The 56,079-nt window shown below is 42.7% G+C and carries 49 protein-coding genes (1 of these 49 cut by a window edge); 36 read left to right on the forward strand and 13 right to left on the reverse strand.

All coding sequences use genetic code 11. From position 1 onward, the window contains the following. From ribE to ACTWPM_RS11045, 4 genes are all read left to right on the forward strand, one after another. A protein-coding gene (ribE, locus tag ACTWPM_RS11030; protein ID WP_443133090.1) for a riboflavin synthase crosses the window boundary here: on the forward strand, positions 1-183 show its 3' portion. Its footprint begins 468 nt before the window's first position; the window shows 183 of its 651 coding nt (coding positions 469-651); its start codon lies beyond the left edge, outside the window; it ends in the stop codon at positions 181-183. A 16-nt stretch (positions 184-199) separates the two neighbouring features. Continuing rightward, the gene (locus tag ACTWPM_RS11035) at positions 200-1,393 is read left to right on the forward strand and encodes a bifunctional 3,4-dihydroxy-2-butanone-4-phosphate synthase/GTP cyclohydrolase II (RefSeq protein ID WP_443133091.1); all 1,194 of its coding nucleotides are present in this window, start codon (positions 200-202) and stop codon (positions 1,391-1,393) included. Positions 1,394-1,409: 16 nt separating this feature from the next. Then, the gene (gene ribH, locus ACTWPM_RS11040; RefSeq protein WP_443133092.1) at positions 1,410-1,880 is read left to right on the forward strand and encodes a 6,7-dimethyl-8-ribityllumazine synthase; all 471 of its coding nucleotides are present in this window, start codon (positions 1,410-1,412) and stop codon (positions 1,878-1,880) included. Between the two features lie 1,200 nt (positions 1,881-3,080). Next, entirely contained in the window at positions 3,081-4,523 is a 1,443-nt protein-coding gene (locus tag ACTWPM_RS11045) for a cryptochrome/photolyase family protein (protein WP_443133093.1), read from the forward strand. A 30-nt stretch (positions 4,524-4,553) separates the two neighbouring features. Here ACTWPM_RS11045 and ACTWPM_RS11050 read toward each other — a convergent pair whose 3' ends face one another. Then, positions 4,554-5,915, reverse strand: a complete 1,362-nt coding sequence (locus ACTWPM_RS11050; protein ID WP_443133094.1) for a DUF2254 domain-containing protein — start codon at positions 5,913-5,915, stop codon at positions 4,554-4,556. 221 nt (positions 5,916-6,136) lie between these two features. On the opposite strand from ACTWPM_RS11050, the gene ACTWPM_RS11055 reads away from it, so the two are divergent. The 3 genes from ACTWPM_RS11055 (at position 6,137) to ACTWPM_RS11065 (ending at position 10,053) form a co-directional block, all read left to right on the forward strand. Further along, the gene (locus ACTWPM_RS11055) at positions 6,137-7,408 is read left to right on the forward strand and encodes an aminopeptidase (RefSeq protein WP_443133095.1); all 1,272 of its coding nucleotides are present in this window, start codon (positions 6,137-6,139) and stop codon (positions 7,406-7,408) included. A 208-nt stretch (positions 7,409-7,616) separates the two neighbouring features. Then, complete coding sequence (locus ACTWPM_RS11060) at positions 7,617-8,633, forward strand: acyltransferase family protein (protein WP_443133096.1); 1,017 nt, start codon at positions 7,617-7,619, stop codon at positions 8,631-8,633. A 748-nt stretch (positions 8,634-9,381) separates the two neighbouring features. Further along, positions 9,382-10,053, forward strand: coding sequence for a type 1 glutamine amidotransferase domain-containing protein (locus ACTWPM_RS11065; RefSeq protein ID WP_443133097.1), 672 nt, complete (start codon positions 9,382-9,384; stop codon positions 10,051-10,053). A gap of 86 nt (positions 10,054-10,139) precedes the next feature. On the opposite strand, the gene ACTWPM_RS11070 is transcribed toward ACTWPM_RS11065, so the two are convergent. After that, positions 10,140-11,495, reverse strand: a complete 1,356-nt coding sequence (locus ACTWPM_RS11070; protein ID WP_443133098.1) for a YjiH family protein — start codon at positions 11,493-11,495, stop codon at positions 10,140-10,142. Positions 11,496-11,833: 338 nt separating this feature from the next. Between ACTWPM_RS11070 and ACTWPM_RS11075 the strand changes: the two genes are divergently transcribed. Next, positions 11,834-12,370: a DUF1722 domain-containing protein gene (locus ACTWPM_RS11075; RefSeq protein WP_443133099.1), complete on the forward strand. Its 537-nt coding sequence runs from the start codon at positions 11,834-11,836 to the stop codon at positions 12,368-12,370. Positions 12,371-12,400: 30 nt separating this feature from the next. On the opposite strand, the gene ACTWPM_RS11080 is transcribed toward ACTWPM_RS11075, so the two are convergent. Both ACTWPM_RS11080 and ACTWPM_RS11085 read right to left on the reverse strand, forming a co-directional pair. Further along, positions 12,401-13,267 (reverse strand): fructosamine kinase family protein, encoded by an 867-nt coding sequence (locus tag ACTWPM_RS11080; protein WP_443133100.1) that lies wholly within the window; start codon positions 13,265-13,267, stop codon positions 12,401-12,403. Positions 13,268-13,301: 34 nt separating this feature from the next. Then, the gene (locus ACTWPM_RS11085; protein ID WP_443133101.1) at positions 13,302-14,204 is read right to left on the reverse strand and encodes a GNAT family N-acetyltransferase; all 903 of its coding nucleotides are present in this window, start codon (positions 14,202-14,204) and stop codon (positions 13,302-13,304) included. A 484-nt stretch (positions 14,205-14,688) separates the two neighbouring features. Here ACTWPM_RS11085 and ACTWPM_RS11090 point away from each other — a divergent pair, with 484 nt between their 5' ends. Together ACTWPM_RS11090 and ACTWPM_RS11095 are read left to right on the forward strand one after the other, a co-directional pair. Beyond that, positions 14,689-16,353, forward strand: coding sequence for an ABC1 kinase family protein (locus ACTWPM_RS11090; protein ID WP_443133102.1), 1,665 nt, complete (start codon positions 14,689-14,691; stop codon positions 16,351-16,353). Then, a complete protein-coding gene (locus tag ACTWPM_RS11095; protein WP_443133103.1) occupies positions 16,350-16,649 on the forward strand; it encodes a phasin family protein in 300 nt (99 codons plus the stop codon). Before ACTWPM_RS11090 ends, ACTWPM_RS11095 begins: the two co-directional genes overlap by 4 nt. Positions 16,650-16,984: 335 nt before the next feature. Here ACTWPM_RS11095 and ACTWPM_RS11100 read toward each other — a convergent pair whose 3' ends face one another. After that, positions 16,985-17,707 (reverse strand): YwaF family protein, encoded by a 723-nt coding sequence (locus ACTWPM_RS11100; RefSeq protein WP_443133104.1) that lies wholly within the window; start codon positions 17,705-17,707, stop codon positions 16,985-16,987. A gap of 81 nt (positions 17,708-17,788) precedes the next feature. Between ACTWPM_RS11100 and ACTWPM_RS11105 the strand changes: the two genes are divergently transcribed. The 4 genes from ACTWPM_RS11105 to ACTWPM_RS11120 all read left to right on the forward strand — a co-directional run bounded on the left by ACTWPM_RS11105 (position 17,789) and on the right by ACTWPM_RS11120 (position 20,371). After that, entirely contained in the window at positions 17,789-18,010 is a 222-nt protein-coding gene (locus ACTWPM_RS11105) for a uracil-DNA glycosylase (RefSeq protein ID WP_443133105.1), read from the forward strand. A gap of 139 nt (positions 18,011-18,149) precedes the next feature. Continuing rightward, the gene (locus ACTWPM_RS11110) at positions 18,150-19,490 is read left to right on the forward strand and encodes a sodium-dependent transporter (RefSeq protein WP_443133106.1); all 1,341 of its coding nucleotides are present in this window, start codon (positions 18,150-18,152) and stop codon (positions 19,488-19,490) included. 187 nt (positions 19,491-19,677) lie between these two features. Then, positions 19,678-19,989: a YwdI family protein gene (locus ACTWPM_RS11115; RefSeq protein ID WP_443133107.1), complete on the forward strand. Its 312-nt coding sequence runs from the start codon at positions 19,678-19,680 to the stop codon at positions 19,987-19,989. A gap of 13 nt (positions 19,990-20,002) precedes the next feature. After that, positions 20,003-20,371 carry a DUF423 domain-containing protein gene (locus tag ACTWPM_RS11120; RefSeq protein WP_443133108.1) on the forward strand — a complete coding sequence of 123 codons (369 nt, stop codon included), beginning with the start codon at positions 20,003-20,005 and terminating at the stop codon, positions 20,369-20,371. On the opposite strand, the gene ACTWPM_RS11125 is transcribed toward ACTWPM_RS11120, so the two are convergent. From ACTWPM_RS11125 to hemQ, 4 genes are all read right to left on the reverse strand, one after another. Continuing rightward, positions 20,368-20,616 (reverse strand): hypothetical protein, encoded by a 249-nt coding sequence (locus tag ACTWPM_RS11125; RefSeq protein WP_443133109.1) that lies wholly within the window; start codon positions 20,614-20,616, stop codon positions 20,368-20,370. The two genes, ACTWPM_RS11120 and ACTWPM_RS11125, sit on opposite strands and share 4 nt — an antisense overlap. Before the next feature lie 76 nt (positions 20,617-20,692). Next, positions 20,693-21,208, reverse strand: a complete 516-nt coding sequence (gene gerQ, locus ACTWPM_RS11130; RefSeq protein WP_443133110.1) for a spore coat protein GerQ — start codon at positions 21,206-21,208, stop codon at positions 20,693-20,695. A gap of 21 nt (positions 21,209-21,229) precedes the next feature. Beyond that, the gene (locus ACTWPM_RS11135) at positions 21,230-21,652 is read right to left on the reverse strand and encodes a cell wall hydrolase (RefSeq protein WP_014644883.1); all 423 of its coding nucleotides are present in this window, start codon (positions 21,650-21,652) and stop codon (positions 21,230-21,232) included. Positions 21,653-21,910: 258 nt separating this feature from the next. Further along, complete coding sequence (gene hemQ / locus ACTWPM_RS11140) at positions 21,911-22,648, reverse strand: hydrogen peroxide-dependent heme synthase (protein WP_443133111.1); 738 nt, start codon at positions 22,646-22,648, stop codon at positions 21,911-21,913. A 279-nt stretch (positions 22,649-22,927) separates the two neighbouring features. Here hemQ and pta point away from each other — a divergent pair, with 279 nt between their 5' ends. After that, on the forward strand, positions 22,928-23,899 hold the full coding sequence (gene pta, locus ACTWPM_RS11145) for a phosphate acetyltransferase (protein WP_443133112.1): 972 nt from the start codon (positions 22,928-22,930) through the stop codon (positions 23,897-23,899). 775 nt (positions 23,900-24,674) lie between these two features. On the opposite strand, the gene ACTWPM_RS11150 is transcribed toward pta, so the two are convergent. After that, on the reverse strand, positions 24,675-25,517 hold the full coding sequence (locus ACTWPM_RS11150) for a lipoate--protein ligase family protein (RefSeq protein ID WP_443133113.1): 843 nt from the start codon (positions 25,515-25,517) through the stop codon (positions 24,675-24,677). Between the two features lie 260 nt (positions 25,518-25,777). Here ACTWPM_RS11150 and ACTWPM_RS11155 point away from each other — a divergent pair, with 260 nt between their 5' ends. The 5 genes from ACTWPM_RS11155 to ACTWPM_RS11175 all read left to right on the forward strand — a co-directional run bounded on the left by ACTWPM_RS11155 (position 25,778) and on the right by ACTWPM_RS11175 (position 31,552). Next, positions 25,778-27,073, forward strand: coding sequence for an HD domain-containing protein (locus ACTWPM_RS11155; RefSeq protein ID WP_443133114.1), 1,296 nt, complete (start codon positions 25,778-25,780; stop codon positions 27,071-27,073). 13 nt (positions 27,074-27,086) lie between these two features. Further along, a complete protein-coding gene (locus ACTWPM_RS11160) occupies positions 27,087-27,587 on the forward strand; it encodes a YwgA family protein (protein WP_443133115.1) in 501 nt (166 codons plus the stop codon). Positions 27,588-27,721: 134 nt separating this feature from the next. Beyond that, the gene (locus ACTWPM_RS11165) at positions 27,722-29,707 is read left to right on the forward strand and encodes an ABC transporter permease subunit (protein WP_443133116.1); all 1,986 of its coding nucleotides are present in this window, start codon (positions 27,722-27,724) and stop codon (positions 29,705-29,707) included. 429 nt (positions 29,708-30,136) lie between these two features. Continuing rightward, positions 30,137-30,679, forward strand: a complete 543-nt coding sequence (locus tag ACTWPM_RS11170) for a YwhD family protein (RefSeq protein ID WP_443133117.1) — start codon at positions 30,137-30,139, stop codon at positions 30,677-30,679. A gap of 531 nt (positions 30,680-31,210) precedes the next feature. Next, positions 31,211-31,552 carry a YolD-like family protein gene (locus ACTWPM_RS11175; RefSeq protein ID WP_443133118.1) on the forward strand — a complete coding sequence of 114 codons (342 nt, stop codon included), beginning with the start codon at positions 31,211-31,213 and terminating at the stop codon, positions 31,550-31,552. Positions 31,553-31,728: 176 nt separating this feature from the next. Here ACTWPM_RS11175 and ACTWPM_RS11180 read toward each other — a convergent pair whose 3' ends face one another. Beyond that, the gene (locus ACTWPM_RS11180) at positions 31,729-33,786 is read right to left on the reverse strand and encodes a transglycosylase domain-containing protein (RefSeq protein ID WP_443133119.1); all 2,058 of its coding nucleotides are present in this window, start codon (positions 33,784-33,786) and stop codon (positions 31,729-31,731) included. A gap of 129 nt (positions 33,787-33,915) precedes the next feature. Between ACTWPM_RS11180 and speE the strand changes: the two genes are divergently transcribed. From speE to ACTWPM_RS11210, 6 genes are all read left to right on the forward strand, one after another. Further along, a complete protein-coding gene (gene speE, locus ACTWPM_RS11185; RefSeq protein ID WP_443133120.1) occupies positions 33,916-34,746 on the forward strand; it encodes a spermidine synthase in 831 nt (276 codons plus the stop codon). 5 nt (positions 34,747-34,751) lie between these two features. Then, positions 34,752-35,624, forward strand: a complete 873-nt coding sequence (gene speB / locus ACTWPM_RS11190; RefSeq protein ID WP_443133121.1) for an agmatinase — start codon at positions 34,752-34,754, stop codon at positions 35,622-35,624. Between the two features lie 74 nt (positions 35,625-35,698). Continuing rightward, complete coding sequence (locus ACTWPM_RS11195; protein WP_443133122.1) at positions 35,699-36,148, forward strand: hypothetical protein; 450 nt, start codon at positions 35,699-35,701, stop codon at positions 36,146-36,148. A gap of 93 nt (positions 36,149-36,241) precedes the next feature. Beyond that, positions 36,242-36,682, forward strand: a complete 441-nt coding sequence (locus ACTWPM_RS11200; RefSeq protein ID WP_443133123.1) for a DUF1934 domain-containing protein — start codon at positions 36,242-36,244, stop codon at positions 36,680-36,682. Next, positions 36,679-38,346: an arginine--tRNA ligase gene (argS, locus tag ACTWPM_RS11205; protein ID WP_443133124.1), complete on the forward strand. Its 1,668-nt coding sequence runs from the start codon at positions 36,679-36,681 to the stop codon at positions 38,344-38,346. The genes ACTWPM_RS11200 and argS overlap by 4 nt, the downstream gene beginning before the upstream one ends. An 813-nt stretch (positions 38,347-39,159) precedes the next feature. Next, complete coding sequence (locus ACTWPM_RS11210; protein WP_443133125.1) at positions 39,160-39,339, forward strand: XapX domain-containing protein; 180 nt, start codon at positions 39,160-39,162, stop codon at positions 39,337-39,339. Position 39,340: 1 nt separating this feature from the next. On the opposite strand, the gene cls is transcribed toward ACTWPM_RS11210, so the two are convergent. Further along, positions 39,341-40,528, reverse strand: coding sequence for a cardiolipin synthase (cls, locus tag ACTWPM_RS11215; protein WP_443133126.1), 1,188 nt, complete (start codon positions 40,526-40,528; stop codon positions 39,341-39,343). 196 nt (positions 40,529-40,724) lie between these two features. Here cls and ACTWPM_RS11220 point away from each other — a divergent pair, with 196 nt between their 5' ends. The 8 genes from ACTWPM_RS11220 to icmF all read left to right on the forward strand — a co-directional run bounded on the left by ACTWPM_RS11220 (position 40,725) and on the right by icmF (position 52,256). Then, the gene (locus ACTWPM_RS11220) at positions 40,725-42,857 is read left to right on the forward strand and encodes a heterodisulfide reductase-related iron-sulfur binding cluster (RefSeq protein ID WP_443133127.1); all 2,133 of its coding nucleotides are present in this window, start codon (positions 40,725-40,727) and stop codon (positions 42,855-42,857) included. A 155-nt stretch (positions 42,858-43,012) separates the two neighbouring features. Further along, positions 43,013-44,200, forward strand: a complete 1,188-nt coding sequence (locus ACTWPM_RS11225; protein WP_443133128.1) for an acetyl-CoA C-acetyltransferase — start codon at positions 43,013-43,015, stop codon at positions 44,198-44,200. A 15-nt stretch (positions 44,201-44,215) separates the two neighbouring features. Beyond that, positions 44,216-45,067 carry a 3-hydroxybutyryl-CoA dehydrogenase gene (locus ACTWPM_RS11230; protein WP_443133129.1) on the forward strand — a complete coding sequence of 284 codons (852 nt, stop codon included), beginning with the start codon at positions 44,216-44,218 and terminating at the stop codon, positions 45,065-45,067. A gap of 21 nt (positions 45,068-45,088) precedes the next feature. Beyond that, complete coding sequence (locus ACTWPM_RS11235; protein WP_443133130.1) at positions 45,089-46,234, forward strand: acyl-CoA dehydrogenase; 1,146 nt, start codon at positions 45,089-45,091, stop codon at positions 46,232-46,234. A 13-nt stretch (positions 46,235-46,247) separates the two neighbouring features. Then, positions 46,248-47,387, forward strand: coding sequence for an acyl-CoA dehydrogenase (locus tag ACTWPM_RS11240; protein ID WP_443133131.1), 1,140 nt, complete (start codon positions 46,248-46,250; stop codon positions 47,385-47,387). A 33-nt stretch (positions 47,388-47,420) separates the two neighbouring features. Then, positions 47,421-48,359, forward strand: coding sequence for a methylmalonyl Co-A mutase-associated GTPase MeaB (meaB, locus tag ACTWPM_RS11245; RefSeq protein WP_443133132.1), 939 nt, complete (start codon positions 47,421-47,423; stop codon positions 48,357-48,359). A gap of 2 nt (positions 48,360-48,361) precedes the next feature. Next, on the forward strand, positions 48,362-48,991 hold the full coding sequence (locus ACTWPM_RS11250; RefSeq protein WP_443133133.1) for a TetR/AcrR family transcriptional regulator: 630 nt from the start codon (positions 48,362-48,364) through the stop codon (positions 48,989-48,991). Between the two features lie 19 nt (positions 48,992-49,010). After that, the gene (gene icmF, locus ACTWPM_RS11255; protein ID WP_443133134.1) at positions 49,011-52,256 is read left to right on the forward strand and encodes a fused isobutyryl-CoA mutase/GTPase IcmF; all 3,246 of its coding nucleotides are present in this window, start codon (positions 49,011-49,013) and stop codon (positions 52,254-52,256) included. 49 nt (positions 52,257-52,305) lie between these two features. Here icmF and ACTWPM_RS11260 read toward each other — a convergent pair whose 3' ends face one another. Next, positions 52,306-52,623, reverse strand: a complete 318-nt coding sequence (locus ACTWPM_RS11260; protein WP_443133135.1) for a hypothetical protein — start codon at positions 52,621-52,623, stop codon at positions 52,306-52,308. A gap of 474 nt (positions 52,624-53,097) precedes the next feature. Here ACTWPM_RS11260 and rpoE point away from each other — a divergent pair, with 474 nt between their 5' ends. Next, positions 53,098-53,634, forward strand: a complete 537-nt coding sequence (rpoE, locus tag ACTWPM_RS11265; RefSeq protein WP_443133136.1) for a DNA-directed RNA polymerase subunit delta — start codon at positions 53,098-53,100, stop codon at positions 53,632-53,634. Between the two features lie 184 nt (positions 53,635-53,818). Beyond that, entirely contained in the window at positions 53,819-55,453 is a 1,635-nt protein-coding gene (locus ACTWPM_RS11270; RefSeq protein WP_443133137.1) for a CTP synthase, read from the forward strand. Positions 55,454-56,079: the final 626 nt, after the last annotated feature.

Consider the following 56,079-nt stretch of genomic DNA (forward strand, 5'->3'; position numbering starts at 1 on the left):
ATTTCTCTGATTCCTCATACGATGGAACATACTGTCTTAGGACAGAAAGAAACCGGAGACCGTGTAAATATAGAATGTGACATGATTGGTAAGTATGTGGCCCATTTTTTAAAGGGCGATCATTCAGAGCAGCCGAAATCGACAATGACTAAGCAGTTTTTGTCTGATAACGGTTTTGCCTAGAAAAGAAGGTGAGAAAATGTTTGATACAATAGAAAAAGCCATAGAAAGATTGAAGCAGGGTAAACTGGTCATCGTTTGCGATGACGAGGATCGTGAAAACGAAGGGGATCTTGTTGGGATTGCCGAATACGCTAGTACTGAGATGATCAACTTTATGATCAAGTACGGCCGCGGATTGGTATGCGCGCCGATTACAAGTGGGTTAGCTGATGATCTAGAACTGATGCCGATGGTGGATCAAAACTCGGACCCTAATCAGACGGCCTTTACCGTGAGTATTGATCATAAGGATACGACGACCGGTATCTCGGCTGACGAGAGGGCACTTACCATCAGGGAAATGCTGAACCCTCAATCTACAGTGGCAGATTTCCAAAAGCCTGGCCATATTTTTCCTCTGATTGCTAAAGAAGGAGGCGTTCTGCGCCGTGCCGGTCACACGGAAGCTTCTGTGGATTTAGCGGAACTTTCAGGAGCCCGGCCTGCAGGAGTAATCTGTGAAATTATTAAAGATGATGGTACGATGGCGAGAGTGCCCGACTTGCGCGAAATGGCCGATGAATTTGATATACCAATGATTACCATCGCCGATTTAATTCAATATAGGTACCGAGTCGAAAATCATGTGAATAAAGAAGTAGAAGTCGCTTTACCGACGGAATACGGGGACTTCCGGGCGATTGCTTACACGAACGATATTGACTACAAAGAACATATTGCTTTAGTCAAAGGAGAAATTGATCCTGAGAAACCAACATTGGTTCGTGTACATTCAGAGTGTCTGACAGGCGATGTGTTTGGTTCTTACCGTTGTGATTGCGGTCCGCAGCTTCACAATGCATTAAGGCAGATATCAGAGAATGGAAGCGGCGTTCTGTTATATATGCGCCAGGAAGGCCGGGGGATTGGTCTAGTGAATAAGCTGCGGGCCTATAAGCTTCAGGAACAAGGACTGGATACAGTAGAGGCTAATGAGAAGCTGGGATTCGGACCGGATTTGCGTGACTATGGAGTCGGAGCTCAAATCTTAAGAGATTTAGGTATCGCAAAACTTAATCTGCTAACCAATAATCCTAAAAAGATTTCTGGACTTCGAGGGTATAATCTTGAAGTGGTGCAACGTGTACCTATTCAGATGAAATCTCGGAAAGAAAATGAACTTTATATGAAAACCAAACAGTCTAAAATGGGACATATGTTTCATTTATAAAAAGGAGCGGAATAAGATGGTCAAGACATACGAAGGAAATTTAGTAGGAACTGGTTTGAGAGTTGGTATTGTGGTCGGAAGGTTCAATGATTTTATTACTAGTAAGCTTTATGAGGGAGCTTTGGATGCTCTTAAACGTCATGGAGTGGATATGAATGGCGTGGAAACAGCCCACGTACCTGGAGCGTTTGAGATCCCGCTTGTAGCCTCTAAAATGGCCAAAACCGGAAATTATGATGCTGTGATTACTCTCGGTGCTGTGATTCGAGGATCTACTCCGCATTTTGATTATGTATGCGGAGAAGCTGCGAAGGGTGTTTCGCAAGCGTCTCAACAAAGTGGAATCCCGGTAATTTTTGGAATTGTTACAACCGATACGATCGAACAAGCCATTGAGCGTGCGGGGACTAAAGCAGGCAACAAAGGTTGGGAAGCTGCGACCGGAGCCATTGAAATGGCTACATTAATGAAAACATTTGATCAGTAAAAGCGGACAGGTTGTCGCAAATCAGCGGCAGCCTGTTTTTTTAATTTGTTAGCGACCCTAAACGTGGTTGTTGACTTCTAATTAGAAAATATGAAGCAAAAGAAGAGAACCTGATCTTATAGTTAAACTCCCATTACTTGAAGACTTGATTTCGAGATATTTGTTGAGCGGAAGGTCCTCCGGGGGACGATTTCGCTTTCCACGGGAATGCGCGGAGCCTTCTCAGGCTTCGCCTTCCGGAGTCTCCCCTGTCATTTTCATCCCGCAGGAGTCTACATCGTCGCCCTCCGGACCTGGCCGAATCAGAAACTCGAAACCACTAAATACACTGGTTGCTTGGTGAGAAAAAAGGATGGGATGAAGAGTGTATTTCATGCTAAAACGATGTAAAAAAGCTTGTCATAGAAGCATTTAGGACCTATTAGAAGTAGAGCATTCTCTCTTCTGAAAGGGTCCGTTATTCTCCCTTGGCTGGGTTGGTGGGGAAATGGCGAGACTCCCCGGTTAAAAGCGGAAGCACCTTGGTCAGCGGCGTATGGACTGGACTGAACTGGCGGAGATAAAAGAAACACGAAGAGCGTAGCGATTCGATGTTGACTTATCGTACAGAAGTGAGGGAAGTCTCACTAGACGCTAGGTGCTGGAGCTGGATAGCTCTCTTCAACGTTTAGGCACTCATTTATGCTTACGGCTCTAAGAAGTGTAAGAGTGGGAGAAGGAATCAGGTGAGATCCCGCAGGGAGTGAAACGAGCGAGGAAGCTCCTGGTAAAAGGAGGTTCGACTAAGGTCGCCACGTCCTGTGGCAACGTCGATCGACCCTACGTCGTGTAGGGCCATAGGAAAGTGTTCAAATGTGGTATCACCCCGAAAGACACGACCAGCATAAGCCGACCATCAAAAGGTTGGCGGTTTTTCCATCCGTTGATGAGCGACTTATGTCTCGAGTGTCTGAGTGATGGAACAAGACGAGTTATTTCCCCACCAGCCACCTCCTCATCTTGTAACGGACACCATTTATCTCGAAATCGAGTCTTCAACTATCCGGCCCGATTGTGGAATAAGTTATTATGGAAAATGTGCAACGGGTAATTGAGACACTAGTGAAGATTGTAGTAGAGCGTACCTATTAAAACGTGAGGGTGGAACAAACATTCGTTACAATAGAAGTACATAGAACTTAGACGGGGAGAGTGGGAGCCATGACAACTCGAGCCATATGGTTTCGAAGAGACTTAAGATTAAATGATCACACAGCGATAAATAAAGCGTTGGAACATGCAGGCGATGAGGATGAAATTCTTTTGTTTTTTCATATCCATCCTGGGATGAACCAGGAATTTACTGCACGTCATGATTACTTTTTTCAAACCTTGAAGGCTTTTACAGATAATGCAGAAGAAAAGGGACTGGCCATCCATTTCATTGAAGGGAAGACAAGTGAAGCGTTCACCGAGCTGGTGGAAAAACATAACGTAGAAGCCGTTTATTATAATCGAGATGAATCAGGCTTTGGTTTGAAAAGAGACAACGAAGTTAATGATTACTTAAAAGATTCTGATGTTCATGTGTTCAGCTATGTTGATCATCATATGCACGGAGCGAAGGAAGTAACTAAAAAAACAGGCGGATACTATAAAGTATTCACACCTTACTATAAACAGTGGAAGCAGCTGCAAAAACCAGCCATCCAGAAAGTAGATCATGAACGATTGTCCCAGCTTGTGATAGACAAGAGTGGTGAGTTTGAAGAAGGTTACAAAGCTTACAAAAATCTCATCAGTAAGACGACGAGAGAGTTTGCTAAATTGGGCGAGGACGATGCTCTTGATCACTTTTACGATTTCCTGGATGAAGCGATTTATGAATATGAAAAGAAGCGGGATTTTCCAGCAGTGGATGGTACAAGTCGGATGTCGCGTTTCTTAAGAACTGGGGCTATTTCCATTCGTACGGTATATCACTTGATTCATGATCAAGTAGACTACCGAAAAAATACAGAGGGAGTCGAAACATATATTTCAGAGCTTGCGTGGCGTGACTTCTACAACATGATTTATCACTTTTACCCAAACGCCGGAGATGAAGAGATGGTTGAAAAATATCAGGGACTCCCTTGGAATTATGATCAAGATCTTTTCAACCAATGGAAAGAGGGCCGGACCGGCTTTCCGATTATCGATGCGGCTATGAGGCAGATGAATGAAACAGGTTGGATGCACAATCGTCTTCGCATGGCTGTAGCTTCTTTTCTAACCAAGGATTTGCTTATGGATTGGCGTGAAGGAGAAAGGTACTTTGCAGAGCAGCTGATTGATTATGATCCGGCTTCTAACATTGGCGGATGGCAGTGGGCAGCCTCTACAGGCACAGACCCTGTTCCTTATTTCAGGGTATTCAACCCAACGAGACAGTCGGAACGCTTTGATCCACACGGGCGTTTTATTAAAGAGTGGGTACCGGAATTAGTTGATGTTGATAAAAAATATATTCATGAGCCGGCTAAAATGTCTTTGGAGGACCAGAAGGAAGCCAATTGTGTCATTGGGAAAGACTATCCTGAGCCGATGGTTGATCATAAAACCATGCGTGTTCGGGCTATTGAAATGTTTAAGAATGAAAAAGAAGGAGAGGGCACATCTTGATCAGCCCTCTCCTTCTTTTTTCAGAATGATCTAAAGGGAAGAAGGCACCTTAGATGCACTTTTAGAACTGACTCTTTCCAGCATGTATTCGAGCAGAAAAAGATAATCCTTCTGGTTACCTGTATTTTTTGCAAGCACGGATAGTTGTTCTAAAATATACAGGCAGTCATTTTCATAAAGGCTGTAGTTATCAAACCCTAAGATTGTCTGGCGGGCAAATTCCCATAAATCCTTGTGAACGGACTGATGCATCGTTTTACTTAGCAAAGCTACCATAGTCAGCAGTTCGGTCATGACCGCAGAATTTTGGTTAGCGTATTCGCGAATGGATGCGAACCCTTTATGAAGATAATATCTAAAGTCTTTTTGATTTAAGATAATACGAAGTTCCTGCTCCTGATCGAAAAGATAGGGAGAGAAATTCGTGGACTGACCTATACTTTTTAACAAATCTGCAATCTGATGAATAGTGTTCGTAACCGTTAGTGGGTCGTTATGGCCCAGAGCTTTAATGGCTACCTCGGCAAGCTTAATTAATCCGTATTCCAGGTCTTGAATTTCAGTTTGTTTAATTCCAATTTCAATAGATTTTAGATATCGATCAGGGTCAACCTTTCCATTATTCTCCCAATAAGTGAGTACCGGTGTGCCTTCTACAACGAATTCTCCGATTCTAACGTCGAACCGAAGGAGACTATTATCTCGTTTAGCCTGTTTAATGAGTCTGGAGAAGTCAGCGACTTGAAAATAACCAGGTTGATTGGCCTCAATAACCTTCCCGTCTTTTACTGAGGGCAGTTTAGCTTCGTCCACTGGCTTTTCAAGATGGTAGGGCATCAATTCTTTCTCTAAAGAAGCCTGGACTGATTTTGACTTGGAATTCATATTGTAACTAATGTTATGAACCTGCATCCAGGTGGTCGTATGGTTAATAAAATAGATAAAGGTCACGGCAGCCGTGATGGCAGTTAAGATAGATAGAGCAGGGGTGGCAACAATATATTCTTCTTCTTCGTGTGTGACATACAAGAAGTTTAGAAGGACATATATGAAACTCCCGTTAAATATCCCGAGTACGTGCTGGGTCGCCCGGTCACTTACAAAGTTTACAAGCATTTTGGAAGAGAACTGTCCGCTGAACGTTGTAAGTGCTACAAGCAGGGAGTTGATCGTAAAGGCACTTAATGTAAGCACCCCTCCCACGAGTGCACTCAAAAGAACCTGAAGCGTCTGACCGCTGAATCCGATAGCGGCAGGTAAGTACAAGCTGACATCTACAATGTAATCAAGGTAAAAAGTAAAAGCAGAAAGACCGATGGCTCCTACTATATACCAGAATGGCATAAACCAGAGTGTGGATTTTAACTCACTCTTACGCTGACGTTTCGACATTTTGAAGTATTTTCTAATATAGTAAAAGAACCCCATGTAATCACCATTCTTAGTAAGTTTAAATTCTTCTATTTCCTACCCTCGATAAAAATAAACTAACCTTCTTTTTGTTTTTAATAAAGAAAATGATAAAAAATAAGTGAAAGGACTGTGTGTTTCTTAATTGAATTTAGAAAACCCGCATTTAATTAGGAAATGGATGGAAGATATGAAATAATATAATGACAATCTCAATTTTGGGAGGTATTAATTTGACAGCAAATCAAAAGCAATTAGAAAAATACGCAGAATTAGCACTGAAAAAAGGTGTTAATTTACAAAGAGGCCAGGGGCTAATTATTAACGCTCCGATTGAGGCAGCAGACCTTGTTCGCACCATTTCGGCTAAGGCTTATGGTAAAGGAGCTAAAAACGTTCACGTTGAGTGGGGCGACGAAGTATTAAGTTACCTCAAAATGAAGAATGCTCCGATGGAGGTACTTGAGAACTTTCCTAAATGGAAAGCAGAAGGGCTCGAGGAGATGGTTGCTGATGGCTATTCTCTACTCTCGATTTACGGCCCGAATCCAGATTTATTAAAAGATGTGGATTCAGAGCGCGTAGCTAAAGCTAATAAAGCAAGTGCCCAGGCGCTTACTAAATACCGCGATTACATTATGAATGATAAAACAACATGGAGCATTGTGGCTTATCCTCAGAAAGCCTGGGCAGAAAAAGTCTTTCCTGATCATTCCTCCGAACAGGCTCAAAGCAAACTATGGGAACAAATCTTTCAAATCACTCGCATAGATCAGGAAGATCCAATTGAAGCTTGGAACGAGCATAATGAACGCTTGCGTCAGGCCCGTGAATACCTAAATAATAAGCAGTATAGGAAATTGCATTATAAAGCTCCAGGTACTGAATTGTCGATCGAATTAGTTGAGGATCATATTTGGCATGGCGGTTCAGCTACTTCTCAAAATGGCACTGAGTTCAATCCGAATATGCCGACAGAAGAAGTATTTACCATGCCTCATAAGTATGGAGTAGATGGTAAAGTAACAAGTACGAAGCCGCTTAATTATGGCGGGAACTTGATTGAAAACTTTACCCTTACGTTTAAGAGCGGTAAAGTGGTGGATTATTCAGCCGAATCCGGTGAAGACACTTTGAAACACCTGCTTGATACGGATGAAGGAGCAAAACAGCTAGGGGAAGTTGCTCTTGTACCTAACGAATCTCCAATTTCTAAATCCGGTCACATTTTCTTTAATACACTTTATGATGAGAATGCTTCTTGCCATTTAGCTTTAGGGAAAGCATACCCGACTAATATTAAAGACGGGTCTTCCTTTAGCGAGGAAGAAATGGATCATCACGGAGTTAATGACAGCCTTGTTCATGAAGACTTCATGATGGGGTCGGCAGAGCTGCACATTGATGGAGAAACTAAGGAAGGCGAATTTGAGCCGATCTTCAGAAACGGAAATTGGGCCATTGAGTTTGAATAAACGGTAATCTTTTATCCTCTTCTGCATGAAGTGCAGAAGAGGATTTTTTTGACCCTTCGTTTCATGACAAAAAGGAGACAGAATTGACAGGTAGTTTACAGTTTGTTTAAAAAGTAATAAAAAAGGTATCAAATCCTTAAAAATGTGATAAATAGAAGATAGGACAATTTATAAAACTAGGAAATTTGAAGAGTGAAGGGTGAAAATAATGAAGCGTGATGTTTTTTTTGACAATGCAAAATTATTGCTGATTTTTTTAGTGGTATTTGGTCATATGATCCAGCCATTTACAGATGGATCAGTTCCCATGTACACCCTCTACACGTGGATTTATACTTTTCATATGCCTGCATTCATCTTCCTGGCCGGTTTCTTTGCGAAGGGATCGGGTCATAAGGATTACATCATTCAATTGGCTAAAAAACTGATATTGCCATATCTTATCTTCCAACTGGCCTATACGGGATATTTCTTTTTTATTGGAAAAGAAGGATGGCTTAATGGACCTTTTTATCCTCACTGGTCGCTATGGTTCTTGTTTAGTTTATTCTGCTGGCATATTCTGTTGTACTGGTTTAAAAAGATCCCGCCGATTATTGGAATTACTATTGCCGTTGAGGTGGGCCTTGTAGTTGGTTACTTCAGCGATATCGGCCATAGTTTCAGCTTATCCAGAACATTTGTATTTTTTCCGTTTTTCCTCGCCGGGTACTGGCTGACGAAAGAACATGTGAAAATGTTTAGAACACGTCGCGTAAGAGAAGCGGGGCTTGTGGTGATGGCTTTGGCTGCCGGACTTATTGCTGCTTTTCCTGAAGTAAGTTCAGGATGGCTGCTAGGTTCAAAATCGTATGCAGAACTTGGAAATCCAGAATTCGGCGGCTTAATCCGCTTTATGGTGTATCTGCTCGCTGCTGTAATGACGGTGAGTGTATTATCCTGGGTGCCTGGGAAAGAATACCGTTTCTCCTATCTTGGCGGAAAAACGTTGTATGTATATTTACTGCACGGATTCTTCATTCAATTCTTCAGACAGGCCGGGTGGTTTAAAGTAGGGTCTATTTTCGATATTCTAGGTCTTGCCATTGTATCGGCGCTTATTGTCTATCTGCTTTCAAGCAGTATGATACGAACATTGACCCAGCCCTTGATAGAAGGTCGCACCCAATTAATGAAGCATTGGTGGCAACGACACTCTAGTAAAGATTCCAACTATCAACCCTGATATAATTAAAAAAGTGCGAGCCCGCATAGGGCCGCACTTTTTTTAATGCATAGAGACTGTTCAACGTGGTCGTGGATTTTTAAAAGAAGCTTATTCAACTAAAGGGCCGGATAGTTGAAGACTCAGATTCGAGATATTGAGTGGAGAAAGGGCTCCAGGGAACGGCTCGCTTTCCGCGGGCATGTGGTGAGCTTCCTCAGGCTTCGCATTCCGGGATCTCACCGATCATGTTCATCCCGCAGGAGTCTTCATCGTCCCCCTCCGGACCTTGCCAAATCAGTAGCTCAAAACCACTTAAGATATCTTCTTGATCCACAAAATGAGCATGTGAATATGAGGCTATTTTCATGCTATAAAGATCTGGAATAGCCTGTCATAGAAGCATTTAAGGCCAGTTAAGAAGGCGAGGGTTCTCTCTTCTGGAAGGGTCCGTTATTCTCCTGTGGCTGGGTTGGTGGGGAAATGATGAGACTCCCATGGGAGAAGGAACTAGGTGAGATCCCACAGCGAGTGATAACGAGCGAGGAAGCTCAGCGTTCCCCCATAGGAAAGCGAGTTATTTCCCCACCAGCCCTTCTCAATTTAATGTAACGGGCCCAATTATCTCGAAACTGAGTCTTCCAGTATCGGGAGCTTATCTGGAATTGGTATTTCGGGGATTTTACAGTGCTATTGTATAAAGAATATGGAAGAAAATTGGGCAATGGGGAAGGCTAATCGTAAAGGTTTACAAGGAGGATGATGAGAGATGACTAAAATTCTAATGATTGCTACGAATGTAGATCAACTGACTAACGATCACCAAACTGGTCTATGGTTGTCAGAGTTTGTAGAGCCGGCAACGGAATTTAAAGAAGCAGGGTTCGAGGTGATAGCTGTAAGCTTAAAAGGCGGAAGAATTCCTATTGATCCTCATAGTTACAGTAATGAACTTCCGAGGGTTTGGGACGGTGTGATGGAACCTATTCATAATACACCTGCGCTTTCAGAAATCGATCCGAGTGAGTTTGAAGGTGTGTTTCTGTGTGGTGGCCATGGAGCTATGGTAGATTTTCCTAATAATAAAACGATGGAACATATGCTTAGACACTTTCTTACAGAGAATAAGATAATAGCATCCGTTTGTCATGGACCAGCTGGATTGCTTGGTGTGACAGACCATAATGGAGAAGCGCTCCTTAAAGGCAGGACAATTACTGGATTTACAGACGAAGAAGAAAAAGAAGCTGGTATTGAGCACCTATTGCCTTTTAAACTTGAAGAACAGCTGAAAGCAGAAGGAGCAAATTTTAAAGCGGAAGCGCCAAATAAGGACCATGTAGAAGTTGATCAAAACTTTGTTACTGGTCAGAACCCGCGTTCGAGCTTGAGTACAGCACAAGCGGTCATTAAGAAATTAAGAAAACCGCAGCCTCAATAACAGTTTTAAAAAGCTAAAAAAGTCTCAGAGTATCGTTATGTACTCTGAGACTTTTATTGGTTAAACTATTGGAATGCCAATTTTGATTAGAAAAGAAGGTGAGCCACAAGAGTAATAATGGGCAGTGTGATAATTGTACGCTCAAGAAAAATAATGAAGAGATCCGTTAAGTTAACGGGTACTTTTGAACCTAATAACAACCCGCCGACTTCAGACATATAAATTAATTGAGTAACGGATAAACAAGCAATGATAAAACGGGTCATCTCACTTTCAATAGAAGCCCCGATAATAGCTGGCAGAAACATATCGGCAAAACCTACAAGAATGGTTTCAGAAGCTGCTTGCGCCGAAGGGATCTGCATAAGTTCCAACAAAGGAATAAAAGGCATTCCCAGCCACGTGAAGAACGGAGTGAATTCCGCAATCACAAGAGCGATGGTTCCAAGTGCCATTACGATAGGGGCAACCCCCATCCACATATCTAAAATGTTTTGTCCGCCCTGTTTAAAGAAGTCTTTCAACCCTTTAGCTTTACTTCCGCGTTTAACAGCCTGGACATACCCGTAGGTGAAGATATTATGCTCATCAGGGACTTCTTCACTGATGTCATCTGCTTCCTCTGTCACATAGGTATTCATTTTGCGTGAAAGAGGTGGAATCCTTGGCATAATGAGAGCCGCAATGAAACCGGCTAAAGCAACGGTTAAGTAAAAAGGAATAAACATATCAGCTAGGCCGACTTGTTCGATGACCACGAGGCTGAAGGTAATGGAAACTACAGAAAACGTTGTACCGATAACCGCTGCTTCTCGTTTTGTGTAATACCCTTCTTCGTATTGTTTACTGGTAAGGAGAACACCAATGGTTCCATCTCCCAGCCAAGAAGCAAGGGAGTCAATGGATGAACGTCCGGGCAGGCGAAATAGCGGACGCATGATTTTAGTTAATAACGTACCGAACAATTCTAATAATCCGTAATTTAGTAATAGCGGTAAAAATAAGCCGGCGAATAAGAACACGGCGAATAATACATGTAATAATGAGTCCAGAAGTAACCCGCCTGTATTTTCAGAAATGATAGCCTGGGGTCCAATTTGAAAATAGACCATAATAGCGAAAATCATCCCTAGTACCCTGGTCACTACCCAAACGGGAGGTACATGAAATAATGATTTGAAAAAGGGATACTTATCTAAAGCTCGTGGTCCTGCCAGCTTCGCAATCACGGTGGCAATGGCTGTGATCGAAATAATGATCATCATGATCAAGGATAAATAACTGCCGAGCATGTCCTGAAGCCAAGTAGCTAAAACGGCAATAGGAATCGTAACGGCTCCATCCTCAATATCCACGATCGGGTACATGAATAGAAAAATACCGATCAGGGAAGGTATGATGAAAAGTAAATGTGATGATGGTTTGAAATTTCTAGCTTTCATCCAGTGTCTCTCCTGTCGTTCAGTAGTTTTAGCTCTGAAAATGCAGCTGTTTATCTATGGCAGGTAATAATTGTTATCCCTCCGCATGCTGGGAGTACCTTGATCTCTTCAAATGCTCCCCGTAAGGGAAATCTGGTCGATCTCTATCCGATGTATCCATACTAAACGTTAATTGAGCTTTATATATAGGGTAATGCAGAATAAATATGCAGCATTTTATATTTTAATACGGATAGCGACAAAAACCAATAGGCAATCAGAGGGAGGAGTAGTTCCTTATTTATGTTAATTCGACAAATTCGGGAAGAATCCTTTTGAGGATTAGAAAGATGAGGGAGATGAAATTGCGAAAAACTTCAGTGTCAGAAATTCGGATACCATCTATTTTATATTTGCGGAAGAAAGTTACGGATATTCTCCACCAAAACTATTATGATTCTTTGTTCACTAAACTCTTTATCTTAGATGATTTCAATCATGTCAAAACCAGGAGATATTCGATCCAGACTTTTCATGCTCGTCAAAAATACTTATTGATGAGTTTTCACCCTGGTCTATTGAAGAAACTGGGAAGTATAGCTGCAAATCATACGCATGAATCTAAAGATCAATTATTAGAAAACTATGAGTTTAATTTGAGGAAACTTTTGAATAACAAACCGACTCGGGGATCTCATGCCAATGTTTGTCAGCATATCGCCGGATATTTCAAAAAAAATTGGTCTTCATCTGAGAAAGCGGAATTTAACAAGCAGCTCTTACTTTACAAGGAAGGGGAGTTGGGGTTGGCAGTGATAAAAAAAGACTGGCCTTTTGGGCCAGTCAGTCGGACAAGAAATATTTACTGCAACAAACGTATCTCGCACCTTTTATAAAGTTAGACTAACTTGAAAACAATGACGTTTTTAGTCTGCATATTGGCGTAGAATTCGATCTACGCTGCCCCCGTAACCTTCTCCGAACATATTGAGATGAACAAGTAAATAAAAGAGTTGGTAGAGCGGTTTGATCTCTTCGTAGTTGGCAGGAAGCGGAAAAGTATTCTCGTAAGCTTTATAAAAGGAAGAAGGAAATCCTCCGAATAATTCTGTAAAGGCTAGTTCGAATGCATGATCTCCATACAGGACGGAAGGATCAATAAGGTAAGGGCGGCCTTCTGCATCTGCCATCCAGTTTCCACCCCATAGATCTCCATGCAGGAGTGAAGCCTCAGGGTTTTCTGGTATCCATTGCTCGAGTTTCCCTAATAATGCCTCGAGTTTCGAACGCCGTTGCGCAGAAGCCCGTCCATTATTAATGGCTAAATGGAGCTGAGGTTTCAGTCGATAGTCTCTGTAATAGTCAAGCCAGGAAGTCTTCCAATCATTCGGCTGGTCTAGCTCGCCTACAAAGGTAGAGTGGCCCAGTCCATAGCGATCAGCCGTCTGTTTATGCATAAGGGCTAAATTTCGGCCCAGCTCTTCAGGAGATGCTTTACCGCCTTGCTGTATCCAATCCATAACGATTACGCCTTTTTCACCATTTGCCGGCTCGTCATAATAATGCACGTGCGGAACGTTGATCGTATTCGTTTTTTGGATCCGTTCAAGACCGTCGGCTTCCACCTTAAAAAAATGAGAAGGAACCCCTTCATTTCCTTTAATAAAGTATGATTGTTTATTCGTTTTAATGTAATAAGATTGATTGATATCTCCACCGCTCACTTGCTTCATGGCTTCAATCGGCGACTGATCTCCAATGGAAGCTAGAGCGTTTCTAATGACTTCTTCCATAACCGTTTCCCTCCTTAAAGAATCTGGACAACACTTAGTGAAATATGTTCAGTACAGGCGGTTTCTGTTTTTCGATGGTCTTTTGATAAGCGTGGATGGTGTTGATTACTCTAAATCCGAATCGCTTATAAAGGTTTTCTGCCTGTTCATTTTGTGTGCGAACGGAAAGAGTAACGACATCTAAATCAAGAGCGTGAAAAGCGTATTGAAGCGCGTGTTCAATCAATTCAGTCCCGATTCCGCTTCCCTGTTCATGTTTACTTACGTTCACAAAACATATTTCTCCTTCATGGCCTTCAAGGATTGTTTCAAAATATAAATATCCTGCGATTGCACCATCTATTTGATAACCCCACAATTGATTGCCCGAATGTCTGGATAACTGCATCATTTCCTCTGTTGTATAATAGGATGCTTTGGGGTGCAGTTTATCAACATCCTCAAAATCATCTTGATGCAAATCCACGATGGAAGAACTCTCCTTCGCAGAAGGGTCGAAGTTCGTTCGATGAACAGCCAGCGTCTTTTCTACGTTGTATAACTCAAAGTCATGGCGTTTCGTGAAGGCGAGAAGATGATGGTTAGCTTCAAAACAAGCGACTTTCACTACATCGAAATAAAGCTGCATAGTGACCGAGGCCTTGTCCCACATGCTTTCAATCACTGCCTGATGTTCTTTTGTAGCGAATGGTCCAAGCAAGCGGCAAAGTTTTTGTTCGAAAAAAGGAAGAATTCCTAAAAATCCAATGATTTCTTCTCCCTCCCATGCCACGTAAGCCAGAGGTTCCTTGAACTGAGTGAGCGTCCAGATTTGTTCAAATATTTCATTAGGATCTGAAGCCAGCCAGGCAACATAGTGGTGGTCTATTTCGTTCATATGATAAAGCCAATTGGCAACGGTATGTAGATTCTTGACTTCAAGCTCGCTAATATTCATAGAATCACCTTTCTTTTTGACTCTGTTAAAGGTTATTATTGTATTTTATAAAAGGCTTATTACGCTATAGGGCCGTACACTGTAAGACTCAGTTTCGAGATATTTTATGAGAGGAAAGGTCCTGCGGGGGATGATTCGCTTTCCGGTCCTGCACGACGCAGGGTCGATCGCCCCCACCTCCTGTAGGGACATAGGAAAGCGAGTTATTTCCCCAACAGCCCTCTTCCAATTATAGTAACGAACCCCATTTATCTCGAAACTGAGTCTTCCAGTCTCGGGAGCTTAATCGTGAAATCAACACGGAGGTTTAACAGAGCCTTCTTTTAAACAAATCATGACACAACAGAGAATCAAAATTCAAGCCTGAGGTAAGGGGCCTTGCGGGAACATGAGGACCTGGACAGATCTTCCTGTCATTTAAATGATTGACTTGAGTGAGTCAGGGGAAATGGAGGATAGGAATGTTTATAAGGGAGACACAGGGATGAAAAATCGTCTAAAATACATATCGATTTACAGAATTGCCATTATTGTCTGGATGTCCATAAAGTTCCTTGTTCAAATCTTTTGGTTTCAAAAAAGACATCGCATATGGGATCAGGATACCAAAAGAAAATGGGAAGATATGCTGGAGAAACAGGCTGGTGAGTACCGAAGAAAAGCTATCTCTCTAGGCGGACTTCTTATTAAATTTGGACAGTTTTTAAGTTCACGAGGTGACTTGCTTCCGCGTGCTTTTATTAAAGAATTAGAAGGACTTGTAGATAGAGTAGAACCTATGCCTTTTTACAGATCGAAAGAAATAATGGAAGAGGACTGGAATGCGAATCTGGAAGATCATTTATCTACTATTCATGAAGACCCAGTGGCATCAGCCTCTATCGGTGAAGTCTATAAAGGTTCATTAAAAGACGGGACAGATGTTGCGGTTAAAGTTCAGCGCTACCGTGTGAAGGATATTTTTCAAATGGATTTCAAAGCCTTGAAAATTGTTTTCTGGCTGGTGGACCATTTTACATCTTATGGGAAGAAAGCTGATTTACCAGCTTTGTATCGTGAGGTTGTCAGGGTAATTAGCAATGAACTGGACTTTACGATGGAGCTGGAGAATGGAAATAAGTTCAAAAAAAGATTCACTCACTTTCCTTCTGTTTATATTCCGGATTACTACAAGGATTTGTCTACCAAACGTGTCCTTGTCATGGAGTGGATCGAAGGGACAAAAGTTACGGACCTGTCTTTTATAAAGAAGCATCAGATTAGCCGGGAGCAAATTGCGAAAACATTATTTGATTTAAGCGTTGAGCAATTTCTCGATGCGGGAATGTTCCATTCTGATCCTCATCCAGGAAATCTAATGCTGCAATCAGACGGAACCATTGTGGTTATTGATTTTGGGATGGTGGGGGAAATCCGACAGGAAGACGCGAACTCTATCCGGTCCATGGTTCAAGGCTTTATTCTGGAAGACTATGACCGGGTGATCTCCGCTTTACAGGATATGGATTTTTTATTGGAAAACGCAGACACAGAACGCGTGAAGAAACTGATCAAGCAAACGACCGATATGTATCTGGAAGGGAACTTTGACAAGCTGGATGCGAATATGATGAATGATATGATGATGGATATTCAGCAATTTGTTAAAGACCAGCCGATTCAGCTTCCTGCTGACTATGCTTTTCTGGGCAGAGCTACATCGATTATCGTAGGAGTTCTCAGCAGTGTATATCCTCAAGTGGATTTGATTCAATGGGGACGTCCAGTAATCAAGGAATGGGTGTCAGGAGAAGACTCGGATTATTCCATATTTAAAGAAGTAGCCAAGGAAACTGCCCGGCCCCTCTTATCTTTACCAAGAGCGCTCGTCGAATATTTGGAAGATGGTGATAAGGAGAGAGAATGGAAGAGCTATCACCAAAGGAACCATCTATTTCACCAATTTTACTTATTTTATGCCCTTCTATCATTTATTTTCATAAGTTCGGGTGCTGCAGTATTGTATCTTACAGTGGTCCAGACATTGCTTCCATCAATTTGGATAGGTATATCTCTGCTTGGCTTAGGTTTTATAGGTTTCATAAGCTGTGTCATAAGTCATTTTAAAATGCTCAAACGAATACACCATACTAGGAGGAATGAAATATGAGTGATTTACTGAAGAAAGGATTTCATTTAGGGTTGGGAGCAGCTATCAGCGGAAAAGAGAAGTTCGAGAAAATGGTGAATGAAATGGTGAAACACGGAGATGTGAGCCCAGCACAAGCGAAAACGATGATCAATTCCTGGATCAGCAAAGGCGAGAACGTTGATAAAGAATGGTCCGATCAGTCGAAAGCAAAAATGCAGGATCGTATGAAAGAACTCGGATTTGTGTCAAAGGAAGATTATGAGCTTCTGGAAGCAAGAATTCAAAGACTTGAAAATTTATATAATCAGCGTTAAGTACCTGTCGTCTCTTCTAATAGAGGAGGCGTTTTTTTGTTTGTCGAGTGTGTGGGCCATTGGTCAACTGGGGATGGCTTACGAACCACTCGTTTTTTGTAGAAAGGAACGTCGTTAAATTGGGTTTGGATTGGTGAGCCTTGGATTTGCTGGGGGAATATCCGATTTATCTATTAGAGAAAAAGTTTGAATTTTTTATCATATTCCGGGAGGCATAACAGAACATAAGGTGGTTTAAAATTACCGTACTGGCGGCGCTCATACCGGTTGCGGGGTAAGCTTTGAATAAGCCTAATCATAAACAGGGCGGTCTGCTGAAGACCGCTCTGTTTTGTTTAGAGAAGTTTAATTCTGGATCCCAGTTTATAAAAGCCGTACATAAAGGCAAATGCAAGGAACGCAGTTGCGGCTAAATTAAGATAGTAAATCATTCCATCCCCCATAAGGCTGAGAGGAGTAAAGACAGTGGGAGGGTGTTCTAAATACAAATAATTGGAACCTAGGAGAGGGTTAAAAAAACCTATAATAAGAGCATATCCCAATAACAATAAGTAACTATAAGTCATATCCTTCCAAGTAATTCGGACAGAAGAGGTCACTACAAGAAACAAACTCGTCCAGGGAATAGCCATATGGTGCAGGAAGAATTTCCAGAAGCGGTAATGGTGAAAGTCAAAGGGTACGTCTGGAGTGATCAGGGCAATAAGAGCAGGAAGGATTCCTATGAAAAAATTTATTTTTATAAGCGTTGGCTGATAGGTAATAAGCGTGTAGATCCCTATTAAAGAAGCGATTCCGCATAGGTGGAGAGGCACATGGCCGGCCAGACTCCACACTCCATTTACAGACGCCCACACCTGATAACTGATCTCTGAAAGCAGAAGAAGGACCAGTAAAGAAAACCTCACAACCTGACGACCATGGTAATGTGTATGAAGCCATTTAGAAGCCAGGGCAATACCGAAAAGAATAATCGTGAAGATAAAAAGCATAATTATGTGACTGGTGCCCAGCATTTCAAAGGAATAACGACTCCCTGTTCCGAACCAATTTTTCATTAGGTACACATCCTAGTGAATCAATTTTCGCTGTGCTATGATGATTTTACCATACGTTTGCCCAGTGAAAGGGGGTAGGAAATGAAAGGACAGGTTAATTGCTTTCAATGTAAGCATTTTTATACAACTTGGAATCCAACTTTTCCTAGAGCCTGCGCTGCCTATGGTTTTAAAGCTAAGGAGATGCCTTCTCAGCTGGTATTTCATGCGACAGGAATTGAATGCATGGCATTTGAGTCAAAACACTCAGAGAAAAGGAAGAAGAACCCATCGATCTCCTCAAACTTTGATGTACGCCTGTAAATAATATGAAATTTTCAGAATTCATATGGACATCCATTTATTCTATGGTATGCTGATGGATATTTAGTATGGCCACCATGCTATCTGAGAGCTTGACTCTACAAAAGTAGAGAGAAATGTAGGAAAGGAGTTGAAAGCTATGCATAGAGAAAAATGGGGGACAAAATTAGGTTTTATGCTGGCCGCTATGGGCTCTGCCGTAGGTCTGGGAAATATATGGCGTTTTTCATTCGTAGCCGGTAATAATGGTGGAGGAGCTTTTTTATTACTCTATCTGTTATTCGTGCTTATTATTGGAATTCCTTTATTACTTACAGAGGTAAGTATTGGACGGAAAGCAGAAAGTGATGTAGTAGGGTCTTTTCAAAAGCTTGCTAAAGGAACACCCTGGTATCTAACAGGCTTTTTCGGTATTATCAGTGCTTTTCTTATTTTAAGTTTCTATGCCGTAGTTGCAGGCTGGGCTATCTTTTATTTCTGGAATTATATCAATGGATCATTTTTTACACAGCCGGCAGTCGGGTACGAAGGAGCTTTCGGTCAATTTATAGGCCATACGTGGCATCCAATTGCCTGGACGGCACTCTTCATGATTTTAACAATTGTTATTGTATTAAGTGGTGTTAAAAAAGGTATTGAAGCAGCGAATAAAATTTTTATGCCGTTACTGGCTTTAATTCTCATAGCTTTGGCGGTATTCAGTATATCGCTTGATGGTGCTTCAGAAGGGGTTAAGTTTTTATTCCAGCCGAATTGGTCGGCACTAAGTGAACCTTCTATTTATATTGCTGCCCTAGGACAGGCCTTCTTCTCGCTTAGTCTTGGGATGGGGGCAATGCTTACGTATGGAAGTTACTTAAGGAAAGAGAATAAACTTCCCAGCGCGGCTTTGGGCATCGGATTAATGGATACATTCTTTGCGGTGATCTCGGGGCTTGTGATTTTCCCTGCCGTTTTTGCCTTCGGTATAGATCCAAGCTCAGGACCTCCGCTCGTATTTATTACACTTCCGAGTATCTTTGAACAGATGCCGCTTGGGGGAATCGTTGGTCTGGTGTTCTTCTTTGCCTTGATTCTGGCTTCTCTGTCTTCGTCTGTCTCCATACTGGAAGTTCCTACAGCTTATTTTATGCGTGTATTCGGATGGACGCGTTTTGCTACAAGTGTTCTTATGGGCTCCATCATGTTCGTCATGGGAATTGCTGTATCTTTAGGCTTCGGTATTTGGTCAGGCATTACACCGATTGGAGAAAGAAATATCCTGGACTCCATGGATTATATTGCTTCCAATATTCTCTTGCCACTTGGCGGTCTGTCTATGGCCCTTCTTGTGGGATGGTACTTTAAAAAGTCAGAAGCTCTGGAGTCTGCGGACTTGTCCTCTTCTTCAATTGGAGGGTTCTGGTATTTTATCGTGAAGTGGATGGCTCCCATCCTTATAATATTGATTTTCTTGAACAAAATCGGTGTTATCTTTTAAATTCCTCCATATCAAATCACTCGAAAGAGACCCTGATGATCATCAGGGTCTCTTTTATTATTTCAGTTTCCTCAATTAATTATTATTTTGTGAACGATAAGAGGATCATAAGACAGAATTGCAGGCAGCGTGTTAAACTACGACAGAACACTATTTTCTTTAGTATGAAATAAAGGAGTCTGACTATATGGCGATATCAAATCAAAGCGTCCTTAAAAAAATGTCCAGTGAAATACAGGAAGCTATGCTTCAGCATGGAGACGAGCAAAAGGTTCGTGAGCATATACGTTCTGTTAGACTGTTAGCGGATCTTTTTTTGGAACAGGGGCAGGAGGAAACCGTATCTTCTAACAAAGGAAGTCAAACGATGCATGAACCGACAGTCGATGAAATAAGAAAGATGATGGGTGCCGATAAGACGCCAGATTCCAAACCAAAAAGTGAAGAAAAACGGCTGGAAGATGATGATGCCAACGGATCATCTATTTTTGATTTTTAGGAGGAGTTAAACGATGAAACTGATTTTAATTTTAGCGGTTATAAATGGCTTTTTGTCGGTTGCTCTTGGAGCTTTCGGGGCACATGGACTAGAAGGGAAAGTGTCTGAAAAAGGCTTGGAGCAATGGGGGAAAGCGGTTAATTATCAAATGTTCCATACAATGGCTTTATTTGTGACCGCCTTATTAATGAGCAAAATCCAGACCGGATTGATGACGGGAGCAGGGTGGTTTTTCGTAGCAGGCATTATACTATTCTCAGGAAGTCTTTATATCTATGCGCCTACAGGTATTAAAACGTTTGCTATGATTACACCGCTCGGAGGACTATCTTTTTTAATCGGCTGGATTTTGCTTGGTTATGCAGTCATTAAACATCTTTAAAAGTAGAGGATGGTTGTGAACAAAAATATGATTAAAGCCCGAAGTGCTTGAATGATAGCGTTCGGTACATTCTTTGTATTCCATTCAATTAACGCTTCAAATAGAAAGCTTACGGATAAGACATAAAACATGAGCAGGATAATCCACTGGTGTTCTAGCTTAAAAAGGCCGAGCACAGCTAAAAGAACAGCTAACGCCAGTGCACCTAATTGAGCTTTATAAAAATTTTCATAAGGATGTCTCATGGGTTCACCCTTTTCTATTGATAGGAGAAAAACTCGCTAACTAATTTTAGCGAGTTTTTTTATGAGTTCAAGCTGATTATCTTGGCTGGTACTGTGCAAAGCCTGACCCTCCACCGTTGAACGGATAGCTATAATTAATTTCTTCATCAAATGTAATATAGTCTAGATAAATCATCAGCAATAAATAGCGTTTTCCTGTTTCAGGATCACTCAAAATGATATGGTCCCGGCCGGCAGCCTCTATAATACCTTTGAAAACTTTAGCATTCCATTGGTCATTATTCTCGAACGTCATGTAAACTGTGGCTACCTTTCCAGCATTCAACCGTAAAATGTTTTCAATATACGATTGTTCTGTAGGAAGCATGTTTGGGGGATTTACACCACTTGATGTCTGTCCCTGCGGCATCTGCGGCACCTGCGCACCACCGCTGTAAGCAGGTGGGTATCCTCCCTGTCCTTGATTGGAAACTGGAGCGCTTGGATAATAATACATATATGGATTACTCGCGTAATAGGGGGAGGACTGTTGATTATACATTTGCTGCTGCCCTTGCTGGGCGCCTCCTGTAGATGGTTTTTTCTGAGCCAATTCACTCACTCCTTCAATAAATTAGTACACACTTGGACAAGCAGACCTAGTAGGAGAATAAAAACAGTGGGACTTGAATCTTCCTGTATTCCATTGACCAAACCACTGGGCCGGGCAGCTGCCTCCAGGCATAAAGAACCAGAGAGAGTTGCTGGCCGGATGATACCGCTTGCCATTAATAACCTTCCTTGCCAGCCTCCGATCCTTTTCGCGGGATCGCTGGTAAAAGTATCCTTTTTGCGTTGCTTCAAATCCTCCGGGACTTTGATAGACCATCTGCCGTATCGAATCAATGTCTGTGAAATCAATACAGTCTCCCCGTACACGATTCACGCCCGTGTTCCCAACCATAAGCATACCCAATTGCCCATCACCCTCTGCTTCTGCACGCATGAGTCTTCCAAGAAGCTTAACGTCCGCTTCGTTGTAAGGAATAACAGCCACGCTGTCACCTCGCTTTAATACAGACATGTTACTGCTCTTTAACACTATATGTAAGTCCACCGTTATGATATGAATAAAATATCAAGCCTTGCCTTTTGAAAAGGATAAACCTTCCACCTCAGGTCATCCATATTATGGATGACCTGAGGTGGAAGGTTTTAGGTAGTTGATCTTATGAGTAGATGGGTATCTTAAATGTTCTTAATAATTAACCTAAAAAAAAGACTCCACCTCAAGAGGGCAGAGTCTTTTACAAAATTAAACATGTAAGAATTGAGGAACGGCTTCCGGTTTAAGAAGGTTTCCAATATAGAAGGAACCGAAATCGCCGTAACGGGACGTAACCTCATCAAAACGCATTTCATACACAAGCTTTTTGAACTGGAGCACATCATGAGCAAATAGAGTAACGCCCCATTCCCAGTCGTCAAAGCCGATGGAGCCGGTGATGATTTGGCGAATCTTGCCGGCATATTGGCGTCCGGTCATTCCGTGCGCGTACATAAGCTTAGCACGTTCGTCTTTTTCAAGTACGTACCAGTTATCGTTACCTTGGCGGCGCTTGTCCATTGGATAGAAGCAGATATGATTCCACTTCGGAAGGGTTGGTTTCAAACGCGCCTGAATTTCAGGGTCATCTTCGTTCGCATTGCCCATATAGTTAGAGAGTTCCACCACAGATACATAAGAATATGCAGGTGTAGTAAACTCAGCAAGCTTGGTTTTGTTGAAAGCTGTTTCGATTTCATTTAATTCTTCCATTGTTGGACGTAAGATCATCATCATGAAATCAGCTTTCTGCCCCATAATGGTGTAGAGAGCATGGCTGCCCTGTTTACTTTTTTCGGTGTCTTCCCATTTAGAAATCATCTGTTGGAATTCGTGAATGGCCTGCTCGCGTTCTTCACTAGAGGCATATTTCCAAGAGGTCCAGTCAATTGAACGGAAATCGTGCAGGCAATACCATCCATCCATGGTTACTACTGCTTCTGGCATGGTATCGATCGCTCCTTTATGATTTGGTTTATTATATTGCAAACTTCCTTTCTCAATATAACACAGTTGCTTAATTACATCATGGGAATGACTTTGAACAAATAGTGAAAGGATAAGGATAGGGTAAGAAGAATTAAATTCCTTTGAACGTATGAACTCAGCTAAAAGAGGGTAAATGATAATGAAATCGCTTCATTGTAAAAATCAATAGGAATGACTTTCATTTATACACAAAACCTTTTATCATGTATAACAGAAATGAAAATTGGAGGGTTCAATATGAGCAACCTATTTGATACATTGAAATCGAAGATAGACGGTCAAGGCAAGAAGGTCGTGTTTCCGGAAGGTTTGGATGAACGTATTTTAACAGCTGTCAGCCAGCTGGGGGCAGAAGGTTTACTGATACCTGTACTAGTCGGAAATGAAGATAAAGTAAAACAGAAAGCATCTGAAGTTGGAGTAGATATTTCCGCTGCTGAAATTCTGGATCCTGCAAATTATGATGCTTTTGACGAAATGGTGGCAAATTTCGTAGAGCGCCGCAAAGGAAAAGCTACCGAAGAGAAAGCGCGTGAAGTCCTGCAGGACGAGAACTACTTTGGTACAATGCTTGTTTATATGGGGAAAGCAGATGGTCTTGTGAGTGGCGCAGCTCATTCCACAGCAGATACCGTAAGACCTGCTCTTCAGATCATTAAAACAAAGCCTGGAATTAAGAAGACGTCTGGGGTATTCGTAATGGTGCGTGATGAAGAAAAGTATGTTTTCGCTGACTGTGCGATCAACATTAACCCTGACAGTCAGGATCTGGCTGAGATTGCTTTAGCTAGTGCTGATACAGCGAAGCTATTTGATATCGATCCACGAGTTGCTATGCTCAGCTTCTCTACTAGAGGCTCAGCAAAATCTCCAGAAACAGAAAAAGTAACGGAAGCTGTAGAACTTGCTAAAGAGCAGAATTCTGATCTGGTTATTGATGGAGAATTCCAATTCGATGCAGCTTTCGTGCCTTCTGTGGCTGAGAAGAAAGCACCGGATTCTCCACTTAAAGGTGAAGCGAATACGTTTATTTTCCCAAGTCTTGAAGCAGGTAACATTGGCTACAAAATTGCTCAGCGTCTTGGTAATTTCGATGCTGTAGGCCCTGTATTGCAAGGCTTGAACCAGCCGGTTAACGATCTTTCAAGAGGTTGTAATGCCGATGACGTTTATAAACTTGCGATCATTACGGCCGCCCAATCTGTATAATAAGCGCAAAAAGAGCCAGCGATCTAATCGCTGGCTCTTTTTCTATGAATTACTTTGTTAAATCTCCCTGTTGATATTGAACAAAAGCCCCCGTTACTGGAAGACTCAGTTTCGAGACAATTGGGGCCCGTTACTCTATTTGGAAGAGGGCTGGCGGGGAAATAACTCGCTTTCCTATGGCCCTACACGACGTAGGGCCGATCGACGTTGCCACAGGATGTGGCGACCTTAGTCGATCCTCCTTTTACCATGAGCTTCCTCGCTCGTTTCACTCCCTGCGGGATCTCACCTAGTTCCTTCTCCCATGGGAGTCTCGCTATTTCCCCACCAACCCAGCCACAGAAGAATAACGGACCCTTCCAAAAGAGAGAATCCTCGCCTTCTTAACTGGCCTTAAATGCTTCTATGACAGGCTATTCCAGATCTTTATAGCATGAAAATAGCCTCATATTCACATGCCCATTTTGTGGATCAAGAAGATATCTTAAGTGGTTTTGAGCTACTGATTTGGCAAGGTCCGGAGGGGGACGATGAAGACTCCTGTGGGATAAACATGATCGGTGAGACCCCGGAAGTCGAAGACTGAGGAGGCTCAGCACATGCCCACGGAAAGCGAAATCGTCCCCCGGAGGACCTTCCTCATAATCAATATCTCGAATTCAAGTCTTACAGTAAACGGCCCTTTAGTTTAATAAGCATGCTATAAAAGCATCGCCTAACAGTGACTTATGGATAAACAGGATATATCTTTACATGAAGAAAGCGCCCGATCTCCTTAAGTAAGGTGGTCGAGCGCTTTTTCATTCCGCTGGATCATTTGTTCCAAGCGTTTATTAAACCATTCGATTTCTTGATCCTCCAGGGGAGTAACGGTGACTTCATCAGATAGCTCAGAGAGTTTTTTAAGTATCCGGTCGCGTACGTCAGATACACTGAGGTTGGTCCCTAATAGTTCATTGAGAGAAGCCATAACCTTCGGATCAATGGAGGGGTAGGTAAAGCGAGTGTTCTCTTCACGCTTTCCAATTTCATAGAATTGCTTTAAAAGCCGCGCGCGTTCAGCCCCGCTCCCACTGACATCCAAATAAATTTGAACGGCTGAACCATTTTTAACCCGGCGCTGGGAAATTCCGGCAAACTTTTGGCCGCCTATACTTAAATCATAGGTACCTGGACAATAAGAACGAGTAATTTCATACGCTTTAATTTGATCGGTCAAATCCTCAAACAGCAGTTGAGTAAACGAAACCATAGCATCATACCCATCATGAATGTTCACTTCTTTAGAGTCCGGGAAGATGAGTGATAAATTCAGGACACCATCATCCAGTACAACGGCAAGACCGCCTGAATTTCTCACGATGACCTGGTATCCTTCCGACTTCAGGTATTCAATTCCATCCTTAATGTAGGGCAGCCGAGCATCGGGAATTCCAAGAACTACTGTATTATGATGAACCCATAGCCTTGCTGCAGTTGGGCTCATTCGTTCTCCTACCGACATTGATAAGGCATCATCTATAGCGAAAGACTGAAGGGCGGAAAAAGAGGGCCCTAAATCGCTTTGGTCCATGAAACGATATTTTTGAGGTGTTAATAACGAATGTATGTTTTTCATAAAGCTGTGCTCCTTTATCTGCAATCACCACTCTTCATTATAGCAGAAGAAACCTGTTGCATGAATGACGTAACGGCTGTAAAATCTTCAAAGGATTAAGAAGTACTCGATCATTCTTTTAATAAAAATGTTGAATGTCTTGAAGCCTTTAAAGACAGGAGTAAAAGAATCAATCTGTCATTTTTTGTCTGTCAAGATGTTTTTTTGTCATAAATAAAGGTATATAATAGTTAAAAATGTCGTGAAGAAAGGACAAACTGATGGGCTATCGTGACGAGAAGTTAAGTGAAGAAAAGGTTTTTAAGGACCCCGTCCATCGCTATGTCCACGTGCGGGACCGGGTGATCTGGGATTTGATCGGAACATCGGAATTTCAGCGGCTAAGGCGAATCAAGCAGCTGGGCACCTCGTATTTAACGTTTCACGGGGCAGAACATAGCCGCTTCAACCATTCATTAGGCGTTTATGAAATTGTGCGCCGGATTATTGAAAACTTTAAGGACCGGCCGAACTGGGACGATGACGAACGACTGCTTTGTCTATGTGCGGCTTTGCTCCATGATTTGGGTCACGGGCCTTTCTCCCATTCCTTCGAAAAGGTTTTTAAACTGGATCATGAAGATTATACTCAAAAGATTTTACTTGGGGATACGGAAGTTAACAAGATTCTGAGCCAGGTAGAAGAAGGTTTCCCGAAAAAGGTAGCCGATGTCATCAATAAAACGTACGCGAATAAGCTGGTGGTCAGTTTGATCTCCAGTCAAATCGATGCCGATCGGATGGATTATTTGCAACGGGATGCATATTTCACAGGGGTCAGCTATGGGCATTTTGATATGGAACGAATTTTAAGGGTGATGCGCCCGATGGAAGACCAGATGGTAGTAAAAGAAAGTGGAATGCACGCAGTAGAAGACTACATTATGAGTCGTTACCAAATGTACTGGCAGGTTTATTTTCACCCGGTGACCCGTAGTGCTGAGGTTATCTTATCTAAAATTCTCCATCGGGCGAAAGAGTTGTACGAATCAGGCTATACCTTTAAGCTTAAGCCTACCCATTTTCTTTCCTTTTTTACCGGGAGTCCGACACTTAATGAGTATCTAGCACTTGATGAAGCGGTAACCCTATTTTATTTCCAGATGTGGATGGAAGAAGATGACCCGGTATTGAGTGACTTGTGTGACCGATTTGTTAACCGCCGGCTGTTTAAATATATTGAGTTCAATCCGAATTCTCAGATGAACCAATGGATGGAACTGTATAAATTATTCTCTAAAGCAGGTCTGAATCCAGATTATTATCTGGTGGTGGATTCAAGTTCTGATCTTCCTTATGACTTCTACCGTCCAGGTGAAGAGGAAGAGCGTCTGCCAATCCATCTGCTGCAGCCGAGTCAGGAATTAAGAGAGTTGTCACGTCTTTCTGATATTGTCGAGGCCATCTCAGGCAAAAAGCGGACAGATCATAAACTGTATATTCCTCTGGACCGCCTGGAGGAAATGTCCAATCGTAGTAAGACGAAGAAGCGGATTATGGAAATATTGTATGGATAAGGAGTGAAGCTCCATGTTGGAAAATCATGCGAAGCTGATGCAATTCTTCTCAAGTACGGATGAGATCGTAGGTCGTAAAAAACTGCAGAAAATGATCTACATACTTAAAAAGTGTGAGGTTCCATTTGAAGAACGCTATCAGTTTCATTTTTACGGACCCTATTCAGAGGAATTAACGCTTAGAATTGAGGAAATGTGTAACCTTGGATTTATCAGTGAGGAAAGAGAAGAAAAGAAAAATTACTATCAGTACCGCTATGAGATTACGGAAAGCGGCCGTGAATTTCTAAATCATTATGAAATGGATCTGCCTCCCTTGCATGACCATATCCGCGAAATGAACGGTAGAAGTTCTCGATTTCTGGAGTTGGTTTCTACGATGCTCTTCTTTGAGGGTCTGCCTCGTGAAGAAATCACTGAAAAAGTTTACGCCGTAAAAAGTACTCAGAATTACACAGAGGAAGACATCCAGGATGGATGGAAGTTTATTGAAAAATTACGAGCGATTCATTAGTATGATTGGTAGAAAGAGATATACTGTACGTCAGTATATCTTTTTTTATCAATAATTTTTTGACTATTTTTATAATTCATAGGAAAAAGTGAGGTCATGAGTGTGAGTAATTAGAGATGTAAGGGGAGAAGTGCATGAGAATCATTAAGTTCATGATCTATTACATAATGGGGCTTGTAGGTATTTTGTTCATTAGTGCGTCCCCAGCTTTGTTCAGTGAGGGAAGTTTCTTTGATATATCCAATTACTTTTTTGAACTTCAGCAACTGATGACTGATATTTTTAAGCCTGCTGAATGGGTGTACATGTATAAGGACCGTCCGGAACCGCTGCTTGGATTTCTATTGGAACCTTATCAATACTCTATGACGGTGTTCTTTGGAGGTCTTCTGCTTGGGTTTATACTAGCTTTTTTGTTAGCGCTCGGAACCATGTTTCTCCCTGGATGGACAAAATCGATCATCGGGAGATTCCTGAACATCCTAGAGGCTGTGCCTGATTTATTACTGGCTTTTTGTTTGCAGCTTTTCGTCGTATGGTTCTATAAGCAAACAGATATACAAATTGTCTCCTTTGCGGCCCTGGGACAGGAGAAGGTATATATTCTGCCTATTATTGCGATTGCAGTGTTACCGTTAGTTACGATGTACAAAATCATTCTCATGCTGATGGATGAGGAGATGACAAAGTCTTATGTCCAGATGGCTAAGAGTAAAGGGTTGGAAAAAGCCGTAATTCTTAACGTACACGTGATAAGGAATATTGTAAAAAGTATATTCTTTCATTCTAAAATTATCCTCTGGGGATCTTTATCAAGTCTATTGATCATTGAATATATTTTTAATATGAATGGAATTACAAGCTTTTTTATTGAGGACTTTAGACCAATCGTCTCGGCAGTGATCCTATTCATGATCTTCACCCCTTTTTTCATCATTTATCAGGGGACAGAGCTGTTTATATTTAAGGATTATAAAATTGTTAAAGAGACCAGCTTGAGAATGAATCGTTTTATAGGTGATTTCCACATTAAACCAGGCGGGAAATGGATAAAACAGGCTTTCGCAGCGATAGGAGCACATTTCCGTAATCTGAAATTTCTGATTGGGTTTATCATTATTTCGGGAACGGTGGTTGTCAGCATAATTTATAGTTTAACAGCGGATCCTCTTATAGATAAGTTTTATCACATTACGAACGAGGAGGGGCGGCTGGTAAGCGCTGCTCCTCACTCACCTGAGTATATATTTCTAGGAACGGATGCACTCGGTTACAGTATCTTCGATCAGCTGCTGGCAGGAGCCAAGTATACGATTCTCTTTGCCCTTGTCATAGCCTTTTTAAGAATGAGTCTTGGTTTTTTGTTAGCGATCCCTTATACATTTTTCCTTCCTGCCCGAATCCAGCGCGGGGTGGAAAAACTGGTGGATGGTATGCACTTCCTGCCTATGACCATTATTGCATTCTTGCTGTTGACCCCAGTTCTATGGATGCCGCCGGGCGGTTTTACAACGACCCAGACGGAACGGATCATCTATCAGGGAGTGATTCTGGTAATGCTTGCTGTACCTTTGATTGTTACGTTATTTGGCAGTGAAATGAAACTCCTCATGCAAGAGGAATATGTGGTAAGTGCGAAAATTCTTGGAGGTAGTTCGCTCCATTTACTTTGGAAGCATCTGCTTCCGCATTTAAGTGCGCGGATGGGGATTGTGTTTGGACAGCAGTTTATTCAGACACTGCTGATTTTTATCCATCTAGGCGTATTTAATATCTATTTTGGAGGAACAAATGTAGATTACACTCCCATGCAGAGTGATCCTCCAACGAGTACTACATATGAGTGGTCTGGACTGATTGGAGCAGCGAAAGACTCATTAATGACGGGGAGATGGTGGTTTATTATCCCAGCCCTTCTTTGCTTTATGGGGATTATACTGTCTATGCAGCTCATTATTCAAGGAATCAAGGAAGTTCAGCATAAACGGGTAGGTGTCCCTGTTTCTAACCCAATGGGGTGGAAGAAGTTTTTCCGTAAAAGGAAACCTGCAAGTAGAAAAACGGGTGACCCTTCAGATGAAAGCTTTGTTTTTATCAACAGCGAACATCGTTCCTCGTAGAGGGCTGTTAAAGGCGTTATAAAAGGAAAGTAAAGGTATTAAACAAGCGTTTGATTAAGGGTATAATATGAGGGGTAAACAGCGGGCAGAAGGAGCAGCTATTAGGAATTGAGTTTGTTTATTATTTCTATAATTAGGATACCACCCACCACTTCCACACGTGGATGGTGCCGCGGTATGAGTGGATGTATGATTTTGGGCGTTCGGTGGAGTCTGTTTGACCAGTGCTGCTTCATGCCCACCGTCAAAGGAACGGGGAAGAGGATATTCAGGAGGTTATGCAGGCCCTGCATGCTTTGAAGAAAGCATTAAATACATGAATAGCTGTTTATATGAATGGTTTATCCAATTCCTTATGCTAAAACAAAGAGTGGATTCTATGTTAAAATAGGGAAAAATCAGTCATGTTTAGAGGAGGTTCAGTTTGTCATGAAAGAATTTGAGCAATTTAAAAATAATGATGATAAAAGTGATAAAAAGAAGAAACAGTTCACGATTATTAAGGATGACGCAACGGATGGGCACGGTGGATATGGAGTAGGCTCCATCAGCCTTGAAAACATGACCCCGGTGATCGTGGATCCAAATGAAGAGAAGGCCTTTGTCGATATGGGGGCTCTGCATGCCCGTAGTGCGGTGGAGAAGCGGGTGAAATTTATTACGGACCGTGAAGTCGTAGCGAATGGTTTATTATACTGGATCGTCTGGGTAACTGTGGATTATCAGGAAGGAAAGCCTTGCTACTACGGAGTAGCGGGCAGTGAAATTGTCGTTGACCGTTCGATTAAACGAGGCTATAAGCTGATGCCGGAGCATGTTAACCATATGGATAAGTCCTTAAAAGGAAAGTTCGTTGTCGAGCATATGGACGAAAAATCAAGAACGATTCTCGGGGAATATCTCCGTGAGTTCAAGCCAGATTTATGGGAAAATACAAGTCAGGACCTAAAAGATTCTCTTGGTGTCCAATAAATTACGAGAAAAAGCACTTTCCCTCAGAGAAAGTGCTTTTTTACTGCCCGATTTTATCAGTGGTCTTGAACCCAGGGTCTGTCGTAAGTATTAAGTCTTCCAGGTAAGCTCCCGATACTGTAAGACTTAATTTCGAGTTTTTTGTGAGAATTAGGTCCTGCGGGGGACGATTTCGCTTTCCGGCCCTGCACGACGCAGGGTCGTTTGACGTTGCCACAGGACGTGGCGATCTTAGTCGAACACCCCTTGTGGTAAGCTTCCTCGGGCTTAACAGCCCTGCGGGATCTTACCGATCATGTTCATCCCACAGGAGTCTTCCACAAACCGGCCCTATTGTTGAAGACTTGAATTCGAGATGGTGTTAGAGAATTAATTTTCTAAGTTATTAAGAAAATGTAAAGGAACGAATCTTATAGTTAAGGAAGCCTGATAAAACCCGCTTAAAAGTGATTATCCTGTAAATTCCAGTTTACGAACAGAGGTTTTGTGCTACAATAAGAACAAATGTTCGCATAAGGAGGATGATCAACTATGGATAGCCGTAACCGTGACCGGGGTACAATTAAGTGGACATCGCTGATGCTGCCGGAGCATGTAGAGATGATAAAGAAATTATGGAAGGAAGATGAGCGGGTAGAGAAAGGGATTATTGATGAGCAGAAGGCCATTGAGATTGACTTTTTACTGCAGCGGGCTTTAAACGACGATCTGACGGTACGCGTCAAAATCCATAATGGTTTTGACTATGAAGAAATTCCCATGAAAATGGAGTACATTCACAAACTGAAGCGTAAAGTTTATGGCGTACATTGGGAAACGAAAGAAAAAGTTCAAATTTCTCTGGATGACCTTACCGATGTTTCAATTATTTAGGTGAATAATTTGTTCACAAAATGTTCACTAAAAAATGGTCGAAAGGGTACTCGGAATCTTGACGTACTGGCAGAATGGGTAATATATTTAGTAACACATGGTTATACATGTATTACTAGGACAAAGAAAACGACCGGGTTGCCGCCGGTCGTTTTCTTTGTCTTTTTTTAGATTATTTAAAAGAACCAGTCTACTACATCTTTGAACCATGGGTCATTTTTAAACTCATTCTCAATTTCTTCTTTATCCTTATCTTCATTGCCCCCGCAAACTTCTTTTGGAATGTCGCTTTTATCCATATACATGAGACGTTCTTTCGGACAATTAGGACCGGACCTGTGCCCGGTTTCAGGGTCGATATAAACCCCTTTTACATCCGGGGTTGGAATAAAGGCTGCTGATGGAAGTGGTTCATGAATTAATTCCATGGTGTCTGCCCAAACAGCTTTGGCATATCTTTTTTCATTGAATGTTTCAAGTTTTCGGCCGCCTTCATCATGGCCAACCCATACTCCTGATAAAAACTGTGGGCTGAAGCCAATCATCCAGCTGTCATAATCTGTTGTACCTGATTTGCCGCCGTACATACGAGTCAGTTTTCCCTTTATAGGACTGCCTGTAACAGAAGCATATCCATCAAGGGAAGAATCAAACATCCCTGTCATCATGTGAGTAATAGTAAAGGCACGATTCGGATCGATTTCTTTCTCTTTATTAAATACCGGCTGATATTCAAAAAGTATATTTTCGTGACGATCTGTAATTTTCTCAATGGTGTGACCCTCCAGAGATTCAGAACCTTTCACCATTTTCCCGTAAGCACTCATCATTTCATAAAGAGAAATAGAAGTAGAACCAAGGGCAAGAGAAGGAACAGGTTTGGCACGAGTCGAAATACCAAATGTGTCCAGTGTTTTCGCAAGTTTATCAGGACCGATATCCATGTTGGTGGATACAGCATAAATATTGTCAGATACCGCAAGCGCCTGAGCCATTGTAATCGGCTTGTCTGCATATTGGTCACCAAAATTGGTTGGACTGTAGACTTTTCCGTTATCACCTATTTGAAAATCGGTTGGCTTACTTTCAATCATAGTGACCGGTGAATACCCTTCTGCCAGTGCTGCGTAATATAGGAAAGGCTTAATGGTCGATCCTACTTGACGCTTCGCCTGAGTAGCCCGGTTATAAGCGCTGGTTTCGTAATCCCGGCCGCCGATCAGCGCTGTAATCGCACCGTTATGACTGTTCATAATGGCAGCAGCGATTTGAATATCTTCTTCTGGAGGAATGTGACGGTCGATTTGTTTTTCAAGCGTGTTCTGATGGTCTTTGATAAGTGTGGTATGAATGTGATAGCCACCTGTTTTAACTTCTTCAGGTGTAATATCAAGAATTCTGGCAGCTTCTGCAACGACATGGTCCTGAAAGTATGGTGCGGCTTCTTTGTCGGAACTGTCAGAGTGATCTGAGTATACTAGACTGGCTTCCACCGCTTCATTTTTTTCAGAAGAAGTAATGAATCCGCTCTTCTCCATTTCTCCCAAAATTAGTTTCTGGCGCGAGGCCGCGTTCTCTGCATTGTTCAGAGGAGAGTAATAGCTTGGACCTTTAGGAACGCCTGCAAGCATAGAGGCTTCCGTCAGCGTTAACTCTTCTGCATTTTTATTAAAGTAATAGCGGCTCGCTGCTTCAATTCCGTAGGCTCCATGTCCATAATAAATCGTGTTTAAATAGCCTTCCAAAATTTCATCTTTATTATAGAAGATCTCTAGTCTCAGGGCATAGAGAGCCTCTTGGATTTTTCGCTTCCACGTTTTATCATGAGATAAATAAAGGTTACGAGCGTACTGCTGAGTAATCGTGCTTGCTCCTTCCACCATGCTCATCTGTTTAAGATCGGTTAAAGCAGCACCAGCAATCCGTTTGGGATCAAAGCCAAAATGATCGTAAAATCGACGGTCTTCAATAGCTATCGTCGCTTCCTTTATCGCATCCGGCATTTCATCAATGGTGATCCAGTATCGTTCTTCCGCTCCATGATCTTCTCCAATAATATCCTCTCCCTGACTATAATAAACCGTATTCTGTTCGGTCATTAAAGAAGGAGGGCCCTGGGTGATTGCAAATCCCAAGACAAGTAAGATTCCAGTTCCTGTTAAGACAAGGCTGATCAATGTCCATTTGAATGCTCGCTTTGACCAGCGGTAAGTCATTCGTATAAAAAGGATCATTCTTCTAAACTCCCAACTGTTAAGAATGAATAAAGACTGCTATTATTATGTGAGAATACGTAGTAAAATAAACCTCTCATGACGAATTCTGTAATAGAGAACTATAGATATACAAAGGAGAATGAATAGATGAGCACGTGGTTTACTGAGAAGCAAACGGAAAATTTCGGCATTACGGCTAAAGTTAAACAGTCTCTTCATAAAGAAAAAACTGATTTTCAAGAGTTAGAGATGCTTGAGACAGAAGAATGGGGCAATATGCTCGTACTGGACGACATGGTTATGACCACAGAAAAAGACGAGTTTGTTTACCATGAGATGCTAGCCCATGTTCCACTCCATACCCACCCTAGCCCGAAACAGGTGCTGGTAGTAGGCGGCGGAGATGGCGGTGTAATTCGTGAAGTACTCAAGCATGAAAGTGTCGAAAAAGCAACGCTTGTAGAAATTGACGGCAAGGTTATTGAATACTCCAAGCACTATCTCCCTTCCATTGCAGGGGCGCTGGATGATAAGCGGGTGGAAGTTAAAGTGGCGGATGGCTTTATGCACATTGCGGAAAGCGAACGAGCATATGACGTCATTATGGTAGATTCAACGGAACCGGTAGGTCCAGCCGTTAATCTATTTTCCAAAGGCTTCTATGAAGGCATTGCGAAAGCCTTAAAAGAAGACGGGATCTTCGTGGCTCAGACTGATAATCCTTGGTTCAAGGCTGATTTGATTCGCCAGGTTTATGGAGACGTTAAAGAAACATTTCCCATCACGAAAGTGTACACCGCTAATATTCCAACGTATCCAAGCGGTCTTTGGACATTTACGATGGGCAGTAAAATTTATGATCCTCTTCAGGTTCCTGCTCATCGATTTGGAGAGATGGAAACGAAGTATTATACAGAGGAGCTGCATCAGGCCTGCTTCGCTTTACCAAAATTCGTTAAAGACTTGACGAAGGGGTGAAGTTAATGAGATTTGATGAAGCCTATTCTGGAAAAGTTTTTATCATGAGCCGTGCTTCCGAACAGGAGGCGGATGCCGTAATTTACGGAATGCCGATGGACTGGACGGTCAGCTTCAGGCCAGGCTCCCGGTTTGGCCCGAGCCGCATCCGTGAGGCCTCGATTGGTCTCGAAGAATACAGTCCTTACTTGGATAGACATTTAGAGGAAATTAATTACCACGACGCAGGTGATTTACTGCTCCCCTTTGGAAATCCTCAAAAAAGTATTGATATTATTGAAGGCTATATTGATGAACTTCTGGAGATGGGGAAAATGCCTCTTGGACTGGGAGGGGAGCATCTGGTCACATGGCCGGTGTTAAAAGCGATGTACCGGAAATATCCCGACCTTGCGATTATCCATATCGATGCTCATGCTGACCTCCGTGAGGAGTATGAAGGCGAGACGCTTTCCCACTCGACTCCTATTCGGAAAGCTTGCGAGCTCATCGGAGCGGAAAACGTGTATTCGTTTGGTATCCGCTCCGGAATGAGGGAAGAGTTTCAATATGCTGAGGAAAGCGGCATGTTCATGGCCAGATATGAAGTGCTGGAGCCTTTGAAAAAAGTTCTTCCGAAACTTTCTGGACGTCCTGTTTATGTAACCATTGATATTGACGTACTGGATCCTGCTTTTGCTCCTGGGACTGGAACAGCAGAAGCAGGAGGGATTACGTCAAAAGAGCTGCTGGCTTCCATTCACGAGATTGCAGGCAGCGAAGTGAGCGTTGAAGGTGCCGATCTTGTTGAAGTTTCTCCAGCTTATGATCCGACAGAAAAAACCCCAATCGCTGCCAGTAAATTCATACGTGAAATGCTTTTGGGGTTTGTTAAATAAATGATAGAATGAAACAGCCGCTATGATTTTTCATAGGGGCTTTTCTATATGAGATGAATAAAGGAGCGCTTTTTTTGGATAAAAAGATTATAGGTATCACGCTAGCATATGCCATTATCATGATGAGTCTGATTCTAGTAACGTTTGTAGGGAAGTGGAACCCTTCAGGATATAGTTATTCGCTTAGTAACCAACAACTAACGATTGAAAAAGGGTTATTTTCTAAAGAAACGACTGATATTGCTATTGAAGATCGAATAGATCAAGCGATCAGCTTTTCGTTATCTATCTCCGAGGAAAATCAGCAGTGGAGAATGGATGTCATCGTTATTGGTCTGTTGCTTCCATTTTTATTGTTATTACTTGTCCCGGAGCGCCGTCCCTTTAAGAACCACCTTTCTTATCCTTGGTTTGCAGTAATTGTTGCAGCACTTGCTTTGTTATATGCCAGTTATAGTGTACCGGCCCACATCACTGAGATTAATGACATCCAGAATCAGGTGAACACACTGCTTCAAGAATAAGGAGCACGGGCACGCTCTTGCGTTTTTGTGAATGAATTCTTATAATAAACAAGTTATAGTGTACGTAAACCCTTTGAAGGGAGGAACGAAGAAATGACAAGTAATGCTAAGGATATCCAGGTGCAGCTCGTTACGGAAATCAGAGATACGGAGCGTAAAGAGACGATGGAAGTAAACGAAGCTGGTCAATTCTTTGCGCGTGGTCAGACTCAGGTGATTACTTTTACAGAACATCCCGATGAAGGGGATCCTGTTAATACGATGATCACAGTAAAGCCAGGCCATGTCAGTATAAAGCGAAGCGGCGGCGTAGATATGCGCCAGGTTTTCCAGCCGGAGGTAGAAACAGAGAATTTATATCATCATGAATATGGTGATTTCCATATGAAAACTTATACGGAAGAAATGGAGTTTAGTTCCCTTGATGAAGCAATGGGCGGACGGTTATTTCTCCATTATCAAATGACGTTGAATCATGAAGTAACGCAGGACCACCGTTTGACATTGACGTTTGAGGAGGAGAGCGAATCATGAATATCGTTGAACAAATGGAAGAGAATCTCAAGAAGGAAATCGTCCGCGCCGTGCTTTCAGCTGAGCTAGCCGGGGAAGAAGAAATGCCGGAAGTTGTATTGGAGCAGCCGAAGGATAAAGCGCATGGCGATTACGCAACAAATATGGCAATGCAGCTCGCCAGAATAGCAAAGAAAAATCCGCGTGCGATTGCTTCAGAACTTGTTGAACAATTTGATCGTTCACAAGCTTCAATTGAAAAAATAGAAATTGCAGGTCCGGGCTTCATAAATTTCTATATGAATAACCACTACTTGACTGAATTGGTTCCTTCCATCCTGGAAGCAGGGAGTCAGTATGGTCAAAGCAAAAGTGGGGAAGGTCATAGGATTCAAGTGGAGTTTGTATCCGCTAACCCGACGGGGACTTTGCACCTTGGTCACGCAAGGGGAGCAGCGGTAGGAGATTCCTTATGCAATGTACTGGAAGCTGCAGGCTATGACGTTTCCAGAGAGTATTATATTAATGATGCCGGGAATCAAATGGCGAATCTCGCTCTTTCTGTTGAAGCCCGCTACATGCAGGCATTAGGGAAAGAATGGGAGATGCCGGAAGATGGATACCACGGCCGTGATATCGTAGAACTCGGTAAAAAGCTTGCTTCGGAAGCAGGAGATAAATGGGCAGAGGAATCTGAAGAAGATCGTTTGAAGTTCTTCCGTGAGTACGGTTTGCAATATGAACTGAATAAGATTAAAACGGATTTAGAAGAATTCAGAGTTCCTTTTGATGAATGGTTTTCTGAAACTTCGCTGTATGAAGGCGACCGGATTAAAAATGCACTGCAGGTTCTTAAAGAAAAGGACTTTGTCTATGAAAAGGACGGAGCTACCTGGTTTGAGACAACGAAATTCAGTGATGATAAAGATCGCGTGCTCATTAAAAATGATGGGACGTACACCTATTTGACGCCGGATATTGCTTATCACAAGAATAAACTGGACCGTGGGTTTGATACGCTCATCAATATCTGGGGTGCCGATCACCATGGATATATCCCGCGCATGAAAGCAGCGATCCAAGCCCTCGGCTATGATGAAGATACACTTGAAGTAGAGATTATTCAAATGGTCAACCTCTTCCAGAATGGCGAGAAGGTGAAAATGAGTAAGCGTACAGGAAAAGCTGTTACGCTACGTGAATTGATGGAGGAAGTCGGTATTGACGCGATGCGATATTTCTTCTCTATGCGTTCCAGTGATTCTCATCTGGATTTTGATATGGATCTGGCCCGTTCAGAATCTAATGAAAATCCAGTTTATTACGTTCAGTACGCTCATGCCCGCATATGTACAATGCTGAAACAGGCAGAGGAAAAGGGGCTGAGGGAAGAGACGTTCAACGGAAGTCTTTTAACGGCTGAAAAAGAAGAAGATCTGCTTAAAAGACTTGGTGAATTCCCGCAGCTGGTCGCGGATGCGGCAGAGAAACGAACCCCTCACCGGGTAACTCAGTATGCCTTCGATCTGGCATCCAATCTGCACAGCTTTTACAATGCAGAGAAAGTACTGGATCAAGAAAACCCTGAACTTACGGCTTCCCGACTGGCACTAATGAAAGCTGTACGGATTACCTTGAGTAATGCGCTGAAAATAATCGGAGTTTCAGCACCAGAACAGATGTAAGTTCATAAAATGACTAAAGGGCGTCTTCGCAAAAAGAGAGAGCAGGGCGCTCTTTTTTTGTGACATTCTTTGCCCCAGTACTTATATATGCGTAAAGCCATCTGTTTTTGAGAGGCTTTGTTATAGTTTATTGTTGATTTTCATAAGGCATATTACGTAATAGGGCCGGTTAGTTAAAGACTCAGTTTCGAGATATTTTGTAGAGAAAGGGGCTCCAGGGAACGACTCGCTTTCCGCGGGCATGTGGTGAGCTTCCTCAGGCTTCGCCTTCCGGGATCTCACCGATCATGTTCCTCCCGCCGGAGTCTTCGCCGTTCCCTTCCGCCCCTTTGCGATTATTGAGAGCTCGGAATTCTCTCCATAAACGCCTTCCAATGAACAAGTATAACCTAGGATCCTCACCGGGGTTTATGTGGGTATAACTGTAGGAACCTTGTTATATAAGCATTTTGAGGCAGATTCAGAATGGCTTCTATCTCCTATAGCAGGGTCCGTTATTCAAAACCATGTTGGGTTGGTGGGGAAATAGCGAGACTCCCGTGGGAGAAGAAGCTAGGCGAGACCCCACAAGGAGCAATAGCGACTGAGGAGGCTTGCCAGTTTCCCCACAGGAAAGCGAGTTATTTCCCCACCAGCCCTCTTGCATATATAGCAACGGGCCCCATTTATCTCGAAACTGAGTCTTGCAGTAACGGGAGCTTTACCTTAAAACCAACACGGAAGATTAACAGATCCAATTGATAAAATAGGAACAATGTAGTTTGGGATGGAAAAAAAGCTTGAAGGATAGATGATGAAAAGGAGGACAAGCTTATGAAAGAAATTATTTTAGCAATACTCACTGGTTTAGTCGTGGGTATCGTATTTGCAGCTTTAAAACTTCCGATTCCAGCCCCGCCTGCACTAGCTGGAGTGGCTGGAATCGTGGGGATTTACTTAGGTTTTAAAGTCATGATGTGGATGGGCCCTGTGTTCACGGAAATTTTTAAATAAATCACAATAAAGGTCGCAGCCTGGCTGCGATTTTTTCGTTGATTTTAGTACTTAGGGAGCGGTTTTTAAGCCAGCTTTCATCAAATGGCACGGCGTCTTTCATATCTTGAAAGTAAGCGTCGCGAACCGCTGCGATGAACGTTTTGTCATAAACATAGGTATTCACTTCTTTATTTAAAAAGAAGCTTCTCCTGTCGAAGTTCGCGGTACCGATATCTGCACATTCCCCGTCCACTATAAATACTTTCGAGTGGTAAAATCCTGCATCAAAAAATTTAATATGGGCTCCTCTTTGGTAGAGTTCGTTCAGAAAGACGATACCGGCTTCCTTAACAAACGGATGATCAGATTTCATAGGGACCATGATGTATAACTCAATTCCATTTTTGAGAGCAGTTTTAAATGATTGAAGCAGTTCAGGTGTTGGAATGAAGTAAGGGGTTCCCACAATAATTTCTTTTGCAGCAGAGTGGATTAACCGGTTAAATTCTTCCGCTACACCGATTCCATCAGAGGCGAGGACGGACACTTTCTTCCCTTCAGGGTGTTCTAGCTTTATGGTGGTTAACTTCTCTCCGGTGGATTTATACCAGTCTTTTGTGAATACAGCCTGAAGTTTTTCAACAACTGCACCTGTATAGCGCATATGGTAATCACGCCAGTCTCCAAATTTTGGGTTATGGCCAATATAGTTACTCCCCACATTAAACCCTCCAATATAGGCGGTCTTTCCATCAATTACCGTAATTTTCCGGTGGTTTCTCCGATTTAAGTGATAGAAGAAATAAGGAAATCTGGGTTTTTCAGCGAATGCAAAGTGAACACCAGCTTCTTTAAGTTCATTTCTGGTCTGTTTATTGATCAAATAGCAGCCCAGACGATCACCGAGCAGGTGGACTGATACTCCTTCCTGCGCTTTTTTCTTTAATATGTCAAAAAATTCCTTGCTAATTTCATCCTGATCGATGAGAAAGAAGCTGATGTCGACTCTTACTTTAGCTTCAGAAATATCCTGAAAAAAAGCTTCAAACAGCCTTAATCCTTCAGAAAAAAGTTCATATTGACCATGTGTTTCTTCAATATTTATCGGATCTCCAGTTTTTTTGTGGGATTTTTGTCCCATTTTAAAATCTGTAATTAACAGTAAAATAAAAGTAGTGATACTAACTAGTATGATTAGGACTATCATGATTTCAGCCTCCCATTGCCATCTGTCGTTAGTCTTCCCATCTGATTTCGTTTCAATAGGAAAAAATTGAAAACATGTTGACTGAATGCTCATTCATAATTTATAGTAAAGCTATAAGATTCAGAAATTTCTAAGTTTCTGGGCCGATAAAAAAGGAAAATCGCATCTGCGATAACAACCAAGAGGGGGAGAACAAATGAATCCGTTGTTACTTGCAAACTGGATTTTGTTCCTTGGCGTTACGATTTATGGATTATACTTATTTGTAAGCGTTGTCCGTACACGTATCGCTTATATTAAGATGGGGAAGAAATTTGAGTTTGATGGCAAGATTAAAAGACGTCTGCAGAAGATTGGGATTTATGTGTTTGGTCAAAAGAAACTATTGAAGGATAAGAAATCCGGAGCGATCCACGTTATGATGTTCTATGGCTTTATTCTTGTTCAATTTGGGGCCATTGATTTTATTTGGAAAGGACTAGCTCCTGATTCGCATTTGCCGCTTGGACCGTTTTATCCAGGATTTACATTCTTCCAGGAAATTGTAACGCTAACGATTATTGTAGCTGTTATCTGGGCGTTTTACCGCCGCTATATAGAAAACCTCGTCCGTCTGAAAAGAAGCTTCAAGGCAGGACTTGTACTTATTTTTATTGGAACACTGATGGTTACTGTGCTTGTAGGAAATGGTATGGGGATAATCTGGCACGGCCATGAAGGAGCCTGGACAGAGCCCGTTGCGACTTTAATTGCAAGCGCTTTCGCTTGGCTTCCTCCAGCAGCTGCTGCTACTGTCTTCTTTATTATGTGGTGGATTCACCTGCTTATTCTGCTTACATTCCTTGTGTACGTGCCGCAATCCAAGCATGCGCACTTGCTGGCAGCACCGGTCAACGTTTTCTTAAGCCGTGAAGATCCTCCGGGCAAACTTAAGCCGATTAATTTTGATATCGATGAGGAAACGGATGAAGAAGATGTTTCCTTTGGTGTCGGAAAGATAGAAGAGCTGAACCAATTGCAGATGATTGATCTGTATGCCTGTGTGGAATGCGGACGCTGCACCAATGTCTGTCCTGCTTCAGGATCAGGTAAAATGCTTTCACCGATGGATTTACTTATTAAAATGAGAGATCATTTGACGGAAAAAGGTGCCGCCGTCACAGGCCAGTCTCCTTGGGTTCCTGCTTATGCCTTCTCGGGCACAGAAGGAAACACATTGGCTCAAATGGCCCGCACTAAAGGGACAGATGAAGCGGCCGCTGCCGTGGAAGCTGCCCACAATAAAAACTTAATTGGCGATGTCATTACCGAGGAAGAATTATGGGCCTGTACTACTTGCCGTAACTGTGAGGATGCCTGCCCAGTCATGAATGAACACGTCGATAAAATCATCGACCTGCGCCGTTATCTTGTTCTTACAGAAGGGAAAATGGATCCGGACGGCCAAAGAGCGATGATGAACATTGAGCGCCAGGGCAACCCGTGGGGGCTTTCCAAGAAGGAAAGAGAAGATTGGAGAAGCCTTGACGAAGAAGCTCATATCCCTACAGTAAAAGAACTGAAGAAATCAGGAGAAGAATTCGAATATCTTTTCTGGGTCAGTTCAATGGGGTCTTACGATAACCGCAGTCAGAAAATCGCAGTCGCATTTGCTAAGCTGATGAATAAAGCCGGCATTAAATTTGCGATTCTCGGTAACAAAGAGCAAAATTCCGGAGATACAGCGCGCCGGATGGGCAACGAATTTTTGTTCCAGGAACTGGCTGAAAAGAATATGAAAGAATTCGAAAAAAATGATGTGAAAAAAATTATCACGATAGATCCGCATGCTTATAACATTTTCAAGAATGAATACCCGGATTTCGGTCTTGAAGCGGAAGTTTATCACCACACCGAAATGCTTTCTGAATGGCTGAAAGAAGGCCGTCTGAAGCCAGAAGGTGTAGTAAACGAGAAGATTACCTACCACGACAGTTGTTACTTGGGCCGTTATAACGAAGTTTACCAGCCTCCTCGTGAAGTGCTTGAAATGATTCCAGGAGTTGAGGTCGTCGAAATGAAACGCAACCGATCCAATGGAATGTGCTGTGGAGCCGGCGGAGGTATGATGTGGATGGAAGAAAAATCAGGAAACCGTGTGAACGTAGCTCGTACAGAACAGGCTCTTGAAGTAGAGCCAACGATGATTTCAAGCGGATGTCCATTCTGTCTCACGATGTTATCGGATGGAACCAAAGCTAAAGAAGTAGAAGAAGAAGTGAGTACAATGGATATAGCAGAGATTCTGGCCAAATCCATTTTCGAAAATTCAGAAGAAAAAACAGCGTAAATAACGTTCGCATATCTAGTCAGTTCTTAGAAAAAAATTATGAAAATTGTGGAAAGTGTACACTATTTTAGGTACACTTTCCTTATGAAGACATATTGAGCGAGCGTTCAATCGCCAATTTTGAAAGCGTTATCACAAAGAGGAGGAAATTAAAAATGCGTAAAACAGTAATCGTGTCAGGGGCTCGTACTCCATTTGGAAAATTCGGAGGTGCTCTTGCTCCTTTAACAGCTTCCCAGCTTGGGGGGATCGTGATTAAAGAGGCTTTAGAGCGTGCTGGATACAAGGGTGAAGAAGTAGATGAAGTGATTATGGGGAGCGTTCTGCAGGGAGGACAGGGACAACTGCCATCCCGACAGGCCGCACGTGAAGCTGGAATTCCTTGGCATGTGAAAACAGAAACAGTCAACAAGGTGTGCGCTTCTGGAATGAGAAGTGTAACGATGGCCGATCAGTTCATCCGTTTAGGTGAAGAGGAAGTGATCGTAGCTGGCGGTATGGAGAGCATGAGTAATGCTCCTTATTTCATGCCTAAAGCACGCTGGGGATTACGCATGGGGGACGCTCCTGTTAAGGATATGATGGTACATGATGGCCTTACCTGTTCATTCGAAAATGTACACATGGGTAACTACGGAAACCGTACGGCTGAGGAATTCGAATTAACACGTGAAGCACAGGATGAGTGGTCGTATAACAGCCACCAGCGTGCAGCTCAAGCTATTGAAAACGGAACTATGGGTGAAGAAATCGTGTCGGTAGAAGTACCACAGCGAAAAGGAGATCCGGTTGTGGTCGACACAGATGAAGCACCAAGAAAGAATACAACCGTCGAGGCTCTTTCCAAATTACGTCCCGTTTTCGATAAGAATGGAACGATTACGGCTGGGAATGCTCCAGGGGTCAACGACGGGGCATGCGCGATGCTTTTAATGTCTGATGAAAAAGCGAATGAATTAGGGTTAGATACTCTGGCGACTGTTATCGCCCATGATGAAATCGCAGTGGAGGCTCAAGATTTCCCTCAAACGCCAGGTCTTGTTATCAATAAGTTGTTGAAAAAAGCAGGAAAATCCATAGAAGATATTGATTTATTTGAAGTGAATGAAGCATTTGCAGCTGTCTCCTTAGCAAGCGGAAAAATTGCTGGACTTGATCCTGAGAAAGTGAACGTAAACGGAGGGGCTGTAGCCCTTGGACATCCAATAGGAGCAAGCGGGGCGAGAATTTTGCTTACACTTGCTTATGAATTAAAGCGTCGCGGCGGCGGTCTTGGAATTGCAGCTATTTGTTCCGGCGGCGGCCAGGGAGATGCTGTATTAATCGAAGTACCAAAGGTATAAAGGAGGAACTATTGAATGACTATTAACAAAGTCATGGTCATCGGTGCAGGACAAATGGGTGCTGGTATTGCTCAGGTGTTTGCCCAGTCAGGACTGTATGTAAAGTTAAACGATTTAAATCAGGATGCTCTGAATAATGGGTTAGAGAGTATCAAAAAAAGGCTGGATCGGGCTGTGGGAAAAGGAAAGCTATCCAGGGAAGATGAAAATGCAACAATTGAACGGCTTTCCGGTACCACAGACATGAATGAAGCATCCGATTGTGACCTCGTTGTAGAAGCTGTGGTAGAAAATATGGATATAAAAACTAAAGTATTCCAACAGCTGGATGCCATTACGCCTGAGCATGCCATCTTAGCATCGAATACTTCATCTCTCCCTATTACTGAGATTGCAGCAGCGACGAATCGCCCTTCCCAGGTCATTGGTATGCACTTTATGAACCCTGTACCGGTTATGAAACTGGTCGAGATTATCCGTGCCATTCAAACAAGTGACGAAACTTATCAAGCGATCGAAGATTTAACGAAAGAAATAAATAAATCGCCCGTCGAAGTAGAAGATTTTCCTGGTTTTGTTTCTAACCGGATCCTGATGCCTATGATTAATGAAGCGATTTACACCGTTCACGAAGGCGTAGCGTCTCCGGAAGATGTGGACACAGTGATGAAGCTTGGTATGAACCATCCAATGGGGCCTTTGACTTTAGCTGATTTTATCGGTCTTGATACATGTCTGTATATTATGGAAGTCTTGCATGAAGGGTTCGGAGACAGCAAGTACCGACCGTGTCCGCTGCTACGGAAATATGTGAAGGCAGGCTGGCTTGGAAAGAAATCGGGTCGAGGTTTTTACAGCTACGAATAACAGATGAAGGAGACGGTGACGATGAATTTAAGGTTTACAGATGAACAAGAGATGATGCGGAAGATGGTCCGTGACTTTGCCGAAAGAGAAGTGGCTCCCGCAGTTGAACGTATGGAGAAAGAGGATCGGTTTCCAATTGAGCTGATTCCTAAAATGGGCGAGCTTGGCTTAATGGGAATTCCCATTCCAGAAAAGTACGGCGGAGCAGAAATGGATTATATATCTTACATCATAGCTATCCACGAAATCTCTAAGGTAAGTGCAACTCTTGGCGTCATTTTATCTGTTCATACGTCAGTAGGAACAAATCCCATTCTTTACTTCGGTACGGAAGAGCAGAAGGATAAATACATTCCGAAGCTGGCAAGCGGCGAGTATTTAGGTGCCTTTGCCCTGACGGAGCCGAGTGCAGGGTCTGATGCAGGCAGTCTTAGAACGCGTGCTGTAAACAAAGGAGATCATTATGTTTTGAACGGATCGAAGGTATTCATTACCAATGGCGGACATGCGGATACTTTTATCGTATTTGCCCGTACAAATCCTGATATACCGAGCGGTAAAGGATTAAGTGCTTTTATTATTGAACGGGATACTCCAGGATTTTCGATTGGAAGAGCAGAAAAGAAAATGGGGATGCATGGTTCAAGCACAGTGGAATTAAATTTTGATCAATGTAAAGTTCCCGTTTCTCAGCTTCTTGGTGAAGAAGGGGAAGGATACAAGATTGCGTTATCAAACTTAAATATGGGACGAATCGGCATTGCTGCCCAGTCGCTTGGTATTGCGGAAGCGGCTTATGAACACGCTGTCGCCTACGCGAAGGAACGCGAGCAGTTTGGACGCCCCATTGCCAAGCACCAGGGAGTTTCGTTTAAGCTCGCTGATATGGCTACAGAAGTAGAGGCTTCTAAACTTCTTGTCTATCATGCGGCCTCTTTACAAGCGGCAGGAGTAAAATGTGGAAAAGAAGTATCGATGGCTAAATTGATGGCATCTAAAACGGCAGTCAAAACGGCAATTGAAGCTGTGCAGGTGCACGGAGGTTATGGATACACAGAGGACTACGCTGTGGAACGCTTTTTCAGGGATGCTAAAGTTTGCGAAATTTACGAAGGAACAAGTGAAATCCAGCGCATCGTGATCAGCAATCATTTGATTAGAGACTGAGGGGGAGACGAGAATGAATTTTACACTAACAGAAGAACAGGAAATGCTGAGGAAAATGGTGAGAGATTTTGCCAAAAATGAAGTAGAACCTACGGCAGCAGAACGTGATGAAGAAGAACGTTTTGACCGTGAAATTTTCGATAAGATGGCGGAGCTTGGATTAACGGGAATCCCGTGGCCGGAAGAATATGGAGGGATCGGCTCTGACTTCGTAAGCTATGCAATCGCTGTTGAAGAATTGTCTCGTATCTGCGCTTCGACAGGAGTTACACTCTCTGCACATATATCATTAGCCAGCTGGCCGATTTATAAATTTGGAACGGAAGAACAGAAGAAAACTTACCTTTCCCAGCTTGCCACAGGAGAAAAACTGGGCGCTTATGCGCTTTCTGAACCTGGAGCTGGAAGTGATGTTTCCTCTATGAAAACTCAGGCGAAACTAGACGGCGACCACTATGTGCTGAATGGAAATAAAGTATGGATCACAAACGGTGGAGTAGCAGATATCTATATCGTATTTGCAAAAACAGACCCAGAAGCAGAAGGGCGCGGAGTCAGCGGCTTTATCGTAGAGAAGGGAACGCCAGGGTTTTCGTTTGGCAAGAAAGAGAAAAAGCTTGGTATCCGTTCTTCGCCTACGACCGAACTGATTTTTGAAGATTGTAAAATACCTAAAGAAAACCTTCTTGGAAAAGAAGGAGAAGGTTTTAAAATTGCGATGATGACTTTAGACGGTGGACGAAATGGAATTGCTGCTCAAGCAGTAGGGATCGCTCAAGGAGCATTGGATGAAGCGGTCGCCTACGCAAAGGATCGTGAGCAATTCGGCAAGCCGATTGCGAAGCTGCAGGGCATTTCTTTTAAGTTAGCCGATATGGCAACGGAAATCGAAGCATCCCGACTGCTTACCTACCAAGCTGCTTATTTTGAATCAGAAGGACTTCCTTATTCTAAAGCTTCTGCCATGGCAAAACTGTATGCAGGTGATGCTGCGATGAGAATTACAACAGAGGCAGTCCAAGTACACGGTGGCTATGGATATACGAAGGATTATCCTGTTGAGCGTTATATGCGTGATGCGAAAATTACGCAGATTTATGAAGGAACACAGGAAATCCAGCGTCTCGTAATTGGCCGAATGGTCAGCAGCTAATGAAAAAAGCTTCAAGCGGAAAGGGGCTTTCCCATGCATTCACTTGCAGAACGAATACAAAAACAGGATATGCGAGCCCTGGCCCGCGCCATTACTCTTGTAGAAAACGATGATGATCAGAAATTAACTTTAATGAGCGATATCTTTTCCATTAAAAAATCAGCGCATTACATCGGCATTACCGGATCTCCAGGAGCAGGCAAAAGTTCGTTGATTAACAGGCTGCTCACCTATTTACGCAGTCTGGATCTTAGTGTCGCGGTTATAGCGGTAGATCCCACCAGTCCATTCAGCGGCGGTTCCCTGCTCGGTGACCGGACCAGAATGAATCAACATTTCATGGATCCTGGCGTTTTCATTCGCAGTATGGCGACAAGAGGAAGCCTTGGAGGGCTTGCCCGCGCCACCAAGGATGCTATCCGGGTATGTGACGCTTATGGGTTTGATATTGTGCTCGTGGAAACGGTGGGAGTCGGTCAGTCTGAGCTTGATATTATGAAAGTCGTTGATACGACAGGACTCGTTTTAACCCCCAATAGCGGTGATGTGCTCCAAATCTTTAAAGCAGGCATTATGGAAATAGCTGACCTATTTGTTATTAACAAAGCTGACCTTCCTGGTGTAGAAAAGCTGAAGACGACGCTTGAGGAGTATATGATGATCGCTCAGCCTAAAGGGTGGGTTCCGCCTATTATTCAAACCATTTCCACGGAGAATCAAGGAATGGCTGAATTATTTAGTCAAATGAAAGAGCATCAGGATTATCTTTATAAAACAAATCAAGGCTTCAAACGGAGGAAGCAGCAATTGACGCTTGAAGTCTATGAGTTGATTCGAGAGGAAGTGTGGCGCGAGGTGAGAGATGTCATCGAGAAGGATCCTGCTAAGCTCAAGTCATTGAACGACGTGGAGGCAGATCCTTACCAGCTGGCACACTCCTGGTTTCAAGAATGGATGAGAAAAGGAGAATGACGATGGCTGAAAACCAAGTTCCCTCTTCTATAAAAGATGAAGTCCTGGTTTTAAAACGAAGAAACCAAATGATTAAAGGAGCGGTCACCCTATTTATTGAAAAAGGGTTCCACAAAACCACGACTCGTGAAATCGCTAAGGCATCCGGCTTCAGTATTGGTACCCTTTATGAATATATCCGTAAAAAGGAAGACGTGCTCTTTCTCGTCTGTGATTCTATTTATCAGCGTGTAAAGGAACGTATGGAAGCTTCTATTGATCCCACACAGACAAGTATAAAGAGTTTGATTCATGCAATTCAGTCTTATTTTCAGCTTATGGACGATATGCAGGATGAAGTTCTTGTGATGTATCAGGAAGTTAAGTCTTTGTCGCGAGAAGCGCAGGAATACGTTCTTCAAAAAGAACGAGACATGGTAGCCATGCTTGAACAAGTGATTTTGAACAGCTTACCTGCACATCACTCTAAAGAAGAAGTAAAGCTGATTGCCAATAATATATTTGTTCAAGGACAAATGTGGGGATTCAGACGCTGGATTCTGCAGCGTTCCTTTACGCTGGAATCATATACAGAGGGGCAAATACAATTGCTGCTTCAAGGTCTGAACACCCAGGAAAAAGAACCATCCTAACTAAAGGAGGAATTCGGACATGGAACAACCAACGGTTTATCAGCCGAAAAACCCCGTCCGTTTTGTAACAGCATCCAGCTTGTTTGATGGACATGATGCTTCAATAAATATTATGAGACGTATTTTACAATCCACAGGAGCTGAAGTGATTCATCTTGGGCATAACCGCTCGGTTGAGGATGTAGTAAATGCGGCTGTTCAGGAAGATGTACAGGGAATAGCCATCTCTTCCTACCAAGGCGGTCATGTGGAATATTTTAAATATATGGTTGATCTATTGAACCAAAAAGGAGCCGGCCATATACGCGTGTACGGCGGAGGTGGAGGCGTAATTATTCCGAGGGAAATTAAAGAGCTGCATGACTACGGCGTCGCTCGAGTATTCTCACCGGAAGACGGACGCACGTTAGGTCTCCAAGGAATGATTAATCAAATGATCGAAGAATGTGATTTTATTCCTCCGCTTAACGTAGAACAAGGAATTGAGGAACTGACAGAGGGAAATCACCAGGCGGTGGCCCGGTTTATAACTTATGTAGAAAATACACCCAAAGAAGAACGGGAAGCAGTAGCCGCTTTTGAAGCGGCAGTTGAAAAAACTCAGGAAAAGACGATCCCTGTCCTGGGAATCACAGGTACAGGAGGAGCAGGGAAAAGTTCTCTTACCGATGAATTAATCCGTCGCTTTATTAACGAGATTCCTGATAAAAAAATAGCCATTCTTTCTGTGGATCCGACGAAAAAGAAAACAGGCGGTGCCCTGCTTGGCGACCGGATTCGTATGAATGCTATTTTTAATCCAAGGGTTTATATGAGATCACTTGCCACGAGAGAAGCCCGTTCGGAACTTTCAACTGCCGTTGAAGAGTCGATTCATGTTCTGAAGGCTGCAGGTATGGATATGATCATTGTAGAGACGAGCGGAATTGGTCAGGGAGATGCGGCGATTACTGACATTACTGATTTATCGATGTATGTGATGACTTCCGAATTTGGAGCTCCCTCCCAATTGGAAAAAATTGATATGATCGATTTTGCCGATTTTATTGTGATCAATAAGTTTGAACAAAAAGGCTCTGAAGATGCCATGAATCAGGTTAAAAAGCAATATCAGCGAAGCCACATGCTGTTTCATGAAGACGCTTCCAATTTTCCTGTTTACGGTACGATTGCGAGCCAATTTAATGACCCTGGTACCAATACACTTTTTGCGGCCATTGTCGATCAGCTGAACGAAAAATTCTCCTGGCAGGATGACACCTCTTTTGAGCGCGTAAGTAAAGTAGAGAAGCAAAATGTAATTATTCCTAATGATCGTAAACAATACTTACGAGATCTTTCTCTTGCTGTTCGTGATTATCACGAAAACACAAAAACACAGGCAGAAAAAGCCCGGAAGCTTTATCAATTGAAAGGCACGCTTGAAGAGCTTGAGGACGAAGCCGCAAAAGCAAGTATCGAGCGGCTCATCGAAGATTATGAACGAACCCTGGACCGTGAGGCGAAAGTAAAATTGGACGACTGGGATGATCTTCATAAGCGTTACAGCGGTGATACCTATACCTTCAAAGTCAGAGACAAAGAAATTACCATGGATCTTACGACTGAAAGTTTGACTGGTTTGAAAGTTCCTAAAGTCGCTCTGCCTAAATATTCGGATTGGGGCGACCGCTTAAGCTGGCTGCTAAGGGAAAATGTTCCCGGCGCTTTTCCATTTACAGCTGGAGTTTTCCCGTTTAAACGAAAAGGAGAAGACCCTAAGCGCCAATTCGCCGGGGAAGGTACACCGGAACGCACCAATCGCCGTTTTCATTATTTATCTGAAGGAGACGAAGCTAAGCGTTTAAGTACAGCATTTGATTCTGTCACCTTGTATGGAGAAGATCCCGATGAACGTCCGGATATTTACGGGAAAGTCGGGGAGAGCGGTGTGAATATTTGTACGCTTGAAGATATGAAAAAGCTGTATGATGGATTTGATTTAATCGATCCAACTACTTCGGTTTCCATGACCATCAATGGTCCCGCTCCTATTATATTAGCTATGTTTTTCAATACAGCCATTGATCAACAGCTTGATAAATTCAAGGAAGAACATGGACGTGAACCTAATCGTGACGAAGCGGAAGAGGTAAAAGCCCAAACGATTAATGTGGTCCGCGGCACTGTTCAGGCCGATATTCTAAAAGAAGACCAGGGTCAGAATACGTGTATTTTCTCCACGGAATTTGCATTACGGATGATGGGCGACATTCAGCAGTATTTTATTGACCATCAAGTCCGTAATTATTATTCTGTCTCCATATCCGGTTATCATATTGCGGAAGCCGGGGCTAACCCGATTACGCAGCTTGCGTTTACGCTCGCAAATGGTTTTACGTACGTGGAGTATTATTTGAGCCGCGGTATGGATATCAACAAATTCGCCCCTAACCTTTCATTCTTTTTCTCGAATGGGCTGGATCCAGAATACACCGTTCTCGGACGTGTTGCTCGCAGGATTTGGGCGATTGTTATGCGCGACAAGTACGGAGCCAACGAGCGCAGCCAAAAGCTAAAATATCATATTCAAACATCTGGACGCTCTCTTCACGCACAGGAAATTGATTTTAATGACATACGGACTACGCTACAGGCTTTAATTGCTATCCAGGATAATTGTAACTCGCTTCATACCAATTCATACGATGAAGCTATCACCACGCCTACAGAGGAATCTGTCCGCCGGGCTATGGCAATCCAAATGATTATTAGTAAAGAGTTCGGTTTAACCAAAAATGAAAATTCATTACAAGGTTCCTACATTATTCGCGAGCTGACTGACTTAGTTGAGGAAGCTGTGTTGCAAGAATTTGAACGAATTAACGACCGCGGGGGAGTACTTGGGGCGATGGAGCGTCAGTACCAGCGAGGTAAAATTCAGGAAGAGTCCCTTTACTATGAAGGTAAAAAACATTCAGGTGAGCTGCCAATTGTGGGAGTGAACACGTATCTCAATCCTAATCCTCCTTCTGAAGATGAGATTGACTCCATGGAATTAGCCCGCGCTTCTCAAGAAGAAAAAGAACATCAGATCCGGGAGCTTCGTAAATTTCAGGAAGCAAACCAAAACGAAACGGAAAAAGCACTCAATCGTTTGAAAGAAACAGCGAGCGGAGGAGGAAACATCTTTGAGGAACTGATGGAAACCGTCCGTGTCGCCAGTCTTGGTCAGATTACGCATGCACTTTACGAAGTAGGTGGACAGTACAGAAGGAATATGTAAATGAATAACGCCCTGCCTCTATTGAAGAGGCAGGGCGTTTGACTGGGAGTTAGTGGCCGCCTCCGATTTGATCGTCATCATGCGCCTGATTAATATCTTTAACGTATGGCTTTTTAATACCGTACCATTCATAGGTGAGTTCATAATTCTCACCAGCTTCAAGGACCATCCAGGTGCTGGAGTCCTTCACTTTGATTTTCTTTCCATCCACTTTAATGTAGTATTCATCCTCTTCATGAGTCTTTTCTGAAATCGTAGCTTCTGTTAAGTGTTTAGAATGAATTTTACCATAGCTGGTAAACAGCCAGATCGAAACAGCTATGACGGCTATAATGGTGGCAAACCAGTTAAAAGGATGGGTTTTCACGTTAATCTCTCCTTTGATCGTTCAATGTCTACTATGCTCTGCTAACTCTCCGTGCGGATTTTTCATATAACTTGAAGATTGGTCTCGAAGCTGCTTAGGTATAGAAAAGCAGTCGGGAAATCGATTAGCCTTTCTGGCTCCCCCTGTTCACCTAAAAGTGAGGGAATTGAGACTTCCAGATAACGAACCAAATTCAATAACTCTCTTATGAAAAATCAACAACAACGTTTTAACATAGCTCTATTTTAAAATATTTTAAGGCGAACACCAAATATCCTGTCTAAATAGTTTTAGAAAGATGTTTATATTCATACACGCTTGGTTAGAAAGGAATACAACAGGGTAGGAGAACCCTGCGATAATCTATTTGATTTTTAAAAGACCTAATCATATAATGGATGGTATGATTAAATGTGATTCGTATGCCTATGAGGTCACTTATCCTATTTTGTGAATATAAAGGAGTGCTGGATCGTGAGCGTAAAAGAACTGAGCAAAGATCAGATTAACGAAACATCAATGATTGAACTTGCAACGATCATTTTGGAAGAGGAAAGAGAAGCGATTGACTTTAATGAAATCTTCCAGAGGATTGCCAAATTGAAAGGTTTTACAGAAGCCGAGAAAGAACAATATATTGCACAGTTTTATACTGACATGAATATTGATGGCGGATTTATGACCATTGGTACAAATAGATGGGGACTGAAAAGATGGTATCCAGTAGAACAGATGGAAGAAGAAATCGCTAGTCTTCCCCAGAAACGTAAGAAGAAAAAGAAAAAGCCTTCCAAGCTCTTGGAAGATGAACTTGGCGTGGCTGAGTATGATAACAACGAAGAAGAGGACATTGAAGAAGATGTGGAGCTTACAGATGAAGATCTAGATCTTGATGATGACGGTGATTATGATGGTGATTATGAAGATGACGACCTGGATGAAGAGGAAGAAGAAATCGTGGAAGACGACGTCAGTTTCGTAGGCGACGAAGAAGAGGACGAAGATAAATAAAAACTGCGGTTGACTTTCAAAACCGTTATAAGTACAATCTTATTTGGGCTCTTTAATTTCTGACACGAAATAATCGAACGCTCCCCAAGTGTGGGGAGCGTTTTTTGTTTTTTTATGTGCGATTAAAGGTGGATGGGTAATTGAATCCATTCATCAAATTTTTATTTATAGTAAATAACTAATAATGACTAATAGAGAAAGAGGGATCGTAGTGGCGAAAGAGACGAAATATATATTTGTAACTGGCGGTGTGGTATCTTCCTTAGGGAAAGGGATTACAGCTGCTTCATTAGGAAGATTATTAAAAAATCGAGGGCTTAAAGTAACGATTCAGAAGTTCGATCCCTACATCAACGTTGATCCAGGGACGATGAGTCCTTATCAGCACGGAGAGGTATTCGTAACGGATGATGGAGCAGAAACGGACTTGGATTTAGGTCACTATGAACGTTTCATCGATATTAACTTAAACAAATTCAGTAACGTAACCACTGGTAAAGTTTATTCAAACGTAATTAAGAAAGAACGCCGTGGAGATTATCTGGGGGGAACGGTCCAGGTCATCCCGCACATAACGAATGAAATAAAAGAACGCGTATTTCGTGCTGCTCATGAAACGAATGCGGACGTGGTCATTACAGAAATAGGCGGGACTGTAGGCGACATTGAGTCACTGCCATTCTTGGAAGCCATACGTCAAATTAAGAGTGATATTGGCCGCGATCACGTCATGTACATCCACTGTACCCTCGTTCCTTATTTGAAAGCTGCTGGTGAAATGAAGACGAAACCCACCCAGCACAGTGTCAAAGAATTACGTTCTCTCGGGATTCAGCCGGATGTCATCGTATTGCGTACAGAAATGGAAATATCTGAGGACATGAAAGAGAAAATTGCTCTCTTCTGTGACATTAACAAAAACGCTGTGATTGAAGCAGGAGATGCAGATACTTTGTACCATGTACCTATTACTCTTCAAGATCAAAACCTGGACCAGCTTACTTGTGATCACTTTGGTCTGGATTGCCCGCCAGCTGATATGACAGAGTGGAACCAGCTTATTAATCAGGTGAAGAACCTTAAAGAGAAAGCTACGATTGCACTTGTAGGTAAGTACGTAGAGCTTCCGGATGCTTATATCTCAGTGGTAGAGGCTTTGAAACATGCAGGCTACAGCTTTAATGCGGATGTGGAAGTGAAATGGGTTAATTCAGAGTTTATTACAAGCTCCAATGTTCATGAACATTTGCAGGATGCTGATGGTATTCTCGTTCCAGGTGGATTTGGAGATCGTGGAATTGAAGGAAAGATCGAAGCTATACGTTATGCGCGTGAACAACACGTACCTTTCCTTGGAATCTGCTTAGGAATGCAGTTGGCAACTGTAGAATTTGCCCGCAATGTACTTGGATTGAGCGGGGCGCATTCGGCTGAAATAAACCCATCTACTCCACACCCAATTATTGATTTGCTTCCTGAGCAGAAAGAAGTTTCAGACCTTGGAGGAACGCTGCGACTGGGCATTTACCCATCTCGTCTGAAGGAAGGTTCTAAGGCTATGGAAGCTTATGGTGAAGAGGTTATATATGAACGCCATCGCCATCGTTTTGAGTTCAATAATCATTACCGTGATCAGATGGAAGCGGCCGGATTTAACTTCTCCGGAACCAGCCCTGACGGCAGATTAATCGAAATTATTGAAGTAGAGGATCACCCTTGGTTTGTGGCCAGCCAATTCCATCCTGAATTTAAGTCTCGTCCTACTCGCCCTCAAGAGCTTTTCTATGGTTTTGTAGGGGCTGCTATGAATCAAAAGTAATAACCATTTAAAAAAGATGTTGCAACATTTTGTTGTGACATCTTTTTTTTAAAGGTTATCTAACGTTATGGCTGGTTATCATCCGAGAGTTCTTGCAAATAGGACTTTATAAAAAGAACTGTTAAAGCTATATGATGCTAGTTAAAGATAAGCTCCCGTTTGTGGAAGACTCAGTTTCGAGATATTTTAAGAGAGGGAAGGTCCTGCGGGGGAAGATTTCGCTTTCTGCGGGCATGTGCTGAGCCTCCTCAGGCTTCGCCTTCCGGGGTCTCACCGATCATGTTCATCCCGCAGGAGTCTCCATCGTCCCCCTCCGGACCTTGCGATATATGGAGCTCGAAATCTTGTTTGAGAGGCTCGGTTTATGATGGAGATAAACTTCTAACAATGAGCGTGTAAAGTGGATAATTCCCGCTATAGAAGCATTTGAGACGGGTCAAGCACCTTCTAACGCCTATAGAAGGGTCCGTTCGCTTTTCAAGCATAGGCTGGCGAAGGGAACGACGAGACTCCCGGAGCGACCGAGCATAGGTCGTAACTTATAGCGGGTGGGATGCCCGTCGAGAAAGAACTAGCCATTCACTCGTAGCGAGTCTTTGTGGGCAGATGGTAACATCTGCCTTTAA

This window comes from Halobacillus sp. K22 (assembly GCF_052246795.1).
Lineage (GTDB): Bacteria > Bacillota > Bacilli > Bacillales > Halobacillaceae > Halobacillus.

What these genes read in the sequence shown, in the direction of transcription:
- ACTWPM_RS11165 (WP_443133116.1), top strand. Translation starts at nt 27,722, where the DNA reads ATGAGAATCATTAAGTTCATGATCTATTACATAATGGGGCTTGTAGGT.
- ACTWPM_RS11235 (WP_443133130.1), top strand. Translation starts at nt 45,089, where the DNA reads ATGAATTTAAGGTTTACAGATGAACAAGAGATGATGCGGAAGATGGTC.
- ACTWPM_RS11050 (WP_443133094.1), bottom strand. Translation starts at nt 5,915, where the DNA reads ATGTCGAAACGTCAGCGTAAGAGTGAGTTAAAATCCACACTCTGGTTT.
- ACTWPM_RS11095 (WP_443133103.1), top strand. Translation starts at nt 16,350, where the DNA reads ATGAGTGATTTACTGAAGAAAGGATTTCATTTAGGGTTGGGAGCAGCT.
- speB (WP_443133121.1), top strand. Translation starts at nt 34,752, where the DNA reads ATGAGATTTGATGAAGCCTATTCTGGAAAAGTTTTTATCATGAGCCGT.
- ACTWPM_RS11065 (WP_443133097.1), top strand. Translation starts at nt 9,382, where the DNA reads ATGACTAAAATTCTAATGATTGCTACGAATGTAGATCAACTGACTAAC.
- ACTWPM_RS11175 (WP_443133118.1), top strand. Translation starts at nt 31,211, where the DNA reads ATGGATAGCCGTAACCGTGACCGGGGTACAATTAAGTGGACATCGCTG.
- ACTWPM_RS11240 (WP_443133131.1), top strand. Translation starts at nt 46,248, where the DNA reads ATGAATTTTACACTAACAGAAGAACAGGAAATGCTGAGGAAAATGGTG.
- ACTWPM_RS11150 (WP_443133113.1), bottom strand. Translation starts at nt 25,517, where the DNA reads ATGAAAAACATACATTCGTTATTAACACCTCAAAAATATCGTTTCATG.
- ACTWPM_RS11125 (WP_443133109.1), bottom strand. Translation starts at nt 20,616, where the DNA reads ATGAGACATCCTTATGAAAATTTTTATAAAGCTCAATTAGGTGCACTG.
- pta (WP_443133112.1), top strand. Translation starts at nt 22,928, where the DNA reads ATGAGCAACCTATTTGATACATTGAAATCGAAGATAGACGGTCAAGGC.
- cls (WP_443133126.1), bottom strand. Translation starts at nt 40,528, where the DNA reads ATGATAGTCCTAATCATACTAGTTAGTATCACTACTTTTATTTTACTG.
- ACTWPM_RS11060 (WP_443133096.1), top strand. Translation starts at nt 7,617, where the DNA reads ATGAAGCGTGATGTTTTTTTTGACAATGCAAAATTATTGCTGATTTTT.
- ACTWPM_RS11115 (WP_443133107.1), top strand. Translation starts at nt 19,678, where the DNA reads ATGGCGATATCAAATCAAAGCGTCCTTAAAAAAATGTCCAGTGAAATA.
- ACTWPM_RS11210 (WP_443133125.1), top strand. Translation starts at nt 39,160, where the DNA reads ATGAAAGAAATTATTTTAGCAATACTCACTGGTTTAGTCGTGGGTATC.
- ACTWPM_RS11080 (WP_443133100.1), bottom strand. Translation starts at nt 13,267, where the DNA reads ATGGAAGAAGTCATTAGAAACGCTCTAGCTTCCATTGGAGATCAGTCG.
- speE (WP_443133120.1), top strand. Translation starts at nt 33,916, where the DNA reads ATGAGCACGTGGTTTACTGAGAAGCAAACGGAAAATTTCGGCATTACG.
- ACTWPM_RS11230 (WP_443133129.1), top strand. Translation starts at nt 44,216, where the DNA reads ATGACTATTAACAAAGTCATGGTCATCGGTGCAGGACAAATGGGTGCT.
- ribH (WP_443133092.1), top strand. Translation starts at nt 1,410, where the DNA reads ATGGTCAAGACATACGAAGGAAATTTAGTAGGAACTGGTTTGAGAGTT.
- ACTWPM_RS11045 (WP_443133093.1), top strand. Translation starts at nt 3,081, where the DNA reads ATGACAACTCGAGCCATATGGTTTCGAAGAGACTTAAGATTAAATGAT.
- ACTWPM_RS11085 (WP_443133101.1), bottom strand. Translation starts at nt 14,204, where the DNA reads ATGAATATTAGCGAGCTTGAAGTCAAGAATCTACATACCGTTGCCAAT.
- argS (WP_443133124.1), top strand. Translation starts at nt 36,679, where the DNA reads ATGAATATCGTTGAACAAATGGAAGAGAATCTCAAGAAGGAAATCGTC.
- icmF (WP_443133134.1), top strand. Translation starts at nt 49,011, where the DNA reads ATGGAACAACCAACGGTTTATCAGCCGAAAAACCCCGTCCGTTTTGTA.
- ACTWPM_RS11200 (WP_443133123.1), top strand. Translation starts at nt 36,242, where the DNA reads ATGACAAGTAATGCTAAGGATATCCAGGTGCAGCTCGTTACGGAAATC.
- ACTWPM_RS11120 (WP_443133108.1), top strand. Translation starts at nt 20,003, where the DNA reads ATGAAACTGATTTTAATTTTAGCGGTTATAAATGGCTTTTTGTCGGTT.
- ACTWPM_RS11100 (WP_443133104.1), bottom strand. Translation starts at nt 17,707, where the DNA reads ATGAAAAATTGGTTCGGAACAGGGAGTCGTTATTCCTTTGAAATGCTG.
- ACTWPM_RS11270 (WP_443133137.1), top strand. Translation starts at nt 53,819, where the DNA reads ATGACTAATAGAGAAAGAGGGATCGTAGTGGCGAAAGAGACGAAATAT.
- ACTWPM_RS11155 (WP_443133114.1), top strand. Translation starts at nt 25,778, where the DNA reads ATGGGCTATCGTGACGAGAAGTTAAGTGAAGAAAAGGTTTTTAAGGAC.
- ACTWPM_RS11250 (WP_443133133.1), top strand. Translation starts at nt 48,362, where the DNA reads ATGGCTGAAAACCAAGTTCCCTCTTCTATAAAAGATGAAGTCCTGGTT.
- ACTWPM_RS11035 (WP_443133091.1), top strand. Translation starts at nt 200, where the DNA reads ATGTTTGATACAATAGAAAAAGCCATAGAAAGATTGAAGCAGGGTAAA.
- ACTWPM_RS11180 (WP_443133119.1), bottom strand. Translation starts at nt 33,786, where the DNA reads ATGATCCTTTTTATACGAATGACTTACCGCTGGTCAAAGCGAGCATTC.
- ACTWPM_RS11105 (WP_443133105.1), top strand. Translation starts at nt 17,789, where the DNA reads ATGAAAGGACAGGTTAATTGCTTTCAATGTAAGCATTTTTATACAACT.
- meaB (WP_443133132.1), top strand. Translation starts at nt 47,421, where the DNA reads ATGCATTCACTTGCAGAACGAATACAAAAACAGGATATGCGAGCCCTG.
- ACTWPM_RS11070 (WP_443133098.1), bottom strand. Translation starts at nt 11,495, where the DNA reads ATGAAAGCTAGAAATTTCAAACCATCATCACATTTACTTTTCATCATA.
- ACTWPM_RS11075 (WP_443133099.1), top strand. Translation starts at nt 11,834, where the DNA reads ATGAAATTGCGAAAAACTTCAGTGTCAGAAATTCGGATACCATCTATT.
- ACTWPM_RS11225 (WP_443133128.1), top strand. Translation starts at nt 43,013, where the DNA reads ATGCGTAAAACAGTAATCGTGTCAGGGGCTCGTACTCCATTTGGAAAA.
- ACTWPM_RS11090 (WP_443133102.1), top strand. Translation starts at nt 14,689, where the DNA reads ATGAAAAATCGTCTAAAATACATATCGATTTACAGAATTGCCATTATT.
- ACTWPM_RS11110 (WP_443133106.1), top strand. Translation starts at nt 18,150, where the DNA reads ATGCATAGAGAAAAATGGGGGACAAAATTAGGTTTTATGCTGGCCGCT.
- ACTWPM_RS11055 (WP_443133095.1), top strand. Translation starts at nt 6,137, where the DNA reads ATGACAATCTCAATTTTGGGAGGTATTAATTTGACAGCAAATCAAAAG.
- ACTWPM_RS11220 (WP_443133127.1), top strand. Translation starts at nt 40,725, where the DNA reads ATGAATCCGTTGTTACTTGCAAACTGGATTTTGTTCCTTGGCGTTACG.
- ACTWPM_RS11160 (WP_443133115.1), top strand. Translation starts at nt 27,087, where the DNA reads ATGTTGGAAAATCATGCGAAGCTGATGCAATTCTTCTCAAGTACGGAT.
- hemQ (WP_443133111.1), bottom strand. Translation starts at nt 22,648, where the DNA reads ATGCCAGAAGCAGTAGTAACCATGGATGGATGGTATTGCCTGCACGAT.
- ACTWPM_RS11170 (WP_443133117.1), top strand. Translation starts at nt 30,137, where the DNA reads ATGAAAGAATTTGAGCAATTTAAAAATAATGATGATAAAAGTGATAAA.